Origin of the sequence: Gordonia sp. ALPHA1B1 (assembly GCF_005502615.1) — a bacterium.
Classification (GTDB): domain Bacteria; phylum Actinomycetota; class Actinomycetes; order Mycobacteriales; family Mycobacteriaceae; genus Gordonia; species Gordonia hongkongensis.
Window position 1 is genome coordinate 171,425 of sequence record NZ_SCOC01000004.1, and the last position, 47,921, is coordinate 219,345.

Consider the following 47,921-nt stretch of genomic DNA (forward strand, 5'->3'; position numbering starts at 1 on the left):
TCCGCGCACGTCGCGGACGGCGCGTCGACCGCACGCGTCGACCCGGACCGCATAGTGCCCGTCTACGGCGACCTCGGGACGAGCCCCCACGTGCCCAGCGGACGACTGCTCGGCGCCCATCTCATGGAACTCGAACAGAATCAGCTGACCACCCGGCTCCCGCGTGCGCAGGAGTACGCACGGCTCAACGGCCTCAACCGGATCGTGGTCTCGAGTCCCGACGACCGCATCGGCATCGTCGCCGCGGGAAAGACCTACCTCGATCTCCGGGAAGCACTGCGACTGATGCGGATCGACGACGAGGATCTGCGCCGGCTCGGAATCCGCATCCTCAAGCTCGGCATGGTCTACCCGATCGAGCGAGAGATCCTGGATCGCTTCATGTTCGACACCGCCACCGGCGATCTCGACGAGGTCATCGTGGTCGAGGAGAAGCGCGACTTCATCGAGACGATGATGCGCGACATCCTGTTCCGCCACCCGCGGGCCCCGCGCATCGTGGGGAAGGTGCATGAAGACGGATCGACCTTGTTCTCCCGCTTCGGCGAACTCGACGTCGACGCGGTGACCCGAGGACTCGCCGACCGTCTCGCCCGCCACGGGGTCGACGCCGCGCGGATCTGGCTCGACCGCAAAGCCGCTCGCCGCACCCGCATCGAACTCCCGTTGGCGGTGCGCACGCCGTACTTCTGCTCCGGCTGCCCCCACAACAGTTCGACGAAGGTCGCCGAGAACACCCTGGTCGGCGCCGGCATCGGTTGTCACGCGATGGTGTTGCTGATGGATCCCCGGCAGGTCGGCGACATCGCCGGGGTCACCCAGATGGGCGGCGAGGGCGCGCAGTGGATCGGCATGGCCCCGTTCGTGTCCGCGGACCACTTCGTGCAGAACATCGGCGACGGAACCTTCTCGCACTCGGGGTCGCTGGCGTTGCGGGCCGCCGTGGCGTCGGGCGCGAACATAACCTACAAGCTGCTCTACAACGGCACCGTCGCGATGACCGGTGGACAGGATCCGGTGGGCGGGATGACCCTGCCGCGGTTGACGTCACTGTTGCTCGACGAAGGCGTCAGCCGGGTCGTGGTCACCTCCGACGACCCGAAACACGTTCGTACGCTGGGACTCCCCGACACCGTCGAGGTTCGCCACCGCGATGACCTGCTCGAGGTACAGACCGAACTCGCGGGCGTCGCGGGCGTCTCGGTGCTCGTCCACGATCAGCACTGCGCCGCCGAGAAGCGCCGCAAGCGCAAGCGCGGCGCCATGCCCACCCCCACTCGTCGCGTCCTGATCAACGAACGCATCTGCGAGGGGTGCGGCGACTGCGGCGAGAAGTCGAACTGCCTCTCGGTGCACCCGGTCCAGACCGAGTTCGGACGCAAGACGCGCATCGACCAGAGTTCGTGCAACCTCGACCTCTCCTGCCTCAAGGGCGACTGCCCGTCGTTCGTCACGGTCACCCCGGGCACCGACCGCATCCGCACGCGCGCAGCCGATCTGGCGGACACCGTGTTGCCGATGCCCGCGGTCCCCGCCATCCGCGACACCTTCTCCCTGCGCATCACGGGTATCGGCGGTACCGGCGTGGTGACCGTGTCCCAGGTCCTGGCCACCGCTGCCGTCCTCGACGGCCACTCGGCCCGGACCGTCGACATGACCGGGCTCGCGCAGAAGGGCGGCGCCGTGGTCAGCGACATCAAGGTGGCCCCGCATCCGCTGGAGCAGGCGGCGAAGGTGGCGTCCGAGGACTGCGACCTGTACCTCGTGTGCGACCCGCTGGTCGGTACCGACCCGGTCAACCTCAAGGTCACCGCTCCCGAGAAGACGGTCGCGATCGTCTCGACCACCCAGGTGCCGACCGGGTTGATGGTCATCGACACCTCGGTCGGGTTCCCGGCGGACTCCGCCGTCCACTCCGCGGTCGACTCCCGGGTCGCGCGGACTGTGTACCTCGATTCGGGAGCGGTGTCGACAGCCTTGTTCGGCGACGAGCAGTACGCCAACATGCTGATGGTCGGTGCTGCGTATCAAGCCGGGGCGCTGGCCATCTCGGCGGAATCCATCGAGCGGGCGATCGAGCTCAACGGCGTGGCCGTGGATGCGAACGTCCAGGCGTTCCGGCGCGGGCGGCAGGTCGTGGCCGATCCCGACTCCGTGTCCGGCACCATCGACGGACTGCACGGTCGCGGGGTCGCCGAGATCGAACCGAGCCGCCACGCCCTCGAGGTGGTCAGCGCGCTCGGGGATATCGACGCCGACCTCCGGCGCACCATCGCGATCCGGTACGACGAACTGACCGCCCACTCCGACGAGCGATACGCGCGGAGCTACCTCGACATGGTCGACCGCGTACGGCGCGTCGCGCCGGACTCCTCGCTCACCGACGCCGTTGCCCGGAACCTGTACAAGCTGATGGCCTACAAGGACGAGTACGAGGTTGCCCGGCTCACGCAGGACCCGTCGTTCGCCGCGCGCATCGCCGACGAGTTCGGCGCCGACGCCGAGGTCGCGGTACGCCTCCACCCGCCGACCCTGCGCAGCATGGGGATGCGCGAGAAGCTGGCGCTGGGATCGTGGGCCGACACCCCGCTGACCGCGCTCGCGAAGATGAAGCGTCTCCGGGGAACGCGACTGGACCCGTTCGGCCGCAGTGAGATCCGGCGCACCGAACGTGCGCTGATCATCGATTACCGGGAACTCGTCGACGCCGCGCTCGATGCGCTCGCGACTGGGCGGATCGGCGCGGACCAGCTACCCGCGGTCGTCGACCTCGCGGAACTACCGGACATGGTCCGGGGTTACGAGGGGATCAAGATGGCCAACGTCGAGCGTTACCGGGAAGCGGTCGCACGGCAGCGGGAGGTGCTGGGGATCTAGGGCTTTCGAGCCAGCGCAGCTGAAAACCACCCGACGCAACGCAACCGACGCCCATGAGGCGTTGGGCCACCGCTGGAGGGTGGTTTTCAGCCGGCCTCAGCGTGCCCGCCGAAGACGCGCCACGGCGGTCTGGCCGTCGTCGCCCGCGACGACCGTGCACTCGTAGTGTGCTCTGGTCGGCGGGGCGACGGCGACCAGGTCGTACTGGGCGGTGTTCATCTCGATCAGCAACTCGCCACCGACGGCGAGCCAGCTCCGGGCGTCGGCGATCAACGCCGTGATGTGGTCGAGGCCGTCCGGGCCACCGAGCAGCGCGCCGCGCGGTTCGTGATCCCGCGCCTCCGGCGCCAGCAGTCCGAACGCCGAGTCGGGCACATAGGGAGGGACTGCGGCGATCACGTCCAGACGGCCCCGCAGTGCTGCCGGCAGCGGATCGAGCCCGGCACCGAGGTGAATCCCGGCCTCGTCCGGCAGGTTTCGGCGCGCGAAGCCGAGGGCGGTGTCGTCGGCATCGACGACATGCAGTTCGACGCCGGGCACAGCGGCCGCAACACTCGCGGCGATGGGTGCGACACCGCCGAACGCCTCGAGCACGGTCGGCGACCGGCGCGCACGCGCCGCGGCGATCGCGGTGCGCGCCAACAACAGGGAGCGCTGACGTGGCACGAAGGCGCCCCGGCCGACCGCCAGCCGTAGGTCACCGAACCGGACCCGACCCACCAGATGCTCGATCGGCTCCCCGGCCACGCGCCGGGCGCAGAGCTCGGCGAGTTCGGTTGCGTCGGTGGTGTGTTCGCGGAGCAGCGCAGCTTCTTCGTCGGCGAAGACGCATCCCGCACGACGAAGGAGGCCGACGATCGGATCGTCGGGAACGTCATCCCCGGTTGTGCGAGTCATCCTTCTTCAGACCGTACAAGAATGCCGCCGCGATGAGCAGCGCCACCTGCAGGAATCCCAGGATGAGCCCGACGATCGCACCGGCGCCTAGGTCGAGGAACGGCGGGGTGATCAGTGCCGCGGCGAACAGGGCCAGCCACGCGGCGACTCCGACGACCGCCAGGAAGGGCAGTGCCTTGCGGTAGCTCGGAACCAGCACGAACGTCGCCGCGATGCCGACCACCCCGAGCAGGATGAAGAACTTTCCCGGGTTGAGGACGATCTCGTAGGAGAAGTACGCGGGTATCCCGCCCTGACCTTCCTCGAAATCCGTTCCCCAGCGGTTGAGTTCCTCCTCGGCGCCGACCCCGACCGAGATCCACCCGAGGAAGCCCATGAAGTAGGTGACGACCCCGGCGACCGCGGAGGCCAGCGCGAAGATCACCGACAGGTCGGCACGTGGACCACGGGTCGGTTGTCCCCAGCCGGGCCCGGGAGGCGGGTACTGCGCGCCGGTGGTCCACTGTTGACCGGGAAGACTCCCGGTGCCGGGATGCTGGACGTGGGCCGTCTGATCCTGGTTGCCGGCGAAGCCCCCGGTCTGCGGCGGGCCCTGCGGAACGCCTGACCACTGACCGCCGGGGTGCTGTGGTTCGCCTGGGTTCACGGTCGGCTCCTCGTCGCTGCTGCGGGACTCGGCCCGCCGCCCTCGCGGGCTGTTCTGCGCCCGCCGTCCGGCGCGCGATCATGCGCAAGACTAAGCCCTGCCCGGCCCCTGAAGCAGCGGCCCGCACAGTTTTCATTCGACCGGGTCACCCACCCCGCGATCCGCGCGCCGACGTCGGACACGCTGCATCTCGTCCGCACGCGCGAACGCGTAGAGTTCGGGATCGATGTCCGCGACGCATGAATCGCGCGAGGACGAATCGGAGATCACGAATCGTCCGCCGACGCGCCGAACCCAGGCCAAGGCGGCCCGTCGTGCCGAATTGCTGTCCGCCGCCGCCCACCAGATGGCCGAGCGCGGGTTCGCCGGCGTGCGACTGGAGGACATCGGCCGAGCCGTCGGGGTGAGCGGCCCGGCCATGTACCGCCACTTCTCCTCCAAGACCGAGCTTCTCGACGAGATGCTCATCGACATCAGTCAGCGACTGCACGACGGCGGCAGCGAGGTCGCGGACCGCGGCGGCTCACCGACGGAAACCCTGGTGGCGCTCATCGGCTTTCACATCGACGTCCTCGTCACCCGTCCCGACCTCATCACGGTGCAGGATCGGGACCTGCCGTCGATGACCCCGGACGCCAATCATCGGGTCCGGCTGCTGCAGCGCCGTTACGTGGAACGGTGGGTGGACGTCCTCCTCGCGGTGGTCGACGAGAACGGGGGCACACTCGACCGCGAGGAAGCCCGCGTGCGGGTCCACGCGATGTTCGGGTTGCTCAACTCGTCGCCTCGCCTGCCCGCGTTCGACCAGCACGGACTGCGTCGCCTCCTCACCGCGATGGCGCTGGCGGCACTCCGGTGTGAGGTGCCGGATCAGACGTGACCCGGCACCCCGCCCTCACCAGCCGTCGATGTGGAGGACCGAGTCGAGAGGTTTGCGCGGCGCGGGCTTGAAATCGGTGCCCTTGCTGTAGGCCACCGGCAGCAACACACCCTGATGGATGTTGGCCGGGATGCCGAGGAGTTCGGCGACCTCCTTCTCGTAGTTCAGGTGGAGAGTCGTCCACGCCGATCCGAGGCCGCGGGCACGCAACGCCAGCTGCAGGCTCCAGGCACCCGGCAGCAACGAGCCCCAGACGCCGGCCTGGTTACCCGCCGGCAGGTCGCCACCGGTGTAGATCGCCCCGATGACGAGCACCGGGACCTGACCCATCGTGTCGGCGAGGTACTGGGCACTGGACGCGACGCGCTTGCCGGTCTCGTCCCGTGGAGCCTGGCCGGTGTAGTACTTGGCGAACGACTGTGCGTAGTAATCCGCGACCTTCTGCTTCAGCTCGGGATCGGTGAGCACGATCCAGTGCCAGGTCTGGCTGTTGCTGCCGGTCGGTGCCTGCAACGCGACCTCGAGCGCCTCCTTGACCACGTCGAGCGGCACGGGACGCTCGAAGTCGAGACGCTTGCGCACCGAGCGGGTGGTGGTGAGGAGTTGGTCAGGGTCCAGGGGCAGTAGATCGGTCATCCCTCCATCCTGCACAAACCAGGTCCGTGCACCACGTCGGCCCGCTGCACCGGGACCGTCGGCGGGTGGGTCGTCAGGGCGACTCCGGTGGCAACACACCGGCCTGCTCCAGGTACTCCACCAACCTGTTCGTGACCTTCGCCCGACGGACCTCGGCCGGTGTGAAGTACGCCGCGTCCGCGGCGTCGTCACCTGGACGTAGTTCCCCGGAACGGATCTCGGCACGGAAGTCGTGGACCTCGTACACCCGTCCGTCGCCGACCGGGATCTCGAGTTGGATGGCCGGTTCGCCGACCGTCACCCGCAAACCGGTTTCCTCCTCGACCTCGCGGATCACCGCCTGCTCCAGCGACTCTCCGGGTTCGACCCGACCGCCGGGGAGGCTCCAGTGGCCGGCCGACGGCTCGTTCCGCCTCAGGATCAACAGGATCCGTCCTGACTTGTCGGTGATGAGCGCCCCGACGGCGACGATACGCGCGCTCATCGCGAGTCTTTCGTCGGCACGCGCGTTCGTGCCTCGTCGTCCGGAACCGGCGATCCCGCGAGGTACCGGCCGATCCAGTCGCGGATCGCCGACAGCGCTTCGTCGTCCGATCCGGCGTCGACGACGTGGTCGATCATGCCCTGCGCGGCCATGCGCCCTGCGAGAATGCCCTGCCGCGAGGCCATCTCACCGGCATGGTCGAGATCGCGGTGCACGATGAGACTCGCTCCCTCGGGCGGCAACGGCGAGAGCCAGGCGTCGGCGCGCGCGACCCGGACGTCGGCGGGGAACAGCGCGAGCGCGGCGCCACCCGCACCCTGCCCCAGGAGGACCGAGACCGTCGGCACGCGCACACTGAGCAATTCGACTGTGCAGCGCGCTATCTGCGCCGCGAGGCCACCCTCCTCGGCGACGACCGACAGTTCCGCGCCCGGGGTGTCGATCACGGTGACCACCGGGAGTCCGAGGTCGCCGGCCGCCATGATCGCCCGCCGCGCCTCGCGCAGATGTCGCGGCCCCGGGAGGTCCCCCGCCGCCTGTGACGTCCGGTCGTAGCCGACGACCAACGCGACCCGACCGTCGAAGTCGCTGAGCGAGAAGCGCAGTGGCCCGGCATCCGACAGTGGCGCCGAATCCCCGCCGGCCAGGAACTCGACCAGGCCCGCGCGTCCGGCCTCGCGGGTGGCGAGCACACAGGCCCAGATGTCCTCCGGCTCCCCCGACTGCGTGCGCTGCGGACGTACCGTCACCGAGTCGTCCGACGACGGCCGGTCACGCGCATCGAGCAGTCGCAGCACCGCGGCGAGGCGGGCCGGCAGATCGACGGGATCGACCACGTCGTCGACAACCGTTGTGCGGACCAGATTCTCCGCGGTCTGGACATCGGCCGGAAAGGGCTCCCCGTACAGGCCTTCGTAGACCCGCGGCCCGAGAAAACCGATGAGCGCTCCGGGTTCCGCCCAGGTGATGTGGCCGAGCGAACCCCACGACGCGAATACCCCGCCCGTGGTCGGATGACGCAGGTACACCAGGTAGGGCAGGCCGGCGGCCTTGTGGTCGGTCACGGCACCCGTGATGGCGACCATCTGCAGGAACGCCGCGGTCCCCTCCTGCATCCGGGTGCCGCCGGAGGCGGGAAACGCCAGCAGCGGAAGTCGTTCGCGTGTCGCGCGTCGGACCGCTGCGACGATCCGGGCCCCCGCATCGCGCCCGATCGACCCGCCGAGGAACTCGAACTCCCCCAGCACGATCGCCACTCGCCGGCCGCCGATCGCGCCGGCGCCGGTGGTGACCGATTCGTCCGAACCGCTCTTGCTGCGTGCCCGGTCGAGCTCGATGGCATAGGTGTCGTCCGCACCATCGGACGTCGTGGCCGGCTCACCGACCGGCGCATCCCACGGTTCCCACGTGTCGTTGTCGACGATCATCACGCGCAGGTCTGTCGCCGTCAGCCGTGCCCGCTCACCCATGCCTCACACCGTATCCCGCTGCGGCCGGGTGGCTCCGGCCTGACGTCGACACCCCCCCGCGACGCCCCGACGCGATGATTTCCGTCGGCGCCCGGTGTCATACTCTCGTCAGCCCGACACCCGTTCCGTACCATCCGACCGATCTCTTCCGGGGGCACGCATGACCGACACCTTCCGCATCACCCGATCCACCATCGTCGACGCACCGCCCTCTGCGGTGCTGCCGTACCTGGTCGACTTCCACCAGTGGGTGCACTGGTCGCCGTGGGAAGGCGTTGACCCCGACATGACGCGCGACTACTCCGGTGCGGAATCCGGTGTCGGGGCGAAGTACGCGTGGTCGGGCAACAAGAAGGCCGGGCGCGGCGCCATGGAGATCACGCGCGTCGACGAGCCGCGCGAGGTCGAGGTGCACCTGGCCTTCGAGAAGCCGATGAAGGCCACCAACACCGTCACCTTCGAACTCGCGCCGGAGGGACAGGCGACGCGGGTGTCCTGGACGATGGTCGGCGCACAGACGTTGTTCAGCCGCGTGGCAGGGTTCTTCGGCATCTTCGACAAGATGCTGGGCAAGGACTTCGAGAAGGGATTGGCCCAGCTCAAGACGGTCAGCGAGAGTAGATGACCCGGGTGCGCAGGAGGACGTCGGCCACCGACCGCCGACGCCGGTCGACGACCACCCACACCAGACCGATCGCGAAGAACGTACAGAGCAGGGCGCGCAGCACCGCGATGGTCGGCCGGATGCGGGCACCCTCCGAGTTGACCACCCGCAGGCCCATCACGACCGACCCGAGGGTGCGTCCGGAGACCTCCCAGCACGTCGCGAGGTAGAGCACCGCCACCAGCACGAAGCCGGTCGTGGTGAAGACCAGATTGACCTCCGGCAACGAGAATTCGCTGACCGAGAGCACGAACTTCATCAGGGACAGGCCCGCATAGGCGGCACCGAGGATCGTCCACACGACGAGGAGGTCGAGGAACGAGGCGACACCCCGGCTCACGATGCCCGCGTTCTTGTCCCGGTCCTGCACCGCATGGGCCTTGTGCACGGGCGGCAGACCGGGCGTCGTCGGGGACGAGTTCTGCAGCGGCTCTGTCGGTTTCGGTTCCGCGGTCATCGTGGCCCCTCCTCATCGGGAGCTGCCTCGATGGCCGCGGCACCGCGGCGACGCAGAAATCGATTGACCGCGTTGGCCACCGCGTCGTCGGCACGTTCGCTGGTGCTGCGCACGTCGGTCATCACATCGGCGGTCACCGAGGTGCTCGCCTCCCGGATGATGTCGGGGAGGTCCACACCGTCGATGACCTCTTCGGCGAGTCCGATCAGGTCGACGCGCCCGAGGATGGCGTCGATGTCGATCCGGGCCGCGATCGCGTCGATGTCGATCCGGGTGGCGACGGAGTCGAGATCGACCTTGCCGATCACCCTGTCGAGGTCCACCAGATCGATCGCCGCCATCAGATCCACCTGTGCGACAGCCCGATCGAGATCGACCGTGGTGATCACCTCGTCGATGTCGATGAGTGCGAGGACCTCGCCGATGAGGCGTTTCAGGTCGACGTGGGTGAGGACGAGGTCGGTGAGGTCGACCTCCTCGACCAATTCGTCGACGACCTCACGGATGACGACTCCCAGAACGGCTCGCGTCGTCGAGACCACCACGGTGACAGCGGCGTCGGCGGCCTCGGCCAGCCGCGCACGGACGGACCCGACGACCCCGCCCGCGAGGGGTAGACGTTCCGCGACGTCGGCCACCACCCCGGCGAACCGCATCGACTCCCCTGCCAGCTGGGAGATCGCGCCGCGTCGCGCCGGGGAGTTCACCGACGAATTATCGCACGGGCCGATCCGGTCGGTCGGCCCACGAAAAAACCCGAGCGGGCAGACCCGCTCGGGTTCTTCGGTTCTCGTGACTTCTTACAGTGCCTCGTAGAGCTCCCGCGCCAGCGCGGCGGTCTCGGACGGCGTCTTGCCGACCTTGACGCCCGCAGCCTCGAGGGCTTCCTTCTTGCCCTGGGCGGTGCCCGCACCGCCGGAGACGATGGCGCCGGCATGGCCCATGGTCTTGCCCTCGGGAGCGGTGAAGCCCGCGACGTAGCCGACGACCGGCTTGGTCACGTTGGCCTTGATGTACTCGCCGGCCTTCTCCTCGGCGTCGCCGCCGATCTCACCGATCATGACGATCAGCTTGGTCTCGGGATCCTTCTCGAACGCCTCGATGGCGTCGATGTGGGTGGTCCCGATGACGGGGTCGCCGCCGATGCCGATGGCGGTCGAGAAGCCGAGATCGCGAAGCTCGTACATCATCTGGTAGGTCAGGGTGCCCGACTTGGAGACCAGACCGATCGGTCCCTTGCCGGTGATGTTGTTCGGCGTGATGCCTACCAGCGCCTCACCCGGGGTGATGATGCCGGGGCAGTTCGGGCCGATGATGCGGGTCTTCTCGCCCTTCTCCACGTTGTAGGCCCACGCGTAGGCGGAGTCCTGCACCGGAATGCCCTCGGTGATGACCACCAGCAGCGGGATCTCCGCGTCGATGGCCTCGATGATGGCGTCCTTGGAGAACTTCGGCGGAACGAACGCGATCGAGGTGTCGGCCCCGGTCTCCTTCATGGCCTCGGCGACCGATGCGAACACCGGCAGCTCCACGTTGTTGCCGTCGGCGTCGACGTGCGACACGGTGGTGCCGGCCTTGCGCGCGTTGACACCGCCGACGACGTTGGTGCCGGCCTTGAGCATCAGAGCGGTGTGCTTGGTGCCCTCACCGCCGGTGATGCCCTGGACGATGACCTTGTTGTCTTTGTTCAGAAAGATCGACATATTCCGTGGCTCCCTTACTTGCTCGCCAGCTCGGCGGCCTTGTCGGCGCCCGAGTCCATGGTTTCGGCGAGCGTGACCAACGGGTGGTTCGCATCGGCCAGGATCTTGCGGCCTTCGTCGACCTTGTTGCCGTCGAGGCGGACGACCAGCGGCTTGTTGGCGTCCGACCCCAGCTTCTCCAGAGCACCGACGATGCCGTTGGCGACGGCGTCACATGCGGTGATGCCACCGAAGACGTTGACGAAGACGCTCTTGACCTGCTCGTCGCCGAGGATGACGTCGAGACCGGCAGCCATGACCTCGGCCGAGGCGCCGCCGCCGATGTCGAGGAAGTTCGCGGGCTTCACGTTGTCGTGCTTCTCACCGGCGTAGGCGACCACGTCGAGGGTCGACATGACCAGGCCCGCGCCGTTACCGATGATGCCGACCTCGCCGTCGAGCTTGACGTAGTTGAGGTCGTTCTCCTTGGCCTTGAGCTCCAGGGGATCGGTGGCGTCGCGATCCTCGAACTCCTCGTGGCCGGGCTGACGGAAGTCGGCGTTGGCGTCGAGGGTGACCTTGCCGTCGAGGGCGAGGATCTGATCGTCCGGAGTGCGGACGAGCGGGTTGACCTCGACCAGGGTGGCGTCCTCCTTGACGAACACCTCCCAGAGCTTCGCGATGGTGACCGCTGCGGCGTCGAGCACCTCGGCAGGCAGATGGCCCTGCTCGGCGATCGAGCGCGCGGTCTCCAGATCGACACCCTTCACGGCGTCGACAGCGACCCGCGCGAGGCGCTCGGGCTTGGTCGCTGCGACCTCTTCGATCTCCATACCGCCCTCGACCGAGCACATGGCCAGGTAGGAGCGGTTGGTGCGATCGAGCAGGAAGGAGATGTAGTACTCCTCTGCGATGTCGCTGGCCTCGGCGACCAGCAGCTTCTTGACGACGTGGCCCTTGATGTCGAGGCCAAGGATGTTGGAAGCGTGGGACTGCGCGTCGTCCGGGGTCGCGGCGTACTTGACGCCGCCTGCCTTGCCACGCCCGCCGGTCTTGACCTGCGCCTTGATCATCACGGGCTTGCCGATTTCCTCGGCAATCGCCCGCGCATCGGCGGCATCATCGGTCACCCGACCGGGTGTGGTGGGAACCCCGTGCTTGGCGAACAGTTCCTTCGCCTGGTATTCGAAGAGATCCATTCAGCTCACCATCTCGTAGATTTGCCCGCGCAAGGGTGTAATGCGGGCCATATCGGACTTTAAACCTGTCGGGAATCGCCACCCCGCGCGCACCCTGCGCTTGTGCGACAGATCACTCGCTCGGTCGGTTCTCACAGTATTGACTCGTGACGTGAGGTCCACAGCGTCGGTCCGACCCCATGAACTGCGACGACCGCAGAATCCATCGGCGCGCGGTCTTCACAGGTTGAATTTGCTGTAGTGAACAGAAAATCCGGCAATTTCTATTCTCGGCGACCAGTCATGTGACTCAGCTCACAATATGCCGGTTTGTCGCTTTCTACGGTTGGACTTGCCGCAATCATTTCGTTACCGTCGGCTCTCAGCGGTGGTCACAGAAGGATTACGGACGGTGACTTCGATCCGCCGGCGACGAGATGCGGTAGCGAAGAGATGAGGTGGACGATTTGGCGGGACTCGGTGTCTCACGCGGATCGGGCCGCGTCCGATCGGGCGGGTTGATCGATGACGTCACAGCGGAAGAGATGACCACGATCATCCCCATTGTCGACACCGACGATGCGGCCGGGTACGACCTCACCGACTACGAGTTCGACTTCGCAGACTCCGATTCCTCCACTCGCCAGCACTCCGACGCCGGCTGGACGCCGTCGTCGTGGCAGGGCTACTACCGTCCCACCCGTTCGGAGATCACTCAGGACATCCTGATCCCCGAGCACGAGTTCGATCAGTACGAGCACGACGAGCCGTTCGACGTCGAGGGCGCCGAGCTCGACAGCTTCGACGGGGGCGAACTCCGTTCGCTCGACGACGACGATCTCGATGACGACACCGAGCATCGCCCCTTCCGGACGAATCCGGCCGGACAACGGGTCCGACGTGGCGGCAAGCACCGCATCGCGGCGCCGCCGAACGCCCTCAAGGGCGGACGCGCAGCTCTCATCGCCATGGCCGCCGGCGCGGCCGTCGCCGCGGTCGCTCAGGTCGGCACGAACGACGAGGCGCCCGCACCCGTGAACGCCGCGGCCGTCAACGACGCCACCGCCCCGGGCGCCGCACCCGTGGAACTGGGCCCCGGCGTCGCTGCTGCGACCGCACACACCGACCAGATGAACGTCTTCACCAACCAGCTGGGTGTGGGCGCCAAGATGGCGGCCGACCAGGATCGTCGCGAGGCCCTGGCCCGGCGCCCGCTCTTCACCTCGCCGATCCCCCTCGGCAGCTACGACTTCACCTCCGCCTTCGCGATGCGCTGGGGCACCATGCACGGCGGCATCGACATGGCCGCTCCCCTCGGAACCCCGATCCACGCCGCCACCGACGGTGTCGTGATCAAGGCCGAGCCCGCGTCGGGATACGGCCACTGGGTTCAGATCCAGGCCGCCGACGGCACGGTCACCATGTACGGCCACATGGCCTCCTCGGGCGTCCTGGTCACCGAAGGCCAGCGCGTCACCGCCGGCGACGTCATCGCCCTGGTGGGCAACGAGGGCTTTTCGTTCGGCCCGCACCTGCACTTCGAGGTGTGGAAGAACGGCAACACCAAGATCGACCCCGTGCCCTGGCTCGCCGCCAAGGGCGTGAAGCTCTCCGGCTACACCGGGTAGCAGAAGGCTCCACAGGTCACCTCCTGTTGCTTGGTGGCGCCATTCCAGCGTGCTCACGCTGCGCATCCGTAGTGATACCTGGCCGGATTGCGAACTGACGTGAATTCTCGTCCATCTCAGCATGATTGAAGGGCACATTGCCCTTCGACCATGCTGAGGGGGACGAGAATTTCCAATCGAACCGGGGAATGAGCTGGCGAGCGTCAATCTCTGCTCCCTGAGGAGCGAGCTTGCGAGCGTCACGAAGGGTCTGGCCCGCCTTTAGAGCTTGTCCCCGGGAATCCCGCCCGCGGTGAGAAGTGTGACACGTCCCGCGCTGCCGCCGTAGTCGATGGTGACGCGTTCGGTGGCGCCGCTTCCCTCCTTGGCCACGACCTTGCCCATGCCGTACTTCGGATGGTTGTGTCGGTCGCCGATGTCGAGCTGAACCTGCTTGTTTCGTCCGCGTGCCGGATCCGACGAGTACGACGACCGGCCACGGCCCATCGACGAACCACCCGAACCGGAGAATGCCCCGTCGCGGCCGAACACGCCGCCCGACGATCCACCGAAGCCGCGCATGGAGCGCTTGGGTTCGGTTCGGCGCCAATCGACGAGGTGTTGCGGAATCTCCTGCAAGAAGCGGGATTCCGGGTTCGACACCGGCTGACCCCAGGAGGCGCGCGTCACCGACCGCGTGAGGTACAGACGCTGTTTGGCGCGCGTGATCCCGACGTAGGCCAGGCGACGTTCCTCGCTCAGCTCGGCCGGATCGCCGAGTGCACGCATGTGCGGGAAATGACCGTCCTCCCAACCGGTGACGAAGACGACCGGGAATTCGAGGCCCTTGGCGGTGTGCAGGGTCATCATCGTGACCACGCCCTCGCCCTCGTCGGGCACCTGGTCGGCGTCGGCGACGAGTGAGACCCGCTCGAGAAACGCTGCGAGCGAGCCGGGTTCGGGCTCGCCCTCGCGGTCCACCTCGACCTCGGGGTCGTCGGCATCGGCGTCGACCTGCGCGGCGTCGACGCTGAATTCCCGTGCCACGGCGACGAGTTCGTTGATGTTGTCGAGGCGCGCGCCGTCCTGCGGATCGTTGGACGCCTCGAGTTCGGCGCGGTAGCCGGTGCGCTCGACGATCGCGTCGACGAGTTCGCCGATGTCGGCCGACTCCTCGGTGGCATCGAGGAAGGCCACATCCGCGTCCTCCGTGCCGGCCTCGCCGAAGTGGGTCAGGAAGTCCGACCGGAGCCCTTCGATGAGTTCGACGAACCCGCCGATCTGCTTGACCGCCCGCGTGTTGAGCAATGCGACCTTGCCCTCGGCCGCGTCCATCAGCGACTCGTAGAAGCTCCGTCCGGTGTTCTCCGAATGCACGGCGACGCAGGCTTCCGCGCGATCGCCGATACCGCGCCGAGGCGTGTTGAGAATCCGGCGCAGGCTGACCGAGTCATCGGGGTTGGCGACCACCCGCAGGTAGGCCACCACATCCCGCACTTCTTTGCGCTCGTAGAACTTGGTGCCGCCGACGACCTTGTACGGAATCCCGTGCCGGACGAACACCTCCTCGATCGCACGCGAGCCGGTGTTGGTGCGGTAGAACACCGCGATGTCGGAGTATTTGTGACTCGACGATCCGCCGATCGAGTAGTCGGTGAGCTCCTCGATCTCCTTCGCGATGAACGTCGACTCGTCGCGGTCGGAGTCGGCGACGTAGCCGACGATGAGTTCGCCGTCACCGGAATCGGTCCACAACTTCTTCTCGCGCCGGTTCGAGTTGCGCGCGATGACGGCGTTGGCCGCCGACAGGATCGTCTGTGTCGACCGGTAGTTCTGTTCGAGCAGAACGGTTTCGGCGGACGGGAAATCGCGTTCGAACTCCTCGATGTTGCGAATGGTGGCGCCGCGGAAGGCGTAGATCGACTGGTCGGCGTCGCCGACGACGCACAGCTCCGACGGCTCCAGGCCACTCGCGGTGGTCTGCTCCCCCACCAGTTCGCGGATGAGCACGTACTGCGCGTGGTTGGTGTCCTGGTACTCGTCGACGAGGACGTGACGGAACCGGCGCCGGTAATACTCCGCGACCTGCGGATGCCGATGCAGCAGGGCGACGGTCTCCCCGATCAGATCGTCGAAGTCGAAGGCGTTCGCGGCGCGCAGACGGCGCTGGTACTCGGCGTAGATCTGCGCGATCGTCGTCGACGTCGGGTCGTCCTCGGGTGCCGCGGCCAGCGCCTCGTCGGGCGAGATCAGTTCGTTCTTGAAGTTCGACACGGCCACCGACACCCCGCGTGGGCTGAACTTCTTGGGGTCGAGGTCGAGGTCACGGATGACCATGCCGAACAACCGCTTCGAGTCGTCGGCGTCGTAGATGGAGAAGTTGGAGTTCATCTTCTCCAGCAACCCCGACTGCGCCCGGAGGATGCGCACGCACGTGGAGTGGAAGGTCGAGACCCACATGTAGGCGGCGCGGGGGCCGACGAGGTCGATGACCCGCTCGCGCATCTCCGCGGCGGCCTTGTTGGTGAAGGTGATGGCCAGGATCTGCCCGGGCGTGACGTCCCGTGCGGCGAGCAGGTAGGCGATCCGGCGGGTCAGCACCGCCGTCTTGCCCGAGCCCGCGCCCGCCACGATCAGCAACGGCGCGCCGGCGTGGAGCACCGCGGCGCGCTGTTGCGGGTTGAGACCGTCGAGCAGGCGCGCGACCCGGTCGTCGGCGGCCGCACCCGAGGGAGCGGCGCCCGCGCGACCGGCGAGAAGAGGGGCAGAAGAAGAGCTGTTCATCGGTTGTCCAGGTTACCCGCCACCGCCGACAGACCCCCGTCGGCCGGTCCGCTCCACCCCGGCACGTGGTCGACCGAACAGCCGACCGGCCCCGTGGGTTGAGGCCCCGATCGCCGTGTCCCGCGGCTAATATGACGCGGTATCACCGGCTCGGGGTGCCCTGTCTGCGAACAACTCGCACGCGGCGACGACGCCCCGGCGAGCAGGAAGAGGCGCCATGAAGAGACCGTCCATCGTCCCCGCCGCCATCGCCCTCGGTGTCGGAGCACTGGCCCTCGTCATCGCGCTCGTCCTGTCGTTCGTCCCGTTCAGCAGCGCCGGCACCGTGGAGCCCACACCCGCCTTCCGGGCGCAGAAGAGCCTCGACGAGGTGCTGTTCAAGATGGCGACGAGCCCGGCGGCGAAGTTCACCGGCAAGGTCACCTACAAGTACGACGACGAGCGCGGCGAGGGGACGGTCGAGTTCGACGACCTGATCGTCACCACGTCGAACACCGCCGAGGGCACGATCACCCTGGGCTCACAGCAGGGCGAGTACCGGCAGATCGGCAACAGTCCGTTCCTCAGCGCCCCCGGCGCTCTGTGGAACGAACTCCTCGTCGACGCCGAGAAGACGAATCTCGACGCCGCCCCGCTCGACAACAAGTGGGCCTCCACCCGCTTCACCAGCCTGCCGCGCCTGGGCACGATCCTCGGCCCCGACAACCTCGCCGGCGACATCGGCAACATCGAGAACGGCGACGCGCCGCAGCTCGGGGCGGAACTCCCGGCGCCCAACAAGGGCACCCCCGACGCCCGACGCTGGCCCACCACCGACCCGCCGATCGAGTTCGTCGGCGACGACAAGGTGAAGATCGGCGCGTGGGAGGTCACCTTCGACCCGGAGACGAAGAACGTCACGAACGTCAAGGGTCAGAGCGTGCAGGGCCCGGTCACCTACGACATCGACGCCGCGGTCAGCCTGCAGCCGGCCGACCAGGCCCAGAAGGTGTTCGCGAACCAGCGTGCACTCGTCTCGGACCTGCTGTCGGTGCCCGCCCCCGGCCTCTGGATGGAGCAGCCGGTGGTGTCCTCGCGCCAGACGGGTGCATGCACCACCTCGTCCTGCGCCTTCGACTACACCGTGCAGGGCAGCCCGTACGCCGACGACGTCCGCGGCCACTTCAACTACGGCCTGACGCTGAACTTCGCGGTCGGCAACCGCCCGCCCGGCGCCGTCGGCGGTGAGTGCAAGGTGGTCCTGCGGGTCGACTTCGGACGCAACGGAACCACCCGCTGCGCGGCGACCAACCTCCCGCCGGACACCAACATCGCGTCGCGGTACACCTTCACCTATCTCGCGTTCATCGACGCGACCACAGACGAACTGAACGATCTCATCGACAACAACGAGAAGCAGACCAACACCGAGATCGTCTACGTCCGCACCGGCAACAAGGAACCGGCACAGGCCCGGTTCGGCTCCGGCGTGACCGGCCTGCCGAGCTACTACGCGATCAAGCGCGGCGACTACGTCTTCGACGGCATCGGCACCGACGGCAACATGCACATCACCTTCGGTGAGGGGTATCAGGACCACATCGTCGGCGGCACCTTCGATCCGTCCTGGGAAGGCACCGAGGTGCTCCGCAAGCAGATGGAGCAGCAGGTCGCCGCGGCGGGCGACGCGCAGGTCGTCTACTTCGTCGCCGAGGAGGAGACCGCGTCGGCGCTGCGAGCCCTCATCGCCGCGGAGAACCAGAGCGACAACATCTCCGCGTTCTACTACGACTAGTGGTGTGTCTCGGAAATAGGTGGCCGGTATCCGGTGGAGCGATCGGTGGTCTGGCAAGGCGGAGGAGGGAGGGATAGCGGAGCTATCGCGACCGACGACAACGCAGCCAGGCGCCGATCGAGCGCCGGAGACCAGTCGCTTATTTCCGAGACACACCACTAAAACTCAGCCGCCGGCGAAGCGCGCCTCGGCGGCCTCGCCCACCCGGCCGGCGCCGGTGTGCAGCCGCAGCCCCGGCGTCAGGGGCCGCAGGTCGACGTGGTCGCCGCCACCGTTGATCCGGACATACACCGACCCCAGGCCCGCCCGGACCGGTGCCCGGACCGCTTCCCCGTCCGCGAGCGCGATCTCGATCTCGCCGTCCCGGGTCGCGCAGTAGCTGAGCGCGATCGTCCAGGGCCAGGAGAAGAGCGGACCGTCGAGTCGCAGTCGGGTGGGTCCGTCGACCTCCGGGGTCCGGCAGGTCCCCGCCCCCGCGTAGATGGTGCGACGCTGGGTCACGCCGCCGGGCACGAGATTTCCCGCGGTGTCGAGCACGAACAACCGGTCGGTGGCCACCCCGAAGTCGGGCCGGGCCTCCACGCGGCCGAAGATGCGGCTGATCTGGTTGTCGGGGTAGACGAAGGGTTGCAGGATCTCCAGGGGCACGGACTGGTCGAGCATGGTCACGCCGCCCGGCCCCTGCGTCGCCGCGTCGTGCAGCGATGCGGTCGCGGTCTCGAGGTAGTCGCCGGTCGGGTTGTCCCGCCACGACGACGAGAACGAGACCAGCGACACCAGCGCGGACACCACGACGAGCGCACCGACGACGGACGCGAACGCGGGCAGCGCGGCCGACCGCTCCTCATCTCGCCCGGCCGCGGCGTCGGACGTGCGCGCATGCCGTCCGCCCACCTCGGTGGTCCGGGCCGGCGCGGCGCACAGCAGGGCCAGAGCGATGGTGAACACCAGCGCCGTGTCCGGGAGATAGCGCATGTGCTGGGCGAGTTCGATCGCCGTCTGCGGGCTCGACCGGTTCCACATCACCGGGATCTGGGCGGCCACGGCGTAGATCAGCGCGCACACGACGATCGCCGCGCCGCCGCGTCTGCGGGCCACCGCCCACCAGGTCACCGCGACCAGCACCAGCCAGCCGCCGACGATCATCCACATCTGCGGGAAGCCGGTCGGCGGACTCGGCGTCCACCGCTCCCATTCCCACGGCCCGCCGACGAGCGACGGCACGATCGCATCGGTCACCGACCGCCAGACCAGGCGCGCGGTCTGCGCCACCGAATGCTCACCCGACGTCGGGTCGGTGGTGACGAAGTACACCGCCACCCACGACGCGGCGACGACGGTCAGCGCCAGCCACAACTCCCGGGCGGACCGCAGCGTCACCGTCGTCGCGCGGGGGCCGCCGTTCGCGAGGACCGCGGCCACCAGCGCCACCGGGAGGATGAACAACGACTTCTCGAAGAACGCCAGCGCAATCAGGAAGACGATCGTCGAGCGGACCCACACCAGCCGGCGTCGCGCGTCGTCGACGTCACCGCGCGCGAGGCGGACCGCGTCGGCGACGATCCACGCCATCGCCGCCTGTAGGGGCAGGGTGTTGAGGCCGGCCGCCCACCAGGCGAAGCCGGGCACCGTCATCGGACTGAACAGATAGAACGCGAGCGCGACGAGTGCGCCGATGCGGGCGCGCGGCGCGATGACCCGCACCATCCGCCACACCGCCACCGACGCGATCGCCTGCATCACCACGAGCATCAGCGCCGGCAGCACCCAGTTCAGCGGCGCCAGCCACGTGGCCACCCCGGCGAGCAGGAACGCCGCCGGCATGAAGTGCCCGTCGTGACTGTGGCCCAGGTACTCCCAGGACAGGATCGGGTTCGACGACGCGCGTGCCACGAGGACCAGATCGTCCCAGTAGAAGTTGCCCGTCGCGACGAGCCAGCCGCGGATGATCAGCTGACCCACGATCAGGGACAGGGCGACGAGGGACACCATCCGCGCGTTGGGCATGCGCTCCAGTTTCCATGTGCCGCGAGCGGCGTCGTGGTCGGGTCGGGTGACTCGGCCGCATGCGGGTCGTCGCGGGGCGTCGTGGCAAAATCGGGCGCGTGACCGACCGCAGCCCCAGCCCCGGCGCTCAGGACCCCCGCCCGTCCGGCGGCACGTCGTTCGAGCACTCGATCGACCTCGACAAGTACGAGCTCTCGTCCGAGGTCGGCGACCTGCCCGACGACATCGACCAGCTGCGGCTCGAGATCGACCGGCTCGACGCCGTGATCCTCGCCGCGATCAAGCGCAGGTCGGCGGTGTCGAAGAAGATCGGTGCCGCACGCATGGCCTCCGGCGGCCCTCGCCTGGTCCACAGCCGCGAGGTGAAGGTGCTCGAGCGCTTCCAGGATCTCGGCCAGGAGGGGCACACCCTCGCGATGCTGCTGCTGCGTCTGGGGCGAGGGCCACTGGGCCGCTGACCTGTCGGCCCCGGGACACCGACGACGCGGTGATCCGGTGACGCCTGCGCGCCACGTGTGACGACCGTCGCGGGCACGACGCCGAGCACATAAGGTTGGTGGTCATGAGCACCCAGGCACCTGGCAGCGACTTCACCGGCACCGACCACGGCGACATCACCGCGACGCAGTCCTGGCAGGCGCTCGCGGCTCATCAGCCGCATGTGTACGCCATGCACCTGCGTGAGGTGTTCGCGATCGATCCCACGCGCGGGCGCGAACTCACCGTCGACGTCGGCGATCTGCACATCGACTACTCGAAACACCGGGTGCTGCGCGAGACGCTCGAACTCCTGATGAGCCTGGCCCGCGAGGTCGGTCTTGAGGAGATCCGCGACGACATGTTCGCCGGCGCCCACATCAACACCTCCGAGGACCGCGCCGTCCTGCACACCGCGTTGCGCCTGCCGGCCGATGCGACACTGACCGTCGACGGCCAGGACGTCGTCGCCGACGTACACGAGGTCCTCACCCGGATGGGCGAGTTCACCGACCGCCTCCGCAGCGGAGAGTGGAAGGGCCACACCGGAAAACCCATCACCGACGTTGTCAACATCGGCATCGGCGGCTCCGACCTCGGTCCGGTGATGGTCTATCAGGCGCTACGGCACTACGTCGACGCCGGGATCCGCTGCCACTTCGTCTCCAACGTCGACCCCGCGGACCTGGTCGGCACCCTCGCCGACCTCGACGCCGAGACGACACTGTTCATCATCGCCTCGAAGACCTTCACCACTCTCGAGACACTCACCAACGCCGCCGTCGCACGCACCTGGCTCCTGCAGGCGCTCGACGCCGACTCCGACGCCGTGGCAAAGCATTTCGTCGCCGTCAGCACCAACGCCGCCGAAGTGGCCGAGTTCGGCATCGACACCGACAACATGTTCGGCTTCTGGGACTGGGTCGGCGGCCGGTACTCGGTCGACTCCGCGATCGGGCTGTCGGTGATGGCCGCGATCGGCAAGGAACGCTTCGCCGAGTTCCTCGACGGCTTCCACCGGGTCGACGAGCACTTCCGCACCCAGCCCCTCGAACGCAATGCGCCGGTCATCCTCGGCCTGATCGGCCTCTGGTACAACAACTTCTGGGATGTCGGCGTTCGCGCGGTGCTCCCGTACAGCAACGACATGGCCCGCTTCGCCGCCTACCTGCAGCAGCTGACGATGGAATCCAACGGCAAGTCGGTCACCGCCGGCGGCCACCACGTCACCACCGACACCGGCGAGATCTTCTGGGGCGAACCGGGAACCAACGGCCAGCACGCCTTCTACCAACTGCTGCACCAGGGCACACGGATGGTGCCCGCGGACTTCATCGGCTTCGCCGAACCCACCGACGACCTGCCGACCGCTCCCGACGGCTCAGGTTCCATGCACGACCTGCTGATGAGCAACTACTTCGCCCAGACCAAGGTGCTCGCCTTCGGCAAGACCGCCGACGAGATCGCCGCCGAGGGCGTGCCCGCACATGTCGTGGCCCACAAGGTGATGCCGGGCAACCGCCCCACCACCTCGATCCTCGCCCCGCAGCTCACCCCCTCGGTGATCGGCCAGCTCGTGGCGCTCTACGAGCACCAGGTCTTCGTCGAAGGCGCCATCTGGGGCATCAACCCCTTCGACCAGTGGGGCGTCGAACTCGGCAAGACCCAGGCCAAGGAACTGCTCGGCACCCTCATCCAGTCGGAAGCGCCTGACACACACGACGATTCGTCGACCGACGCCCTCGTCACGTGGTACCGGGAGCGACGGGGCCGCGCGGTCTGAGGCTAGGTCCAGTACTCCTCGTCGAAGACCGCATCGGGAATCTCGTCCCCGGGTTCGACGCCGAGCGACTGGATGCGGCCCATGATCGCGGCCGCCGTCGCCACGTAGGTGACGAGATCGGTTGGCTCGACGTATCGTTCGGCGGGATCACCGCCGAGGAATTCATACAGGGCGGGTGGCACGCAGGCACCCATGTCCAGGGCGCGGGTACCGGTCGCCTCCCGCCACGCATCGAAGCTCGCCACGTCGACGGCCTCGGCGACTTCACCGGTCCGGACGGCCTCGGACACCTCGTCGACGGTGGCCAGCTCACCCGAGGTCCCGCTCGACGGGTCGAAGCCGAGAACCGTGTCGGCGGCGGTGGTCTCGTCGTCGGAGAGGGTGAAGTAGACGATGCCCCGCCAGTCGGAGCCCAAGGCCGCGATGTCCGTGCGGTCGAAGATCTCGCCGAGCAGTTCGCCGACCTGATCCCGCTGTCGAGCGCCGAACACCTGAAACGCGCCAGAGGCCACCATTTGTCCCTGCTTGTTCGCCACGACGGCCACCTTACGCAGGTCAGTCGTCGATACCCAGGACGACCACGTGACCCGTCGTCAGCGACAGGTACACCGTCGCGCGCCACTCCGGTGACGAAAACGCACGGTCGAGGGCGGGCCCGCCGAGAAAGCCGCCGGGCGGCACCAGGTCGCGCAACGCGCCCGCCACCGAGTCAGGCGGGGCCACCGGGTCGGCGCCGTACCGCCCCGCCCACTCTGCCGCGCGCTCGGTACCAACGTGCACGACCGCGTCGAACCAGTACGTGGATGGTCCAGGAACTCTGTCCGATGAGTCGTCCCCGAGAGTGCCGGCCGCCCAGCCCTCGACCCCCGACCCCAGCAGGAGCGGGAACCGTCTCATCACCGGCCGTTCGTCGCGCTGTGGTCCGGCGGTCACGATCTTGGTCGACGCCGGCGCCGACGTCGACACCGAGGGGATCGGGTCACGATCGACCGGTACCGACGGAGCACAACCAGCGAGCAAGCCGAACCCCGCAACACCTGCCACGGCGACAGCCGTCAGCCGCGGCAATCGGTGAACAGGCATCCCGTGACGGTAGCCCGCGGGTCGAACGCGAAACATCGGCTGTCTGAACGAATCACAGAAGTCAGACCAGTCGGCGGCTGACCGACGCCGGCAGGAACTTCAGCGCGGCCGCGATGGGTGTCCAGGGCCACGCGGGCACCGGGGCCCAGTCCTTCTCCGCCTCGATCGCCTTGACCAGCGCGTCGACGCCCTTGTCGGTCTCGACCATCAGGGACGTCTTCACGCCCCGGTTGATATCGGTCTCGATGTAACCCGGCGCGACCACCGACACCGTGATCGGCGACGACGCGAACTCGGCCTGGAGTCCCTGCCCCAGCGCCGTCAGCCCGGCTTTCGACGCCGAATAGGCGGCCTGCGCCTTGGGCATGCCGCGAACACCCGAGATGGAGCTGATCAGCACGAGGTGCCCGGCGTTCTGCGCGCGGAAGATCTCCAGCGCCGCCTCGGCCTGGGCCAGCGCGCCGACGAGATTGGTCTGCACCGTCTCGATGTTCGCGGCGGCCTTGCCGGTGCCGAGGGGTGCGCCCTTGCCGAGTCCGGCGTTGACGATGACCCGGTCGAGACCGCCCAGACCGTCGGCCAGCCTCCCGAAGACCTCGGGGACGGCGTCCACGTCGGTGACGTCGAGCGTCGCGACCTCGACCTGTGCGGCGGTGGGCCGCAGTTCGCCGGCCAGCGCGTCCAGCTTCTCGCGGCGGCGCGCCGCGAGGGCGAGCGAACGTCCCTGGGCGGCGAATCGTCGGGCCATGCCTTCCCCGAGCCCCGAACTCGCACCCGTGATGAGAATCCTCTGCCGTGTCGTCACGAGGACCAGGCTACCGGCCGGTAAGTTCTGCCTTCCCGGTCGCCCGGCGCGACCTACTTCAGCAACCGCGACATCCGACGGTCCGCCAGCACCTTCCCGCCCGTCTGGCACGTGGCGCAGTACTGGAAGGACCGGTCCGCGAACGAAACCTCGCGGACGATGTCGCCGCACACCGGACACGGCAGGCCGGTGCGGGCGTGCACGCGCAGACCAGTGCGCTTCTCGGACTTCAGCCGCGCGACGGCCTGCCCCTCCAGACGCCCGGTCGCGTCGGTGAGCACGCCGCGCATGGCGTCGTAGAGTGTCGCGACCTGGTCGGCCTTCAGTGTTTTCGACGACGCGAACGGCGACAGGCGTGCAGTGTGCAGGATCTCGTCGGAGTAGGCGTTGCCGATCCCGGCGATGGTGTGCTGGTCGGTGAGCACGTTCTTGATCCGGCCGGTGGTGCCGGCGAGGATCTCGGCGAACTGTTCGGACGTCAGCTCGAGCGCGTCGGGTCCCAGACCGGCGATCCGTTCGACGTCGGCGAGGTCGCGGACCAGCCACACCGCGAGTCGTTTCTGCGTCCCGGCCTCGGTGACGTCGAACCCCTCACCGGGTAGACCGCAGTGCACGCGCAGGGCGATCGGACTCTTCCCGCCCGGCCGCAGGGGTTTGGGCGACAGGTCCTCGCTCCACCGCACCCAGCCCGCCCGCGACAGATGGATGACCAGCTGCAGCAACGGCTCTGACGCAGTGGCCGCCGAGCCGGGAATGGTACGGATGACCAGGTACTTCCCCACCCGGCCGACGGATTCGACGATCCGGTCCATCAGCGCCGTGTAGGGCGGGTCCGCGGTCTTCAGCACTGACAACGACGCGACGTCGACCCGGCGGATCGGGAGTCCGGCCGCACGGCCGTCGACGTAGTCGGCGATGGCGGCCACCTCTGGGAGCTCAGGCATGCCACCAGTGTGCTCTAGTTGTGGGATGAACTCCCGACTTTCCGACGCCGAGCTGGCCGCCCGGATCGCGCAGGGAGCCGGCGAAGTACTCCTCGGAATCCGTTCGGGCGACCTGCTCGGCGGCGCGATGCTCGGCGATGTGGGCGATGCGCTTGCGCAGGCGTGGATCTCGACGGTGCTCCGCAAACACCGGCCACGCGATGCGGTGTTGTCCGAGGAAGCCGCCGACGTCGGCGACCGGGCCACCGCGTCGCGCGTGTGGATCATCGACCCCCTGGACGGCACAAGGGAATTCGCCGGCGGCTCGTCGGACTGGGCCGTACACGTCGCGCTGACCGAGAGCGGGATCGTCACCGAGGCGTCGGTGTCGCTGCCCGCGACGGGTGAACTGTTCCGTTCCGACACCGTCGCGGAGACCACCGGCGAACTGACCCGGCGTCTCGTCACCTCCCGGTGGGGCGGCTCGTATGAGACCAGTTACGTGGCGAACCGACTGGGTCTGCAGATGGTGCCGGTCGGTTCGGCCGGCGCGAAGGCGATGGCCGTCGTCCGCGGCGATGCCGATGCCTATGTCCACGCCGGCGGTCAGTACGAGTGGGACAACGCGGCGCCGGTGGGGGTCGCGCTGGCGGCCGGACTGCACTGCAGTCGCCTCGACGGGTCGGAGATCGTGTACAACAACCGGCATCCGTACATGCCGGACTTCGTCATCTGCCGCAGCGAGATCCGCGAGGAGATGCTCGGCGCGCTGCGTCAGATCTGGTGAACTGAACCGGTGAACGGCATCGGCGACGCGGTGGTGCGCATCGGGCCTGCACTGGTGGTGGCCGTCGTACTGCTGGCCGTGGTCGCCGTGCTGGTGAACCGTCGGAGCGGATTGGCCCGGGAGACCGTCGTCGCCACGCTCCGGGCCGGCGCGCAACTCGCGGCGCTGGCTGCCGTGCTCGCCGCCGTCATCCCCCACCTGTGGGCCTCGGCGCTGTTCGTCGCGGTGATGGCGACCGCCGCGTCCTGGACCTCGGCCCGACGCGTGCGCCCGGGGGGTCCCCGCCTGGCGGGAACCGCGTGGTGTGCCGGGCCGGTGGCGGCGCCGACGATCGCGATTGTGACCGCTCTGGTGGCAGTCGGTGTGCTTCCCGCTCGCGGCATCGCCGTGATCCCCACTGCCGGCATCATGCTCGGCGGCGCGATGGTCACCGCCTCGCTCGCCGGACGCCGGGCGCATGACGAGCTGTCGGTCCGCCGCGGCGAGGTGGAAGCCGCGCTGTCGCTCGGCTTCGACCCGCGGGACGCTCGGATGGAGATCGCCGGCCCGCCCTCGGCGACCGCGCTCGTCCCTGGCCTCGATCAGACGAAATCGGTGGGACTCGTCACGATCCCCGGCGCGTTCGTCGGCATGGTCCTCGGCGGGGCGTCGGTGTGGGCGGCCGCGGCGATGCAGATGTTCGTGCTGATCGCCTTGCTCGCCGTGAATTCCATCGCGATGCTCGTGACGGTGGAACTGGTGGCGCGCGAGCACCTGTGACACAACCCCGCTCCCTAATTCCAGAGAAGCGACCCCCATTGCTCCCTGAGGTGCGAGGAGCGTTAGCGACGAGCCACGAAGGGTCCGGCTAGCGGCGACTCTTCCGCAGCAGATAGATGTCCATGATCCAGCCGATCCGGTCCCGGGCCTCGGCGCGCGCTTCGACGATCCGGTCCGTCACCTCACCGACCTCGCCGCTGATCAGGATCTCGTCCTCGGTACCGACGTAGGCGCCCCACCAGATGTGATCGTCCGGGTCGGCGGTGTGCCGGAAGGTGAGGTCGGCGTCGAGCATCACGATCTGATTCGCGTCGGCGCCCGCGGGCGTCTCCGCGAGGCGTCGGCCCGTGGTCGTGTGGATCGGTTCGCCGACGCGATTGGCGACGATGCCGTGGGCCGCCGTGAGCGCGCTCGCGCTGGTCACGCCGGGGATGACTTCGACAGCGAGTTCGAGGTCGTCGCGGGCGGCGAGATCGTCGACGATCCGCAGCGTGCTGTCGTAGAGGGCGGGGTCGCCCCAGACGAGGAAAGCGGCCACCCCCCCGTCGCCGACCTCGTCGCGCAGTGCGCCGGCGATCAGCTCGGCGCGCGCGGCGTGCCAGCGCCGGACCTCGGCGTCGTAGTCCGCCGGCTCCCGGTCGCGTGGCGGATCGGGGATCTCCACCAGCGAATGCCCCTGGCGCGCATGCTCGTCGAGGATGGCGCGGCGTGCGTCGAGCAGGCCGCTCTTCGCCGTGCCCTTCTCCAGCGCGAGGAAGGCATCGACGTCGGCCATCGCGTCGATCGCCTGCAGCGTGATCTGACGCGGTCCGCCGGGCCCGATCCCGATGACTCGCAAGGTGAGTCGCACGGTCAGATCTTCACCTTCGGGAGTCCGTGCTTGCGCGCGGTCATGTCCAGGATCAGCTGTCGCGGCGCGAGCCGCCGGAGCAGGAAGACCACCCCCGCCTGATTGCCCTTGGCGTAGAACGGCTTCGGATGCTCAGCCAGGGCGGCGTCGACGATCTGGGTGGCCATGCTCGCCGCACTGATGCCCGCGTCCTCGTTGCGCCGGGTGGCGGCGGCGAGCGTCTCGTACTCGGCGCGATAGGGCGAGTCGTCGCCGATGTGAATGCTGCGGCGATCACCGATGCCGGTGGCGATCGTGCCGGGTTCGACACTGATCATCCGTATCCCGTACGGCGCCAACTCGCGTCGCGACGCGAGCGCGAAGGCCTTCAGCGCCGACTTGGTCGCGGCGTAATTGGACCGGAAGGCGACCGGGAAGCTGGACAACATCGACCCGACCATCACGACCGTGCCCCGGCGCCGGAGACGCATGCCGGGCAACACCGCCTTGGTCAGCGCGATCGGCCCGAAGACGTTGACCCGGAACAGATCTTCGACGGCCGCCATCGAGGTGTCCTCGAGCGCACCGGCCTGGGACTCGCCGGCGTTGTTGATCAGGATGTCCACGTCGCCGACGAGGGCCGCGCAGGACTCGGCGGATTCGTAGTCGGCGTTGTCGAGCCGGACGTAGGTGACGCCCTGGATCGGGTTGCGTACGGAATCCGGATTGCGGGTGGTGCCGTAGACGCGGTGTCCCCTCGCGACGAACTGGCGGGCGACCTCGGCCCCGATGCCACTGGTCGCGCCGGTCACGAGGACAGTCTGTGAACTCACGCCCGCAACGGTAGCGCAGCGGCCGACGGGTCAGATGAGCTTGTCGTAGCGGCGGGTGAGGATGCTCAGTTCTGCTGCCACACGCTCGGTGTCGGGACCGTAGGGCCGGTCGGGGGTGCGACCGAGCCAGTCGACCAGACGTTGGACGGGCGTGCGGCATCCCGCGGGCGTGCGTCGCTGGACGTAGGTGAGGGCCGCGGCAGACAGCGTGAGCAGGACGGCGAGAACGACGAATGCAGTGATCATGGCAGTTATCCTTCGCTCACATCGATTCCGCCACCAGTGGCAGCATAGCCAATGTTCGCAAATTATCTGCCATACTGGTCAGGTGCTGCATTCGGTTGGTGTCCTCCTGTACGGACACGTCGCGCTCTTCGAATTCGGTGTCGTGCACGAGGTGTTCGGCCTCGACCGCACCGACGACGACGTCCCCGCCTTCGACTTCCGGGTCGCCACACCGGATCCCGACACCGCGCTGGCCGTCGGCAACGGGGTGTCGATCCAGGTGTCGCACACCCTGGACGAGTGCCGCGACGTCGATCTCGTCGTCATCCCCGGCGGAAGCATCAGCGGTGACTACCCCGTCGAGATCCTGGACACCATCCGTGCGGTCGTCGACAACGGCGGACGTGTCCTCACCGTCTGCTCGGGCGCGTTCGTCGCCGGCGCGGCCGGACTCCTCGACGGCCGTCGGTGCACCACCCACTGGCGCTACGGCGACCATCTCGCGCGCATGTTCCCCCAGGCGCAGGTCGACACCGACGTCCTCTTCGTCGACGACGGACCCGTGACCACGAGCGCCGGCACAGCCGCCGGGATCGACGCGTCGTTGCATCTGGTCCGCGAATCCTGGGGACCGGCCGTCGCCAACCGCATCGCGCGGCGCATGGTCGTGCCGCCACACCGCGACGGCGGACAACGCCAGTTCGTCGAGGCCCCGATGCCGGCGTGCACCGACGAGGGCTTCGGGTCGCTCTTGGCCTGGATGACGGCCAACCTCGACCGCGACATCAGCATCGACGACATGGCGTCCCGGATGCACATGTCCGGACGTACCTTTGCGCGTCGCTTCGTCGACGAGGTCGGCATCTCTCCTCGCCGCTGGCTGACCGAACAGCGAGTGCTGTCGGCGAAGAACCTGCTCGAGACGACCACCGCCAGCGTCGACGAGGTGGCACGCCAGGTCGGCTTCACGTCGGCGACGCTGCTGCGACACCATTTCGCCGCGAGTGTCGGCGTCTCGCCCCTCGTCTACCGCCGGCGGTTCGCGAAATCCGGCGTGAGTTCGTAGGCCGAAACCCCGCGAGACGGCACTCGCGCAGTGGAACGGCCAGACTGGTGCCCTCGGTAGGATTCGAACCTACGACCTACCCTTTAGGAGAGGGTTGCTCTATCCCCTGAGCTACGAAGGCGGACCGCGAAGAGCCCACGGTGGCGCGGCTCCCCGACAGCGGGAGTCTACGCGAGCGACCTCACCCGGCCACACCACACACCTCAGATGGTGAAGATCGTGTAGTTCGCCCCCGTCGCCGGGAACACCCACGACGATGTGTGACGCCCGGCGTCGGAATGCGAGCACCGGTACGATCGACCCCGACGCGAACCGGACATTTCCGGCTGTGATCGTCACCACTGAGGACACCCCGGCGTTGAGGTTCCTGCCAGCCTGTGTCCGTACACTGCCTACCGCATACGTTCTACCGTTTCACCCGGGGAGGTCTTTTCGTTGGTGCACGCGGCATCAGGATCGGCGCGCACCGCCGACGACGACGAGACCACGGCCACCGCTGTCGAGTCGCCGGACTCCGCCACCGTGGCACCCCGTCCCGCCGAGTCGGCCCCTCCCGCGCCCACGACCAAGCCCCGCGGTCGGGCGCACACCGCCGACTTCGTCCGGGTCGTCCTGTTCACCTTCGTGGTCGTCGCGCACAGCATCAACGCCATCAACGGCGGTGCCGACGAGATCAGGGGCGCGAATCTCGTCGGCACCCTGTGCCACCTGACCCGATACGGCTTCGTGGCGGTGACCCTCTACGTCCTCGTGCTGAGCATGCAGGGTCGGGAGATGTCGCCGTGGCAGTTCTGGCGGCGTCGTTTCGGGCTCGTCGTCGGCCCCTACCTGGCATGGACGCTGATCTACACGATCACCGACCACATCATCATCGCCGACAATCCGTTCCCGCCGATCAGTGAGATGGCGCCGCGCCTCGCGCACGACCTCCTCGTCGGCGAGGGCAAGTACCAGCTGTACTTCCTGCTGATCTCGATGCAGATCTACCTGTTCTTCCCACTGATCTCGTGGCTGTTCGAGCGGGGCCGCGGCCGACCGTGGCTGATGCTGGCCGGCGGAACCGCGATCCAGCTCCTGGTGTTCGTCATCTACCAGTACCTGCCCCGACCGTCGGGTCAGGTGTGGGACGTCGCCTACCAGCACCTGTGGAAGACGCTGCCGATGTACGCGCTCTTCATCACCATGGGAATGCTGGCCGCGCAGCATCGCGAGGCGGTCGATCGTTGGCTCCGCGACCACATGGCGACGGTCGTCCTGGTCGCGGCGGGCTGCGCGGCCTTCACCGTTGCCGGATACCTGTTGGCGACATCGCCGGGCAACGTGCCGTGGAAGGCCAACACCGCCTGGAACCCGGTGTCGCTCCCCTGGTTCATCGGCGGCTTCGTCCTGCTGTGGCTGATCGGCCTCGTCTGGGATGACCGACGCGCCGCCGGCCGGCCCGCCGGCGGAAAACTGGTCTCCCAGGCGACCCTGCGCGCTTTCGGGGTCTTCGCGGTACACCCGCTGATCCTGGACGTCCTCGGACGCGTCGGATTCCTCAGCGGCCTCTTCGACTGGTTCCCGCATTCGGCGATCCTGCGCTCGATCATCTTGGTCGTGCTGGTACTGACGGCCTCGCTGGCGCTCGTCGACGTCCTCCTACGCCTACCGTTCAGCAAATGGCTCACCGCCCGGCCCCGCATCCCCCTGTTGCCGAAGCGGAACAAGAAGAAGCAGGACCGGGCGGTGGAAGTCGGTCAGTCGGCGGGGGCTGAGAAGGAGTCCGCCGGCTAGTTTCTGGCTAGTTGTACTTCGGGTTGTTGATCACCGGGATCTCGATGTTGATCGGCATCCGCAGTTCGGACATGTAGAAGAGCACGAACTGGCGGAGGAACTCGTCGAACAGCCAGTACGCCTCACGCGGCATGCCGACGTTGAGCAGGCCCTCGCGGATCTGTACGTACGGACCCCACGCCGTCTCGAGCAGCGGGCTCCACACGGGCTCCCGCGGGATCTGATACCAGTTGGCGACCTTGTCACCGAGCACGAATCGCGTGAGCGCCCCCAGGACGCCGCGCGAGATCAGCGAGAGGTCGAGGTTCATGCCGAGGTCGAGCAGCATGTCGGCGAGCTTGCGACCCTCGGGGGTCGGCGCCAGGATCGGGTCGAGGACCTGCTGCGCCTGCGAGTCGGCGGCGGCCCAGGAGGCGGGGATGTACTCGTCCTGGACGCCCAGCAGGCGAGCGGTGATCTGCCACGAATGCAGGAATCCGGCGGATTCGTCGGCCGCGATCGGGACGTTCCACTTGTCGAAGTTGCGCATGACGGTCGTCGGCAGGCTGTGCCAGGTGACCATGATGTCGGCCTGACTGATCGGCTTCTTCTCCGTCGCGCCGTGCACCCAGTGCGGCGACTGCGGCAGGAGGTGTCGCACGCCGGCGTGCGCCATACGGGTCTTCACGCAGGTCACGATCATCTCGCCGCCGGGCTGATAGGCGTTGAGCGATCCGATGTCGTATCCGAGCTTCGCGGTCTTGGTGATGCGGTCCTTGAGGTCCCATCCGCCCTTGGAGTAGTAGACCGACCGGGCCTCGCGCGGGATGACGGTGCTCATCATGCCGCTGGCGAAGCCGTACAGGACGCCGAGGTAGGTTCCGCGCTTCTGGTTGAATCGGACCGCGTCGGCCAGCTTGGCCTGGTCGGCCCACGCGGGCAGCTGACGAGCGTGCTCCATGAAGTCGCGCAGTTCCGAGGGCAGCCCGGCGGGCAGCGGCTGCGAGTTACGATGCCACGTGCGCAGCAGGCGATTGACGTTGCGCACCTGCCCGCTGTCGATGACCTTGGCGATCACCGGGTCGGCCTCGTCGTCCCACAGCTGCCGCGGGTCCGCGCCGCGACCGCGGCCCGGCACCGAGTTCGCCGGCGACCACGTCCACGGCGTCGTCTGCGAGAGCGCCGCGACCGCACCGGCTGCGCCGACGACACCGCCCGCGCGTATCAGGTTCCGCCTGTTCAGATCTTCCATGACCCCGTCCCATCACTTCCATGTATCAATGTGACAAACAACGTATCCTTGTATCATTGTTACCACCGCGTGGTCCAGAACACACCTCTTTCGCGAATTTTGCGATCATGGAAGCTCATGCGGTCATGATGTGAGGAAGGGGGTGAGGCGAGTGACCACGCAGCCGTCCGGCGCTTCGCTGTCCAGCTCGCTTCTCCAGCGGGCGTTTCTCGAATCCGCGGCTCAGTCCGACGAGGCCGCCGATCCCACCGCCGAACGTCTGCTCGACGCGGCGTTCGAACTCTTCTGCCGGCTGGGCGTGCAACGGACGCCGATGGAGAAGGTGGCGAAGAGCGCCGGCGTCACGAGAGTCACCCTGTATCGCAAGTTCGCCACCAAGGACGCCCTGGTCGACCAGGTGGTGCTCCGCGAGTTCCGTCGGTACTTCGACCGGTTCCGCGCGGAGATCCCCCGCGCCGACACCGTGGCCGACCGCGTCGTGGTCGGGTTCGTCGGTTCGCTGCGGGCGATCTCCGGCAACCCGCTGATCGGTGAGATCAGCGACGCCGAGCCCAGCATGCTGATCGAATCGATGATCGGCGGCGACGGCATGCTGCTCGCGACGGTCCAGCACTTCGTCGCCGCCCAGCTGCGCCGGGAACAGCTGGCGGGCAACATCTCCGACGAACTCGACGTCGATCTCGTGGCCGAGATGATGGTCCGCATCTCCGCGTCGTTCCTCACCGTGCCCAGCCGCGTCGTCGACATCACCGACGACGCGCAGCTCGCTGCGGTGGCGCGCCAGTTCCTCGTACCGATGCTCAATCCCGCGCAGTAAACCGCCGAACCTGTAAAGATCAGAGCGCTCACCACATCTGAGGAGACTGACGATGCGCTCTTGGTCTGTGATCATCATCCTGGCCGTCTCACAGTTCGTGATGGTGCTCGACAGCACCGTGATGAACGTGTCCATCTCGGTCGTGGCCGACGACCTCGGGACCTCGATCACCGGCATGCAGGCCGCGATCACCTTCTACGCGCTGACGATGGCCGCCTTCATGCTGACCGGAGGCAAGCTCGGCGACCTGATGGGGCGCGCAAGAGCATTCAAGATCGGTGCAGTCATCTACGGCATCGGCTCGCTGACCACGGCGCTGAGTCCCAACCTGACCGTCCTGCTCATCGGCTGGTCACTCGTCGAGGGGCTGGGCGCGGTGCTCGTCATCCCCGCGATCGCATCGCTGGCCGCCATCAACTACACGGGCAAGGCCCGGGTCACCGCATTCTCGATCCTGGGCGCGGTCACCGGGCTGGCCGCCGCCGTCGGCCCGCTGCTCGGTGGCGTGATGACCACATACCTGTCGTGGCGCTACGTGTTCGTCGCCGAGACCGTCGTCATGGTGGCGGTCCTGTTCGCGGCCAAGCTGATTCGTGACGTACCCCGCGACCCGGAGGTACGCATCGACCCGCTCAGCGTCGTGGCATCCGCCGGCGGCCTGTCGCTGATCGTCTACGGCGTACTGCAATCGAAGACGTGGGGTTGGCTGAAGCCGCAGCATCCGCCGGAGATCGGCGGGGACGAGATCGCCCCGCTGGGCGTCTCCCCCGTGGCATACCTGTTGCTCGCCGGGGTCGTCGTGCTCTGGTTGTTCGTCCTGCGGCAGCGCACCCTGGCGACGTCCGGCCGCCAACCGCTGCTGCGTGTCGAACTCTTCCGCATCGCTGCTCTCCGAAGCGGACTCGGCGGTTTCCTCGCCCAGTACTTCGCGATCGCCGCCCTGTTCTTCGTGGTCCCCGTCTACCTGCAGACGATGCTCGGACGCGACGCACTGCAGACCGGGGTGAAGATCCTGCCGCTCTCGGTCGGGCTCGTCCTGTTCTCGATCCTCGGATCCTGGCTCACCGCACGGCGTTCCGCACGGTTCATCGCTCGCGGCGGACAGATCACGATGGCGCTGGGGACACTCCTCGTCATCGCCTCGGTGGGAATCGATCTGCGCAACGCCGCCTTCGCCGCGGGCATGTTCGTGGTCGGCGCCGGCTTCGGTCTGCTCGCTTCACAACTCGGCAACGTCAACATGTCCGCTGTCGAGGAGAAGGACACCTCGGAGGTCGGCGGCCTGCAGGGCACCTTCCAGAACCTGGGGTCGTCGTTCGGCACCGCGGTCGCGGGATCGGTCTTCCTGCTCATGCTGTCGTCGGGCTTCGTGTCGGCGGTCAACGACGCCGAGAACCTCTCCCCCACCGACCAGCAACGCATCATCGCCACCGTCGACGACCAGGGAGTGCCGATCATCTCCGCCGACGAGGCGCGCACCCTCGTCCTCGATGCGGGCGGCTCGGAGCAGTCCGCACAGGCTGTGTCACAGGCCTATTCGGATTCGCAGATCGCGGCCCTGCAGCAGTCGCTGTTCGTCGTCTTCGGCCTGCTCGTGCTGGCGTTGCTGTTCTCGCGGCACCTGCCCAACCGGATACCGGAACCCGGCCCGGCGCTCGAACGGCAGTCGGCCGAGCCCGAGCCGAAATCCGGCTCCTAGTCGATCTTCTTCCTGATCGTCGCTTCCGTGTGCCGCACCGCCTGAGCGGCGAACGGTCCCACGACCTTGCCGAGGAGTTTGCCCGCCATACCGCCGGGGAGGTTGTAGTTGATCTCGACGTCGAGTTCGGTGCCCGATCCACCGTCCGCGTCGGCGAACCGCCACGTCGTGTTCGCGTCGAAACCCTCGACGGCCTTCAACTCGATGAGCTCGTTCTCGACGTACTCGGTGCACTCGACCACCGACTTCAGTGTCTTCGGTCCGACGTCCATCGAGACCGCGAACTTCGCTCCGAGTCCGCTGGTCTTCTCCGTCGTCGGCTCGAACCGGGTGACCCCGAGTAGGTACTCCGGGACGTTCTGGTAACCGTCGATGTAGTCGAAGACCCGCTCGCGCGGCCTGTCGATCTTCGCCTGATGCCGTGCCACTCCCACGATTCTCCCCGTTCGTCTCGTCCGGCCGACCATGCCGGTGCGGCCCTCCGCCTCGACCCTATGCGGTCACGGCCGCTGTCCTGAACATTCGACCCAGTTCGCGTCGCGAACGGCCACTCGGTCAGTACGCTTGGCCGATGACGGCCGGGTCCGGAGTCTCTCGAGTGGTACGTGTCCTCGTCGTCGCGACGGCCACCACCTTCCTCGCGACTGCCTGCGGCTCGGATCCAGCCGAGCCGGAAGCGAGTCCGGTCACCTGCGCCGAGATCCCCAACGGCGAGATGATCGACGCCCAGACGATGACGGCCGCACCCACCGACATCGCCACCAGACCGGAAGTCGCGTCCGGCTTCCGAACAGGGATGAGACCGGTCGTCACCGACACCTACGCAGCGGCAACCGCCAATCCGCTCGCGACCCGCGCGGCCTGCGAGGTGCTGCGCGACGGCGGGACGGCCGCCGACGCCCTGGTCACCGCGCAGATGGTGCTGGGACTCGTCGAGCCGCAGTCCTCCGGGATCGGCGGAGGCGCCTTCGCGCTCTACTACGACGCGGGGTCGAAGAGCGTGCGGGCCTTCGACGGTCGCGAGACGGCGCCGGCGGCGGCCACCGAGACCTACCTGACCCGGATCGCCCCCGACGATCCCACCCCACCCGCGCCGAGTGCCCGCGCCTCGGGACGGTCCATCGGCGTGCCGGGCTTGCTGCGCATGCTCGAGATGGTCCATGCCGACTTCGGCGGACAACCATGGCGAGATCTGTTCGATCCGGCGATCGAATTGGCCGACAACGGGTTCGACATAAGCCCGCGGCTGGCGACCGCGATCGCCGCGTCGGCGGCCGAACTCGGTGCCGACGACGAGGCCCGCTCCTACTTCCTCGCGAGTGACGGCGCCGCGAAGCCGGCGGGCACGCGGCTCGTCAACCCCGCGTACGCCAAGACGCTCGGCGCCCTCGCCGCCGACGGCGCGGGCGCGATGTACGACGGGCCGCTCGCCCGAGCCATCGTCGCCGAGGCCGGCAGCACCGCGGGCGGCATGACACCGAGCCTGATGACCGAGCAGGATCTACGCGACTACCGTGCCATCGCCCGGGAGCCGGTGGTCACCACCTATCGGGGGCGACAGATCGTGGCCATGCCCGGACCGTCGTCCGGCGGGATCGCCGTCGCGTCGGCGCTGGGCATCCTGGCGAACTTCGATCTGCCGTCGATGCCGCCGTCCGATCTCGACGCCGACGGCGGGCGTCCCGACCCAGCCGCCGTGCACCTCGTCACCGAGGCCGAACGCCTCGCCTACGCCGATCGCGACAAGTATGTGGCCGACCCGGACTTCGTCCCGCTGCCCGGGCGCGGGGTCGCGACCATCCTCGATCCGGCCTATCTGCGGTCTCGGGCAGCGCTCATCTCACCCGACTCCTCGCTCGGCGAGGCGCCGGCGGGTGACCTCGGACCGGTGCCCCTGGGGTCGCACCCGGGCACCGAACACGGAACCAGTCACATCACCGTCGCCGACCGGTACGGCAACGTCGCCACGATGACGACGACCATCGAATCCGCCTTCGGCAGTTACCACATGGTCGACGGGTTCCTACTCAACAACGAGTTGACCGACTTCTCTGCCGAACCCCGCGACGACGACGGGACGCTGCTCGCCAACCGGGTCTCGCCGGGCAAGCGGCCGCGCTCGTCGATGGCGCCCACACTCGTTCTGCAGCCCGGCGCCGACGGAGCGCCGGCCGAGGTGGTCGCGGCCCTGGGTTCCCCCGGCGGGTCGGTGATCATCCAGTTCGTCATCAAGACGATCGTCGGGATGCTGGACTGGGGCCTCGATCCCCAGCAGGCCGTGTCGATGATCGACTTCGGCTCGGCCAACACCCCGACCTCCAACGTCGGCGGCGAACACCCGCTCGTCGACACCACGGACGACGGCGCACACGATCCGTTGGTCCGCGGCCTCCGGGAACGCGGAGCCGAGGTGTCGGTCGAGGAACAGTCGAGCGGGCTCAGCGCCCTGCTGCGACACGGCGGCGGCTGGATCGGCGGCGCCGATCCGCGCCGCGAGGGCGCGGTGATGGGCGACAACGCGACGCTGCGGTAGACCATCGCGCCACGGGTTTTCGGGAAACGGCGTTGCCTCGACCGGTTCCGAGGGGCACTAGTTTTCCTCGGCGTCACATGGGGGCAATCGGGCGCATACACCCAGCTCATAGCGTCGAAGCGCTCGCAATTGCGACAAACGGCGTACCGACGTCGTCGTGCGCCCCCGCGCACAGGGGGCCCAGATCATCCAGGAGTGTCCATGAGTGGCAGCATGTCCCGCCGACAGGCGATCGAGGCCGTGACGACCTACGACGTGTCGGCGCCGGGGTTCACCGAACCCCTCGCAGACACGTTCGGGCGCAATGTGTTCAGCCTGTCGGTCATGAAGAAGCGGCTGCCCAAGCACGTTTTCAAAGCGGTCGCCGCGACCGTCGACACCGGCTGCGCGCTCGACCCCACCCTCGCCGACTACGTCGCGGTGGCCATGAAGGACTGGGCCATCGAGAAGGGCGCCACCCACTACGCCCACGTCTTCTACCCGCTCACCGGTTTCACGGCCGAGAAACACGACTCGTTCCTCGAACCCGATTCCACCGGCGCATCGCTCGCCGAGTTCGCGGGCAAGACGCTGCTGCAGGGCGAGCCCGACGCGTCGAGCTTCCCCAACGGCGGTCTGCGCGGCACCTTCGAAGCCCGCGGCTACACGGGCTGGGACGTCACCAGTCCCGCGTACATCCTGGAGAACCCGAACGGCAACACCCTCTGCATCCCGACGATCTTCATCTCGTGGACCGGCGAGGCCCTCGACAAGAAGACCCCGCTCCTGCGCAGCCAACAGGCCATGAGCAAGCAGGCCATGCGGTTGCTCCGCCTCTTCGGCCACGACGACGTCGACACCGTCGTCTCCTACGCCGGCGCCGAGCAGGAGTACTTCCTGATCGACGAGCACTTCTTCTATGCGCGACCAGATCTCATGACCTGCAACCGAACCCTGTTCGGCGCACCGCCGTCGAAGGGCCAGGAGTTCGACGACCACTACTTCGGTGCCATCCCGGAACGCGTGCTGTCGTTCATGATCGAACTCGACCGCGAGCTGTTCAAGCAGGGGATCCCGGCGAAGACCCGGCACAACGAGGTCGCGCCCGGCCAGTTCGAGATCGCACCGGTCTTCGAGCGGTCGGTCCTCGCCCACGACCATCAGCAGCTGATGATGACCACGATGAAGGCCGTCGCCGAGAAGTACGGTATGAAATGCCTGCTGCACGAGAAGCCGTTCTCCGGCGTCAACGGTTCGGGCAAGCACGTCAACTTCTCGCTCGGCAACGCCAATCAGGGCAACCTGCTCAATCCCGGCGACACCCCGCACGAGAACATGCAGTTCCTGACCTTTTGCGGCGCGATCATCCGCTCGGTGCACCTCTACGGCGGGCTCCTCCGCGCGGCGGTCGCGTCGGCGTCGAACGATCATCGTCTCGGCGCCAATGAGGCTCCGCCGGCGATCATCTCGATCTTCCTCGGCGACCAGCTGATGGACGTCTTCGAGCAGATCGCCAAGGGCGGCGCCACCGGTTCCAAGGCCGCGGGGGTCATCGAACTCGGGGTCGACACCCTGCCGCCCCTCAAAGCCGATCCGGGGGATCGCAACCGCACCAGCCCCTTCGCGTTCACCGGCAACCGATTCGAGTACCGCGCACCGGGTTCCAATCAGTCGATCTCCGATCCCATGGTCGCCATCAACACGATCCTCGCCGACTCCATCGACTTCATCGCCTCGGACCTCGAGAAGCTCCTCGCCGACGGTCTCGAACTCGCGGACGCCGTCCAGAAGGTGTTGCAGGAGATCGCCAATGCCCACGGCTCGGTCATCTTCAACGGCAACGGCTACTCCGACGAATGGCAGGAAGAGGCCGCCGCCCGCGGACTGAAGAACCTACGGACGACGGTCGACGCGGTGACGGAGTACACCTCGCCGGACGTCGTCGAGATCTTCGAGAAGTACGGCGTGCTGTCGGCCCGCGAACTCGAGGCCCGCGAGGACGTCATCTTCGAGTACTACGCGCTCACCCTCCTCGTCGAGGCCAAGGAGACCGCGGAGATCGCCAAGACGATGATCATGCCGGCCGCGATCCGGTACCAGGGTGAGCTCGCCGGGACGGCGGCGTCGCTCAAGATGGCCGGAATCGAGGCTCCCACACCGTTGCTCGAGGAACTGACCGGACTGATCAGCACGTTGCACGACGGGTTGACGGCCCTCGATGCCGGTATCGCCGGCATGCACGGCGAGTCCACCTTCGAGGAGTCGAAGTACGCGCTGGAGAAACTGGTCCCGGCCATGGCCGCGGTCCGCGAGGTCGCCGACACCCTCGAGTCCATCGTCGCCGACGATCTGTGGCCGCTGCCGACCTACAACGAGATGCTCACGATTCTCTGATCCCGCATCGTCGACACGCCCCTTGCGCATCGCGCAGGGGGCGTGTTGTTGCGCGCCTGGAGTTGTGTGGCGTGACGCCCAGCCGCACACCCGCATTTGTATCTCTACCCTCCCGTGAGGGTAGAGTTGGTCCGTCCTGCGGGGCGGCGTCGGCCGTCGGAATCGCCCGACGCCCGCGAGGGTGGGTGACCCCTTCCGCGACAGACGTTTCCGTTACCTCACGAAAGTCGAGACGCCGATGACGGCCGAGGTGCTGACTCCTGCCCGACAACAGTCGGTGCTGGCGACCCTGCGCTCCCCGCGGCGCCTGCGTACCGAGGTCCTCGCCGGTCTCGTGGTGGCGCTCGCGCTCATCCCCGAGGCCATCTCGTTCTCGATCATCGCCGGGGTCGACCCGCGGGTGGGCCTGTTCGCCTCGTTCACGATGGCGGTGACGATCGCCATCGTCGGCGGCCGTCCGGCGATGATCTCCGCCGCCACCGGGGCGGTGGCGCTGGTGGTGGCCCCCCTGGTCGCCAGTCACGGCCTGGATCACCTGATCGCCGCGGTGCTCCTCGCCGGGGTCATCCAGATCGTCCTCGGCGCAGTGGGTGTCGCCCGTCTGATGCGGTTCATCCCGCGCAGCGTGATGGTCGGATTCGTCAACGCACTGGCCATCCTCATCTTCACGGCTCAACTCCCCCACCTGCTGGGGGTGCCGTGGCTGGTCTATCCCCTCGTCGCGGCGGGGCTTGCGATCATCGTCGGTCTGCCGCGGCTCACCACGGCGATCCCATCACCACTCGTCGCGATCGTGCTGCTCACTGCGGTCACGCTCGCGGTCGGGTTCTCCGTCCCCGACGTCGGCGACGAGGGCGACCTGCCGGACAGTCTGCCCACGTTGTTCTTTCCCGACGTCCCGCTGAACTGGGAGACGCTGTCGGTCATCGCGCCCTACGCCTTCACCATGGCACTCGTCGGCCTCCTCGAATCGCTGATGACCGCCAAGCTCGTCGACGACCTCACGGACACCCACTCCGACAAGACGCGTGAAGCCACCGGTCAGGGCATCGCCAACATCGTGACCGGTCTCTTCGGCGGCATGGGCGGGTGCGCGATGATCGGCCAGACCATGATCAACGTCAAGGAGTCCCGGGCCCGCACCCGCATCTCGACGTTTCTGGCCGGACTCTTCCTGCTCATCCTGGTCGTCGGGCTGGGTGACATCGTCGCGCTGATCCCGATGGCCGCGCTCGTCGCCGTCATGATCATGGTGTCGGTCGGCACCCTGGATTGGCACAGCGTCAACCCGAAGACCCTGCGGCGCATGCCGAAGAGCGAGACGGCCGTGATGCTCGCGACCGTCGTCGTCACCGTGACCACCCACAATCTCGCGTACGGGGTGATCGTGGGCGTCCTGACGGCGATGGTCCTGTTCGCGCGCCGGGTCGCCCACTTCACGGAGGTGGTCGATGTCGCCGATCCCGAACCCGGAACCCGCGTCTACGCGGTGCGGGGCGAGTTGTTCTTCGCGTCCAGCAACGACCTCGTGTACCAGTTCGACTATGTCGGCGACCCGGACGACGTCGTCATCGACATGAGCGGCGCACACATCTGGGACGCGTCGACGGTCGCTACGCTCGATGCCGTCACCACCAAGTACGCAGCCAAGGGCAAGACCGCCACCATCGTCGGCCTCGACGACCACAGCGCCGAGCGTCATCGACGCCTCAGCGGACAGCTCGGCGGCGAGGGCTGACCGGGTAGAGAGGACAGGTCGTGACCGACGACGGGACCGACACCGCCGAGCACCTGCAGATCGGCACGGTGGCAACGGAAACCGGGTTGTCCATCAAGACGATCCGCCACTACGACGAGGTCGGTCTGGTCGTCCCGTCCGCCCGCTCGGCCGGGCGCTTCCGGCTGTACACCCGGGCCGACATCGATCGGCTGTTCGTGATCCGGCGGATGAAGCCACTCGGTTTCACCCTCGACGACATGCGCGCACTCCTGCATGCCGAGAGCGTCCTCGACGACTCCGACGCGGCGCCGGCGGACCGGCGGGCGGCGCTCGAGGCGGTCGCGGAGTTCCGGCAGCGCGCACGACTGGCGTGCGAGAAGCTCGAGCGGCAACTGGAATATGCGCACGAACTCACCGCTCAGCTGTCGGATCGACTGACCGATCCGGCGTGATCCGGCCGGGCACGTGGGCCCTACCCCAGCGGCCACCGGGTGCCGGTGCGGGCCTCGGCCTCGGTCCAGAGTCGACCGGCCAGCTCGTAGTCGCACGCCGCGAGCGATCGGCCCGACAGCACCGGTCGGCCGCGCAGTCCCCACGGTCCGTCGACCCCCACGTAGCTGCCCGGCGGGATCGGCTCGGTCAGGCAATGCAGGGTGGGTGCCGCGCCGGCGTCGAGATCGTTGCCGACGACACCCGCCAGGCCCTGCGCCGCGCGGTGCAGAACGCCCAGGCCCGGCTTGTTCGAGATGTTCGACGCGGCCCAGCCGGGATCGGTGAGCATCGAGGTCACCGGCGACCCGACGTCGCGCAACCGTCGGTCGAGTTCGAGACCCCACAGCATCACCGCGAGTTTCGACCCGGTGTAGGCCCGCGGCGACGACCACCGGGTGCGTCGGAGGTCCAGGTCGGCGGGGTCGATGCGGGCGCGGCGATGCCCCTCCGAACCCACGGACACGATCTGCCGCCTGATGCGTGGCAGGAGCAGGTTGGTCAGGGCGAACGGCCCGAGGAAATTGGTGCCCATCCCGAGTTCGAATCCGTCCCGCGTCGTCCGATGCTGATGCGGGAACATGCCGGCGTTGTTGACCAGCACATCGATCGGGCCGTCGAGTTCCTCGACGAAGGTCCGCACCGAGGCGAGGTCGGCGAGATCGAGCCGGATCACCTCGCAGTCACCGCCGAATTCCCGTGCGCGCCGGGCGCCGAGATCGGTGTCGCGGACGGCCAGGACCACCTGCACACCGGCCCGGGCGAGCGCGCGGGCGGTGGCCATCCCGATACCGTTCGTCGCACCGGTGACGACGACCCGCGAGCCGGTCAGGTCGGACAGGGACTTCGACGATGAGGGCATGGGCGCCACGGTACCCACCGGCCGGCCGGGCGGGGTGGCACTCGGTCGGGGTGGGACTCGGGGGCGCAGCGACTCTCACCGAACGCGCAGGGACAGCGCCACGACGAGACGCGTCGCCGGGTCGTCGAGATCCATCCCGGTCAGGGTCTGCACTCGACGGATGCGGTAGCGCAAGGTGTTCGGATGGACGTGCAGCGCCGCCGCTGCCGCGCGGACGTCACCGAAATGGTCGAGGTAGGCGCGCAACGACGCGGTGAACTCGCTGCCGCTGCGAGTATCGAGATCCGCGAGCCCGGCGACCCGGCTGTCGACGAGATCGGGGTTCTCCGAGAGCAATCCGATGATCTCGGCGAGCAGCACCCCGGTGCGGGATCGCTCGACGGTGGTGACGTCGTCGATCAGGTCGGCGTCGCGACCGGCGGCGTCCAGGACACGATCGATCGCAGAGCGCAGATCGGTTGCGGCGGCGATGGTGACGGGGCCGGCGACGACCGCGCGTGCCGGCACGCCGAATTGGCGGTCGGCGGCGTCGACGGAGATCCGCGCCCACGTGACGGCGTCGTCGAGCGGGACGCCTGGGAGCACGACGTACGCGCGGTCACCGATCGTGACCGTGACCGACAGCGGACTGAAAGCGCTGGCGTGCAGCATGAGTGCCGAGACCTGCCCGGCGCGGATGCCGTCGGGGGCCGTGAACCCCACGACCGTCACCGTGGCGGTCGGCGCGATGCCGAGCTGGGCGGCGAGGTGGTCTGTGTCGACCGGGACTCCGCCGACACCGAGGAGTCGCCGGACCCGCTGATCGTGGTCGGAGCCTGCCGAACGCCGTCGCGAGATCACCCGGGCCGCCACAGCTGCGGCGCCGACGAGTACCTCGTCGGTGTCGCGGGCCGGCGGGCGCGACCCCTCCTGCAGCCAGACGACCCCCATCAGGACGTCGGAGCGATCGCCGGGTGGGCCCGACGCCGGACGGATGGCGACCGCGCGACGCGGCCGAAGTCCGAGATCGGTGCGTGCGTCGACCATCACGACTCCGGACGACTTCCGGACCGCGTCCATCACGCCCCACTCCCGCAACCAGGCCAGCATCTCCGGCGGCCCCTCGCGGCCCAGGATCGACAGTCTGCGCAACTCGTCGGCCTCCTCGCCAGCCGAGCTGTAGGCGAGGACGTGCGCGTGCTCGTCCTCGATGCTCACCAGACCACCGGTCCGGCGGGCGACCTCCGCGGCGAGCTCGAACAGGTCGCCGGTGCTTCCCGACTCCATGGACTCGCCGCTCCCGACCGCGCCGCGTGCGGCGTCGAGCACCCGGGTGACGAGGTTGTAGATGCGTTCCCAGCGGGCGTGCGGATCGATGGCGATGACCGCGATGCCCAGTCGATCGGCGAGGCCGACCAGGGTCTGTGCGGGGTTCTTGGCCAGTACGGCGACCGGGCGGTGCGCCCCGAGGCCGCCGAGCCACTCCACGACGACGTCGTCGGCGAGTCCGACCAGGAGGAACAGGTCGGCGGATCGGGCGGCGTGCCCGAGCCCGTAGTGCACGTCGTCGGCGTCGACCATCGCCATCGTCGACACCGGCGCGTCGAGACCGCGGGGCGACGAGACCAGGGTCGCGACGGTCTGGTCAAGGGCGAGGACCAACCGCCCGAGCGCGATACCGGCAGTCTTGTCCATACGGACAAGACTAAGAGACCCACCTCGGCTGATCGGCCATATCGCGACGTCGAAAGGGACGGTGGACTGAGGTCATGGATGCCATCACCACTCCCCCTCGACCGTCGAACGAACCCGTCCACAGCTATGCCCCCGGTTCGCCCGAGCGTGCGCGCATCGTCGACGAGCTGGCGCTACAGTCGCATGCCGGCCGCCGCGAGTTCCCGCACATCATCGGCGGCCACCTGAGCCTCGGGGCGGGTGAGGAGATCGACGTCGTCCAGCCCCACGCACACCGCGAGGTACTCGGCTTCATCACCAACGCCACCCACGACGACGCCCGCGCCGCGGTGGACGCCGCTCGCGCCGCCGCCCCCGACTGGGCTCACACGAGCTTCGACGACCGCGCGGCCGTGATCCTGCGCGCCGCCGAGCTGCTGGCCGGGCCGTGGCGCGAGCGGATCGCGGCGGCGACGATGCTCGGTCAGTCGAAGTCGGTGCAGCAGGCCGAGATCGACGCCCCTTGCGAGCTCGTCGACTTCTGGCGGTTCAACGTCGCCTTCGCGCGTGAGATCCTCGCCGAGCAACCGGAGTCGTCGCCCGGGGTGTGGAACCGGCTTGACCACCGTCCACTGGACGGGTTCGTCTACGCCGTGACCCCGTTCAACTTCACCGCCATCGCCGCCAATCTGCCCACCGCCCCCGTGTTGATGGGCAACACCGTCGTCTGGAAGCCCTCCCCCACCCAGGCGTACTCCGCGCAGCTGACCATGGCGCTGCTCGAGGCCGCCGGATTACCGCCCGGGGTGATCAACCTCGTCCACGGCGACGGTGCCGCGGTCTCGGACGTCGTTCTCGCCGACGAGGATCTGGCCGGGATCCATTTCACCGGGTCGACGAGGACGTTCCGTCATCTGTGGCGTGAGGTCGGTGCCAACATCGAGCACTACCGGAACTACCCGCGCCTCGTCGGCGAGACCGGTGGCAAGGACTTCATCGTCGCGCACGCCTCGGCCGAACCTCATGCGTTGCGAACGGCGTTGACGCGCGGCGCTTTCGAGTACCAGGGACAGAAGTGTTCGGCGGCGTCGCGCGCGTATGTCGCCAGGTCGGTGTGGGAGCGGATGGGTGACGAGTTCCTCGGCGAGGCCGACGAACTCGCCTATGGCGACGTCCGAGATCTGACGAACTTCGGTGGTGCGGTGATCGATCGGCGCGCGTTCGACAAGCAGGTCGCGGCCATCGACCGGGCCAAGTCGTCGGCGTCGCTGACCGTCGCGGTCGGCGGCGTCTGCGATGACACCGAGGGGTACTTCGTCCGACCCACGGTCTTGGTGTCCGACGACCCGACCGACGAGGCGTTCGCCATAGAGTACTTCGGTCCGATCCTCGCGGTTCACGTCTACGACGACGCCGACTACGAGAACATTCTCGGCCTGGTCGATTCGACGGCGCAGTACGCACTCACGGGGTCGGTCATGGCGACCGATGTCGCCGCGGTCGCGCTCGCCTCCGACCGGCTGCGGAACGCGGCGGGCAACTTCTACGTCAATGACAAGCCCACCGGCGCGGTGGTCGGGCAGCAACCCTTCGGCGGCGGCCGGGCGTCGGGAACCAACGACAAAGCCGGGTCGAAGCAGAACCTGATGCGCTGGACCTCGACCCGCACGATCAAGGAGACCTTCTCACCTCCCACCACCTCGTCGTACCCGCACATGGTCGCCGACTGGACGGCGCTGTGATGGGGTCCGTCTTCGACACCGTGCTGCGGCCCGCGATCGTCGCGGCATCGCGCAGCGAGCGGATCAAGGACGCGTCCCAGCGGTGGCCGGTCACCGGACGAGTGGTCCGCCGATTCGTGCCGGGCGAGTCGCTCGACGCCGCCATGGCCGCCGTCGGGGCCGAACTCGCCGACGGACTCTCCGTCTCGGTCGACTTCCTGGGCGAGGACACCCTCGACGAATCCCAGGCGGACGCCACGGTGACCGCGTATCTGGCTCTGCTCAAGTCTCTGTCGGGACGCCGTCCGGCACCTGCCGGGTCGTTGGAGGTGTCGCTGAAGCTGACCGCGCTCGGTCTCGCACTGCCGGAGCACGGCGCGAAGATCGCCGAGGAGAACGCGCGCACGATCGTCGAGGCGGCCGATGGCCTGGACGTCGTGGTCACCGTGGACGCCGAGGATCACACCACCGTCGACCAGCGGCTGGCGATCGTGCGGTCGTTGCGCTCCGAGTTCCCGGAGACCGGGACCGTGCTGCAGGCCTGCCTGCGCCGCACCGAGGACGACTGCGCCGAATTCGCGGCGTCGGGCGCCCGAATCCGGTTGTGTAAAGGCGCTTATGCCGAACCGCCCGCGGTCGCGTTCACCGACCGCCGCCAGGTCGACGACAGCTATCAGCGGTGCCTCCGGATACTGATGAAGGGCTCCGGTTATCCGATGGTCGCCAGCCACGACCCCAGGATGATCGACGCCGCGAGAATCCTCGCCGACGAATTCGGTCGCGCGCCGGACAGCTGGGAACACCAGATGCTGTACGGAATACGGGCCGACGAGCAGCGCCGGTTGGCAGCCGCCGGCGCACGTGTCCGGGTCTACATCCCCTACGGCGAGCAGTGGTACGGGTACCTGGTCCGACGCCTGGCCGAACGTCCGGCGAACCTGGGGTTCTTTCTGCGCGCGCTGGCCGGATGAGGCCCCCCGACCAGTCGACTGTGCGTCGGTTTTCGTTGACTGTGCGGCACTGGGCCACTGCTTCCGGATCCGAAACGCTGGATCTGCGGTTGCCGGAGCGCTGAAAGCCGCCCGCTGGGTCGAGCACAGCAACTACCAGAGGGCGGTGGGCCGGCGACCGCCAGACTTCAACTCGACCGGCAGACTTCGATCGAGGTCTGGGAATCGAGTTGAAGTCTGCCGGTCACAAATCGGGCAGATACGCGAGATAGTCCCGACAGTCAACGCGAATCACGCACTGTCAACCAAAAACACTGCACAGCGGACGAATTCGCGTGTCTCGTGCCTGTGGAAAACCCTCGAAATCGAACGAATGTGGATCTCCTGATCTGAAAGTGGGCGGTTTTCGGTCAGTTTCGATGTGGGAGTTCTGGGCATGCGCCGCCCCTGGTGAGGTTCGCCATCGCGATCAAAGCGTCGGGAGTGTG

General features: G+C 68.1%; 41 protein-coding genes and 1 tRNA gene (1 of these 42 cut by a window edge). 19 read left to right on the forward strand and 23 right to left on the reverse strand.

What is annotated here, in order from left to right; all coding sequences use genetic code 11:
- A protein-coding gene (locus FFS52_RS04225) for an indolepyruvate ferredoxin oxidoreductase family protein (protein ID WP_137808935.1) crosses the window boundary here: on the forward strand, positions 1-2,877 show its 3' portion. 696 nt of this gene lie to the left of the window's left edge; 2,877 of the gene's 3,573 nt are visible here — the last part of the coding sequence; its start codon lies off the left edge, out of view; it ends in the stop codon at positions 2,875-2,877.
- Between the two features lie 96 nt (positions 2,878-2,973).
- On the opposite strand, the gene FFS52_RS04230 is transcribed toward FFS52_RS04225, so the two are convergent.
- Positions 2,974-3,774, reverse strand: a complete 801-nt coding sequence (locus FFS52_RS04230; protein WP_137808936.1) for an SAM-dependent methyltransferase — start codon at positions 3,772-3,774, stop codon at positions 2,974-2,976.
- On the reverse strand, positions 3,752-4,420 hold the full coding sequence (locus FFS52_RS04235; RefSeq protein ID WP_137808937.1) for a DUF5336 domain-containing protein: 669 nt from the start codon (positions 4,418-4,420) through the stop codon (positions 3,752-3,754). The genes FFS52_RS04230 and FFS52_RS04235 overlap by 23 nt, the downstream gene beginning before the upstream one ends.
- Before the next feature lie 226 nt (positions 4,421-4,646).
- On the opposite strand from FFS52_RS04235, the gene FFS52_RS04240 reads away from it, so the two are divergent.
- Positions 4,647-5,300: a TetR/AcrR family transcriptional regulator gene (locus FFS52_RS04240; RefSeq protein WP_137808938.1), complete on the forward strand. Its 654-nt coding sequence runs from the start codon at positions 4,647-4,649 to the stop codon at positions 5,298-5,300.
- 15 nt (positions 5,301-5,315) lie between these two features.
- On the opposite strand, the gene FFS52_RS04245 is transcribed toward FFS52_RS04240, so the two are convergent.
- From FFS52_RS04245 to FFS52_RS04255, 3 genes are all read right to left on the reverse strand, one after another.
- Positions 5,316-5,936 (reverse strand): nitroreductase family protein, encoded by a 621-nt coding sequence (locus FFS52_RS04245; RefSeq protein ID WP_137808939.1) that lies wholly within the window; start codon positions 5,934-5,936, stop codon positions 5,316-5,318.
- 73 nt (positions 5,937-6,009) lie between these two features.
- Entirely contained in the window at positions 6,010-6,420 is a 411-nt protein-coding gene (locus FFS52_RS04250; RefSeq protein WP_068969950.1) for an NUDIX domain-containing protein, read from the reverse strand.
- Entirely contained in the window at positions 6,417-7,889 is a 1,473-nt protein-coding gene (locus tag FFS52_RS04255; RefSeq protein WP_137808940.1) for a carboxyl transferase domain-containing protein, read from the reverse strand. The genes FFS52_RS04250 and FFS52_RS04255 overlap by 4 nt, the downstream gene beginning before the upstream one ends.
- 160 nt (positions 7,890-8,049) lie before the next feature.
- Here FFS52_RS04255 and FFS52_RS04260 point away from each other — a divergent pair, with 160 nt between their 5' ends.
- Positions 8,050-8,514: an SRPBCC family protein gene (locus FFS52_RS04260; protein ID WP_137808941.1), complete on the forward strand. Its 465-nt coding sequence runs from the start codon at positions 8,050-8,052 to the stop codon at positions 8,512-8,514.
- On the opposite strand, the gene FFS52_RS04265 is transcribed toward FFS52_RS04260, so the two are convergent.
- From FFS52_RS04265 to sucC, 4 genes are all read right to left on the reverse strand, one after another.
- Positions 8,498-9,010, reverse strand: a complete 513-nt coding sequence (locus FFS52_RS04265; protein WP_058251542.1) for an RDD family protein — start codon at positions 9,008-9,010, stop codon at positions 8,498-8,500. The two genes, FFS52_RS04260 and FFS52_RS04265, sit on opposite strands and share 17 nt — an antisense overlap.
- Positions 9,007-9,717, reverse strand: a complete 711-nt coding sequence (locus FFS52_RS04270) for a hypothetical protein (protein WP_137808942.1) — start codon at positions 9,715-9,717, stop codon at positions 9,007-9,009. The genes FFS52_RS04265 and FFS52_RS04270 overlap by 4 nt, the downstream gene beginning before the upstream one ends.
- A 93-nt stretch (positions 9,718-9,810) precedes the next feature.
- Positions 9,811-10,713 carry a succinate--CoA ligase subunit alpha gene (sucD, locus tag FFS52_RS04275; protein ID WP_137808943.1) on the reverse strand — a complete coding sequence of 301 codons (903 nt, stop codon included), beginning with the start codon at positions 10,711-10,713 and terminating at the stop codon, positions 9,811-9,813.
- Positions 10,714-10,727: 14 nt separating this feature from the next.
- Complete coding sequence (gene sucC, locus FFS52_RS04280; protein ID WP_137808944.1) at positions 10,728-11,891, reverse strand: ADP-forming succinate--CoA ligase subunit beta; 1,164 nt, start codon at positions 11,889-11,891, stop codon at positions 10,728-10,730.
- A 437-nt stretch (positions 11,892-12,328) separates the two neighbouring features.
- Between sucC and FFS52_RS04285 the strand changes: the two genes are divergently transcribed.
- Complete coding sequence (locus FFS52_RS04285; RefSeq protein ID WP_137808945.1) at positions 12,329-13,498, forward strand: M23 family metallopeptidase; 1,170 nt, start codon at positions 12,329-12,331, stop codon at positions 13,496-13,498.
- 261 nt (positions 13,499-13,759) lie between these two features.
- Here FFS52_RS04285 and FFS52_RS04290 read toward each other — a convergent pair whose 3' ends face one another.
- On the reverse strand, positions 13,760-16,261 hold the full coding sequence (locus FFS52_RS04290) for a UvrD-helicase domain-containing protein (RefSeq protein ID WP_137808946.1): 2,502 nt from the start codon (positions 16,259-16,261) through the stop codon (positions 13,760-13,762).
- A gap of 217 nt (positions 16,262-16,478) precedes the next feature.
- On the opposite strand from FFS52_RS04290, the gene FFS52_RS04295 reads away from it, so the two are divergent.
- Positions 16,479-18,035 carry a hypothetical protein gene (locus FFS52_RS04295; RefSeq protein WP_065631784.1) on the forward strand — a complete coding sequence of 519 codons (1,557 nt, stop codon included), beginning with the start codon at positions 16,479-16,481 and terminating at the stop codon, positions 18,033-18,035.
- Positions 18,036-18,200: 165 nt separating this feature from the next.
- On the opposite strand, the gene FFS52_RS04300 is transcribed toward FFS52_RS04295, so the two are convergent.
- Positions 18,201-20,042 carry a hypothetical protein gene (locus FFS52_RS04300; RefSeq protein ID WP_137808947.1) on the reverse strand — a complete coding sequence of 614 codons (1,842 nt, stop codon included), beginning with the start codon at positions 20,040-20,042 and terminating at the stop codon, positions 18,201-18,203.
- Between the two features lie 98 nt (positions 20,043-20,140).
- Here FFS52_RS04300 and FFS52_RS04305 point away from each other — a divergent pair, with 98 nt between their 5' ends.
- Together FFS52_RS04305 and pgi are read left to right on the forward strand one after the other, a co-directional pair.
- Positions 20,141-20,500 carry a chorismate mutase gene (locus FFS52_RS04305; RefSeq protein WP_033203695.1) on the forward strand — a complete coding sequence of 120 codons (360 nt, stop codon included), beginning with the start codon at positions 20,141-20,143 and terminating at the stop codon, positions 20,498-20,500.
- A gap of 104 nt (positions 20,501-20,604) precedes the next feature.
- Positions 20,605-22,302, forward strand: a complete 1,698-nt coding sequence (pgi, locus tag FFS52_RS04310) for a glucose-6-phosphate isomerase (RefSeq protein WP_137808948.1) — start codon at positions 20,605-20,607, stop codon at positions 22,300-22,302.
- Between the two features lie 2 nt (positions 22,303-22,304).
- Here pgi and FFS52_RS04315 read toward each other — a convergent pair whose 3' ends face one another.
- From FFS52_RS04315 to FFS52_RS04330, 4 genes are all read right to left on the reverse strand, one after another.
- Positions 22,305-22,838 carry a hypothetical protein gene (locus FFS52_RS04315; protein WP_137808949.1) on the reverse strand — a complete coding sequence of 178 codons (534 nt, stop codon included), beginning with the start codon at positions 22,836-22,838 and terminating at the stop codon, positions 22,305-22,307.
- Between the two features lie 19 nt (positions 22,839-22,857).
- Positions 22,858-23,385 carry a hypothetical protein gene (locus FFS52_RS04320; RefSeq protein ID WP_137808950.1) on the reverse strand — a complete coding sequence of 176 codons (528 nt, stop codon included), beginning with the start codon at positions 23,383-23,385 and terminating at the stop codon, positions 22,858-22,860.
- 61 nt (positions 23,386-23,446) lie between these two features.
- Positions 23,447-24,190, reverse strand: a complete 744-nt coding sequence (locus FFS52_RS04325) for an SDR family oxidoreductase (protein ID WP_058251550.1) — start codon at positions 24,188-24,190, stop codon at positions 23,447-23,449.
- Positions 24,191-24,243: 53 nt separating this feature from the next.
- Positions 24,244-25,134 carry a DNA-formamidopyrimidine glycosylase family protein gene (locus tag FFS52_RS04330; protein WP_058251551.1) on the reverse strand — a complete coding sequence of 297 codons (891 nt, stop codon included), beginning with the start codon at positions 25,132-25,134 and terminating at the stop codon, positions 24,244-24,246.
- A 25-nt stretch (positions 25,135-25,159) separates the two neighbouring features.
- Here FFS52_RS04330 and FFS52_RS04335 point away from each other — a divergent pair, with 25 nt between their 5' ends.
- Both FFS52_RS04335 and FFS52_RS04340 read left to right on the forward strand, forming a co-directional pair.
- Positions 25,160-25,900: a 3'(2'),5'-bisphosphate nucleotidase CysQ gene (locus FFS52_RS04335; protein WP_058251552.1), complete on the forward strand. Its 741-nt coding sequence runs from the start codon at positions 25,160-25,162 to the stop codon at positions 25,898-25,900.
- Positions 25,901-25,909: 9 nt separating this feature from the next.
- Positions 25,910-26,659: an ABC transporter permease gene (locus FFS52_RS04340; RefSeq protein ID WP_137808951.1), complete on the forward strand. Its 750-nt coding sequence runs from the start codon at positions 25,910-25,912 to the stop codon at positions 26,657-26,659.
- Between the two features lie 88 nt (positions 26,660-26,747).
- Here FFS52_RS04340 and cobF read toward each other — a convergent pair whose 3' ends face one another.
- From cobF to FFS52_RS04355, 3 genes are read right to left on the reverse strand one after another with little or no spacing between them, the layout of a single operon-like run.
- Positions 26,748-27,509, reverse strand: coding sequence for a precorrin-6A synthase (deacetylating) (gene cobF / locus FFS52_RS04345; protein WP_137808952.1), 762 nt, complete (start codon positions 27,507-27,509; stop codon positions 26,748-26,750).
- A 2-nt stretch (positions 27,510-27,511) separates the two neighbouring features.
- A complete protein-coding gene (locus FFS52_RS04350) occupies positions 27,512-28,321 on the reverse strand; it encodes an SDR family oxidoreductase (protein WP_068972458.1) in 810 nt (269 codons plus the stop codon).
- A 30-nt stretch (positions 28,322-28,351) separates the two neighbouring features.
- The gene (locus FFS52_RS04355) at positions 28,352-28,567 is read right to left on the reverse strand and encodes a hypothetical protein (protein ID WP_137808953.1); all 216 of its coding nucleotides are present in this window, start codon (positions 28,565-28,567) and stop codon (positions 28,352-28,354) included.
- Between the two features lie 82 nt (positions 28,568-28,649).
- Here FFS52_RS04355 and FFS52_RS04360 point away from each other — a divergent pair, with 82 nt between their 5' ends.
- Positions 28,650-29,612, forward strand: coding sequence for a helix-turn-helix domain-containing protein (locus FFS52_RS04360; protein WP_068972456.1), 963 nt, complete (start codon positions 28,650-28,652; stop codon positions 29,610-29,612).
- A 45-nt stretch (positions 29,613-29,657) separates the two neighbouring features.
- Here the strand turns inward: FFS52_RS04360 and FFS52_RS04365 are convergent.
- Positions 29,658-29,733 (reverse strand) — tRNA-Arg (locus FFS52_RS04365).
- Positions 29,734-30,050: 317 nt separating this feature from the next.
- On the opposite strand from FFS52_RS04365, the gene FFS52_RS04370 reads away from it, so the two are divergent.
- Entirely contained in the window at positions 30,051-31,385 is a 1,335-nt protein-coding gene (locus FFS52_RS04370) for an acyltransferase (RefSeq protein ID WP_137808954.1), read from the forward strand.
- A gap of 7 nt (positions 31,386-31,392) precedes the next feature.
- On the opposite strand, the gene FFS52_RS04375 is transcribed toward FFS52_RS04370, so the two are convergent.
- The gene (locus FFS52_RS04375) at positions 31,393-32,616 is read right to left on the reverse strand and encodes an oxygenase MpaB family protein (protein ID WP_058251559.1); all 1,224 of its coding nucleotides are present in this window, start codon (positions 32,614-32,616) and stop codon (positions 31,393-31,395) included.
- 151 nt (positions 32,617-32,767) lie between these two features.
- On the opposite strand from FFS52_RS04375, the gene FFS52_RS04380 reads away from it, so the two are divergent.
- Together FFS52_RS04380 and FFS52_RS04385 are read left to right on the forward strand one after the other, a co-directional pair.
- Positions 32,768-33,433, forward strand: coding sequence for a TetR/AcrR family transcriptional regulator (locus FFS52_RS04380; RefSeq protein WP_137808955.1), 666 nt, complete (start codon positions 32,768-32,770; stop codon positions 33,431-33,433).
- A gap of 52 nt (positions 33,434-33,485) precedes the next feature.
- Complete coding sequence (locus tag FFS52_RS04385) at positions 33,486-35,132, forward strand: MFS transporter (protein ID WP_137808956.1); 1,647 nt, start codon at positions 33,486-33,488, stop codon at positions 35,130-35,132.
- Here FFS52_RS04385 and FFS52_RS04390 read toward each other — a convergent pair.
- Positions 35,129-35,566, reverse strand: coding sequence for an SRPBCC family protein (locus FFS52_RS04390; protein ID WP_137808957.1), 438 nt, complete (start codon positions 35,564-35,566; stop codon positions 35,129-35,131). The genes FFS52_RS04385 and FFS52_RS04390 overlap by 4 nt on opposite strands.
- 137 nt (positions 35,567-35,703) lie before the next feature.
- Between FFS52_RS04390 and FFS52_RS04395 the strand changes: the two genes are divergently transcribed.
- The 4 genes from FFS52_RS04395 to FFS52_RS04410 all read left to right on the forward strand — a co-directional run bounded on the left by FFS52_RS04395 (position 35,704) and on the right by FFS52_RS04410 (position 42,210).
- Positions 35,704-37,665: a gamma-glutamyltransferase family protein gene (locus tag FFS52_RS04395; protein ID WP_137808958.1), complete on the forward strand. Its 1,962-nt coding sequence runs from the start codon at positions 35,704-35,706 to the stop codon at positions 37,663-37,665.
- Positions 37,666-37,866: 201 nt separating this feature from the next.
- Complete coding sequence (locus tag FFS52_RS04400) at positions 37,867-40,038, forward strand: glutamine synthetase III (protein WP_137808959.1); 2,172 nt, start codon at positions 37,867-37,869, stop codon at positions 40,036-40,038.
- A 238-nt stretch (positions 40,039-40,276) separates the two neighbouring features.
- Entirely contained in the window at positions 40,277-41,776 is a 1,500-nt protein-coding gene (locus FFS52_RS04405) for a SulP family inorganic anion transporter (RefSeq protein ID WP_078113463.1), read from the forward strand.
- 20 nt (positions 41,777-41,796) lie between these two features.
- A complete protein-coding gene (locus tag FFS52_RS04410) occupies positions 41,797-42,210 on the forward strand; it encodes a MerR family transcriptional regulator (protein WP_058251565.1) in 414 nt (137 codons plus the stop codon).
- Positions 42,211-42,230: 20 nt separating this feature from the next.
- On the opposite strand, the gene FFS52_RS04415 is transcribed toward FFS52_RS04410, so the two are convergent.
- Together FFS52_RS04415 and FFS52_RS04420 are read right to left on the reverse strand one after the other, a co-directional pair.
- Entirely contained in the window at positions 42,231-43,109 is an 879-nt protein-coding gene (locus FFS52_RS04415; protein WP_137811479.1) for an SDR family NAD(P)-dependent oxidoreductase, read from the reverse strand.
- Between the two features lie 75 nt (positions 43,110-43,184).
- A complete protein-coding gene (locus tag FFS52_RS04420) occupies positions 43,185-44,783 on the reverse strand; it encodes a helix-turn-helix domain-containing protein (protein WP_137808960.1) in 1,599 nt (532 codons plus the stop codon).
- A gap of 74 nt (positions 44,784-44,857) precedes the next feature.
- Between FFS52_RS04420 and pruA the strand changes: the two genes are divergently transcribed.
- Positions 44,858-46,504, forward strand: a complete 1,647-nt coding sequence (pruA, locus tag FFS52_RS04425) for an L-glutamate gamma-semialdehyde dehydrogenase (protein ID WP_078113422.1) — start codon at positions 44,858-44,860, stop codon at positions 46,502-46,504.
- Complete coding sequence (locus FFS52_RS04430; RefSeq protein ID WP_137808961.1) at positions 46,504-47,454, forward strand: proline dehydrogenase family protein; 951 nt, start codon at positions 46,504-46,506, stop codon at positions 47,452-47,454. The genes pruA and FFS52_RS04430 overlap by 1 nt, the downstream gene beginning before the upstream one ends.
- The last annotated feature ends 467 nt before the right edge of the window (positions 47,455-47,921 follow it).

What these genes read in the sequence shown, in the direction of transcription:
- FFS52_RS04230 (WP_137808936.1), bottom strand. Translation starts at nt 3,774, where the DNA reads ATGACTCGCACAACCGGGGATGACGTTCCCGACGATCCGATCGTCGGC.
- FFS52_RS04240 (WP_137808938.1), top strand. Translation starts at nt 4,647, where the DNA reads ATGTCCGCGACGCATGAATCGCGCGAGGACGAATCGGAGATCACGAAT.
- FFS52_RS04245 (WP_137808939.1), bottom strand. Translation starts at nt 5,936, where the DNA reads ATGACCGATCTACTGCCCCTGGACCCTGACCAACTCCTCACCACCACC.
- FFS52_RS04250 (WP_068969950.1), bottom strand. Translation starts at nt 6,420, where the DNA reads ATGAGCGCGCGTATCGTCGCCGTCGGGGCGCTCATCACCGACAAGTCA.
- FFS52_RS04255 (WP_137808940.1), bottom strand. Translation starts at nt 7,889, where the DNA reads ATGGGTGAGCGGGCACGGCTGACGGCGACAGACCTGCGCGTGATGATC.
- FFS52_RS04260 (WP_137808941.1), top strand. Translation starts at nt 8,050, where the DNA reads ATGACCGACACCTTCCGCATCACCCGATCCACCATCGTCGACGCACCG.
- FFS52_RS04265 (WP_058251542.1), bottom strand. Translation starts at nt 9,010, where the DNA reads ATGACCGCGGAACCGAAACCGACAGAGCCGCTGCAGAACTCGTCCCCG.
- sucD (WP_137808943.1), bottom strand. Translation starts at nt 10,713, where the DNA reads ATGTCGATCTTTCTGAACAAAGACAACAAGGTCATCGTCCAGGGCATC.
- sucC (WP_137808944.1), bottom strand. Translation starts at nt 11,891, where the DNA reads ATGGATCTCTTCGAATACCAGGCGAAGGAACTGTTCGCCAAGCACGGG.
- FFS52_RS04290 (WP_137808946.1), bottom strand. Translation starts at nt 16,261, where the DNA reads ATGAACAGCTCTTCTTCTGCCCCTCTTCTCGCCGGTCGCGCGGGCGCC.
- FFS52_RS04295 (WP_065631784.1), top strand. Translation starts at nt 16,479, where the DNA reads ATGAAGAGACCGTCCATCGTCCCCGCCGCCATCGCCCTCGGTGTCGGA.
- FFS52_RS04300 (WP_137808947.1), bottom strand. Translation starts at nt 20,042, where the DNA reads ATGCCCAACGCGCGGATGGTGTCCCTCGTCGCCCTGTCCCTGATCGTG.
- pgi (WP_137808948.1), top strand. Translation starts at nt 20,605, where the DNA reads ATGAGCACCCAGGCACCTGGCAGCGACTTCACCGGCACCGACCACGGC.
- FFS52_RS04320 (WP_137808950.1), bottom strand. Translation starts at nt 23,385, where the DNA reads ATGCCTGTTCACCGATTGCCGCGGCTGACGGCTGTCGCCGTGGCAGGT.
- FFS52_RS04330 (WP_058251551.1), bottom strand. Translation starts at nt 25,134, where the DNA reads ATGCCTGAGCTCCCAGAGGTGGCCGCCATCGCCGACTACGTCGACGGC.
- FFS52_RS04335 (WP_058251552.1), top strand. Translation starts at nt 25,160, where the DNA reads ATGAACTCCCGACTTTCCGACGCCGAGCTGGCCGCCCGGATCGCGCAG.
- FFS52_RS04355 (WP_137808953.1), bottom strand. Translation starts at nt 28,567, where the DNA reads ATGATCACTGCATTCGTCGTTCTCGCCGTCCTGCTCACGCTGTCTGCC.
- FFS52_RS04375 (WP_058251559.1), bottom strand. Translation starts at nt 32,616, where the DNA reads ATGGAAGATCTGAACAGGCGGAACCTGATACGCGCGGGCGGTGTCGTC.
- FFS52_RS04385 (WP_137808956.1), top strand. Translation starts at nt 33,486, where the DNA reads ATGCGCTCTTGGTCTGTGATCATCATCCTGGCCGTCTCACAGTTCGTG.
- FFS52_RS04395 (WP_137808958.1), top strand. Translation starts at nt 35,704, where the DNA reads ATGACGGCCGGGTCCGGAGTCTCTCGAGTGGTACGTGTCCTCGTCGTC.
- FFS52_RS04400 (WP_137808959.1), top strand. Translation starts at nt 37,867, where the DNA reads ATGAGTGGCAGCATGTCCCGCCGACAGGCGATCGAGGCCGTGACGACC.
- FFS52_RS04405 (WP_078113463.1), top strand. Translation starts at nt 40,277, where the DNA reads ATGACGGCCGAGGTGCTGACTCCTGCCCGACAACAGTCGGTGCTGGCG.
- FFS52_RS04415 (WP_137811479.1), bottom strand. Translation starts at nt 43,109, where the DNA reads ATGCCCTCATCGTCGAAGTCCCTGTCCGACCTGACCGGCTCGCGGGTC.
- FFS52_RS04420 (WP_137808960.1), bottom strand. Translation starts at nt 44,783, where the DNA reads ATGGACAAGACTGCCGGTATCGCGCTCGGGCGGTTGGTCCTCGCCCTT.
- pruA (WP_078113422.1), top strand. Translation starts at nt 44,858, where the DNA reads ATGGATGCCATCACCACTCCCCCTCGACCGTCGAACGAACCCGTCCAC.
- FFS52_RS04430 (WP_137808961.1), top strand. Translation starts at nt 46,504, where the DNA reads ATGGGGTCCGTCTTCGACACCGTGCTGCGGCCCGCGATCGTCGCGGCA.